At 73.0% G+C, this 43,062-nt stretch carries 54 protein-coding genes and 2 pseudogenes; 32 read left to right on the top strand and 24 right to left on the bottom strand.

Features of this window, described 5'->3' with window-relative positions:
- A pseudogene (locus tag FJ657_RS01985) lies at positions 1-284 on the bottom strand (hypothetical protein); the annotation flags it as partial.
- Between the two features lie 271 nt (positions 285-555).
- Between FJ657_RS01985 and FJ657_RS01980 the strand changes: the two are divergent.
- The 3 genes from FJ657_RS01980 (at position 556) to FJ657_RS01970 (ending at position 1,382) form a co-directional block, all read left to right on the top strand.
- Positions 556-729, top strand: coding sequence for a CsbD family protein (locus FJ657_RS01980; RefSeq protein ID WP_141162002.1), 174 nt, complete (start codon positions 556-558; stop codon positions 727-729).
- A gap of 60 nt (positions 730-789) precedes the next feature.
- Positions 790-972 carry a hypothetical protein gene (locus tag FJ657_RS01975; protein WP_141162001.1) on the top strand — a complete coding sequence of 61 codons (183 nt, stop codon included), beginning with the start codon at positions 790-792 and terminating at the stop codon, positions 970-972.
- Between the two features lie 83 nt (positions 973-1,055).
- Positions 1,056-1,382: a DUF3253 domain-containing protein gene (locus FJ657_RS01970; protein ID WP_141162000.1), complete on the top strand. Its 327-nt coding sequence runs from the start codon at positions 1,056-1,058 to the stop codon at positions 1,380-1,382.
- Positions 1,383-1,412: 30 nt separating this feature from the next.
- On the opposite strand, the gene FJ657_RS01965 is transcribed toward FJ657_RS01970, so the two are convergent.
- The 3 genes from FJ657_RS01965 to FJ657_RS01955 form a co-directional block, all read right to left on the bottom strand.
- Positions 1,413-2,747 carry an MFS transporter gene (locus FJ657_RS01965; protein ID WP_141161999.1) on the bottom strand — a complete coding sequence of 445 codons (1,335 nt, stop codon included), beginning with the start codon at positions 2,745-2,747 and terminating at the stop codon, positions 1,413-1,415.
- A 112-nt stretch (positions 2,748-2,859) separates the two neighbouring features.
- Positions 2,860-3,816: an alpha/beta hydrolase fold domain-containing protein gene (locus FJ657_RS01960; RefSeq protein ID WP_141161998.1), complete on the bottom strand. Its 957-nt coding sequence runs from the start codon at positions 3,814-3,816 to the stop codon at positions 2,860-2,862.
- Positions 3,813-4,835, bottom strand: a complete 1,023-nt coding sequence (locus tag FJ657_RS01955) for an alpha/beta hydrolase (RefSeq protein WP_255447081.1) — start codon at positions 4,833-4,835, stop codon at positions 3,813-3,815. The genes FJ657_RS01960 and FJ657_RS01955 overlap by 4 nt, the downstream gene beginning before the upstream one ends.
- Before the next feature lie 110 nt (positions 4,836-4,945).
- Between FJ657_RS01955 and FJ657_RS01950 the strand changes: the two genes are divergently transcribed.
- The 3 genes from FJ657_RS01950 (at position 4,946) to FJ657_RS01940 (ending at position 7,611) form a co-directional block, all read left to right on the top strand.
- The gene (locus FJ657_RS01950; protein WP_255447080.1) at positions 4,946-5,944 is read left to right on the top strand and encodes a LacI family DNA-binding transcriptional regulator; all 999 of its coding nucleotides are present in this window, start codon (positions 4,946-4,948) and stop codon (positions 5,942-5,944) included.
- An 84-nt stretch (positions 5,945-6,028) separates the two neighbouring features.
- Entirely contained in the window at positions 6,029-6,994 is a 966-nt protein-coding gene (locus FJ657_RS01945; protein WP_141161997.1) for an SDR family NAD(P)-dependent oxidoreductase, read from the top strand.
- A gap of 41 nt (positions 6,995-7,035) precedes the next feature.
- Complete coding sequence (locus tag FJ657_RS01940; RefSeq protein WP_181408829.1) at positions 7,036-7,611, top strand: TetR/AcrR family transcriptional regulator; 576 nt, start codon at positions 7,036-7,038, stop codon at positions 7,609-7,611.
- A 21-nt stretch (positions 7,612-7,632) separates the two neighbouring features.
- Here FJ657_RS01940 and FJ657_RS01935 read toward each other — a convergent pair whose 3' ends face one another.
- Positions 7,633-8,382 (bottom strand): SDR family NAD(P)-dependent oxidoreductase, encoded by a 750-nt coding sequence (locus tag FJ657_RS01935; RefSeq protein ID WP_255447078.1) that lies wholly within the window; start codon positions 8,380-8,382, stop codon positions 7,633-7,635.
- Between the two features lie 96 nt (positions 8,383-8,478).
- On the opposite strand from FJ657_RS01935, the gene FJ657_RS01930 reads away from it, so the two are divergent.
- The gene (locus FJ657_RS01930; protein ID WP_141161994.1) at positions 8,479-9,099 is read left to right on the top strand and encodes a TetR/AcrR family transcriptional regulator; all 621 of its coding nucleotides are present in this window, start codon (positions 8,479-8,481) and stop codon (positions 9,097-9,099) included.
- Positions 9,100-9,102: 3 nt separating this feature from the next.
- Here FJ657_RS01930 and FJ657_RS01925 read toward each other — a convergent pair whose 3' ends face one another.
- Positions 9,103-10,107, bottom strand: a complete 1,005-nt coding sequence (locus FJ657_RS01925; protein WP_141161993.1) for a LacI family DNA-binding transcriptional regulator — start codon at positions 10,105-10,107, stop codon at positions 9,103-9,105.
- Positions 10,108-10,257: 150 nt separating this feature from the next.
- Between FJ657_RS01925 and FJ657_RS01920 the strand changes: the two genes are divergently transcribed.
- The 6 genes from FJ657_RS01920 to FJ657_RS01895 are packed head-to-tail and all read left to right on the top strand — an operon-like array spanning position 10,258 to position 16,476.
- Positions 10,258-11,475, top strand: a complete 1,218-nt coding sequence (locus tag FJ657_RS01920) for a M24 family metallopeptidase (RefSeq protein ID WP_141161992.1) — start codon at positions 10,258-10,260, stop codon at positions 11,473-11,475.
- Positions 11,476-11,512: 37 nt separating this feature from the next.
- A complete protein-coding gene (locus FJ657_RS01915; RefSeq protein WP_141161991.1) occupies positions 11,513-12,616 on the top strand; it encodes an adenosine deaminase family protein in 1,104 nt (367 codons plus the stop codon).
- A complete protein-coding gene (locus tag FJ657_RS01910) occupies positions 12,613-13,638 on the top strand; it encodes an ABC transporter substrate-binding protein (RefSeq protein ID WP_141161990.1) in 1,026 nt (341 codons plus the stop codon). Before FJ657_RS01915 ends, FJ657_RS01910 begins: the two co-directional genes overlap by 4 nt.
- A 55-nt stretch (positions 13,639-13,693) precedes the next feature.
- The gene (locus tag FJ657_RS01905; RefSeq protein ID WP_141161989.1) at positions 13,694-14,497 is read left to right on the top strand and encodes an ABC transporter ATP-binding protein; all 804 of its coding nucleotides are present in this window, start codon (positions 13,694-13,696) and stop codon (positions 14,495-14,497) included.
- Entirely contained in the window at positions 14,494-16,158 is a 1,665-nt protein-coding gene (locus FJ657_RS01900) for an ABC transporter permease (protein ID WP_141161988.1), read from the top strand. The genes FJ657_RS01905 and FJ657_RS01900 overlap by 4 nt, the downstream gene beginning before the upstream one ends.
- A gap of 42 nt (positions 16,159-16,200) precedes the next feature.
- Positions 16,201-16,476 carry a YgjV family protein gene (locus FJ657_RS01895; protein ID WP_141161987.1) on the top strand — a complete coding sequence of 92 codons (276 nt, stop codon included), beginning with the start codon at positions 16,201-16,203 and terminating at the stop codon, positions 16,474-16,476.
- Between the two features lie 210 nt (positions 16,477-16,686).
- On the opposite strand, the gene FJ657_RS01890 is transcribed toward FJ657_RS01895, so the two are convergent.
- Positions 16,687-17,319 carry a TetR/AcrR family transcriptional regulator C-terminal domain-containing protein gene (locus tag FJ657_RS01890; protein ID WP_219995842.1) on the bottom strand — a complete coding sequence of 211 codons (633 nt, stop codon included), beginning with the start codon at positions 17,317-17,319 and terminating at the stop codon, positions 16,687-16,689.
- Between the two features lie 66 nt (positions 17,320-17,385).
- On the opposite strand from FJ657_RS01890, the gene FJ657_RS01885 reads away from it, so the two are divergent.
- Both FJ657_RS01885 and FJ657_RS01880 read left to right on the top strand, forming a co-directional pair.
- Positions 17,386-18,354 carry a zinc-binding alcohol dehydrogenase family protein gene (locus FJ657_RS01885; RefSeq protein ID WP_181408828.1) on the top strand — a complete coding sequence of 323 codons (969 nt, stop codon included), beginning with the start codon at positions 17,386-17,388 and terminating at the stop codon, positions 18,352-18,354.
- Positions 18,351-18,914: a hypothetical protein gene (locus tag FJ657_RS01880; RefSeq protein ID WP_141161985.1), complete on the top strand. Its 564-nt coding sequence runs from the start codon at positions 18,351-18,353 to the stop codon at positions 18,912-18,914. The genes FJ657_RS01885 and FJ657_RS01880 overlap by 4 nt, the downstream gene beginning before the upstream one ends.
- Before the next feature lie 31 nt (positions 18,915-18,945).
- On the opposite strand, the gene FJ657_RS01875 is transcribed toward FJ657_RS01880, so the two are convergent.
- Both FJ657_RS01875 and FJ657_RS01870 read right to left on the bottom strand, forming a co-directional pair.
- On the bottom strand, positions 18,946-19,401 hold the full coding sequence (locus FJ657_RS01875) for a BLUF domain-containing protein (protein WP_141161984.1): 456 nt from the start codon (positions 19,399-19,401) through the stop codon (positions 18,946-18,948).
- On the bottom strand, positions 19,398-19,637 hold the full coding sequence (locus FJ657_RS01870) for a hypothetical protein (protein WP_141161983.1): 240 nt from the start codon (positions 19,635-19,637) through the stop codon (positions 19,398-19,400). Before FJ657_RS01870 ends, FJ657_RS01875 begins: the two co-directional genes overlap by 4 nt.
- Positions 19,638-19,794: 157 nt before the next feature.
- Here FJ657_RS01870 and FJ657_RS01865 point away from each other — a divergent pair, with 157 nt between their 5' ends.
- Together FJ657_RS01865 and FJ657_RS01860 are read left to right on the top strand one after the other, a co-directional pair.
- A complete protein-coding gene (locus FJ657_RS01865) occupies positions 19,795-20,346 on the top strand; it encodes a GNAT family N-acetyltransferase (RefSeq protein ID WP_141161982.1) in 552 nt (183 codons plus the stop codon).
- A gap of 13 nt (positions 20,347-20,359) precedes the next feature.
- Positions 20,360-21,823, top strand: a complete 1,464-nt coding sequence (locus FJ657_RS01860; protein WP_255447077.1) for a carboxylesterase/lipase family protein — start codon at positions 20,360-20,362, stop codon at positions 21,821-21,823.
- A gap of 156 nt (positions 21,824-21,979) precedes the next feature.
- Here the strand turns inward: FJ657_RS01860 and FJ657_RS01855 are convergent, their stop codons facing one another.
- The 4 genes from FJ657_RS01855 to FJ657_RS01840 all read right to left on the bottom strand — a co-directional run bounded on the left by FJ657_RS01855 (position 21,980) and on the right by FJ657_RS01840 (position 24,919).
- Positions 21,980-22,345, bottom strand: a complete 366-nt coding sequence (locus FJ657_RS01855; RefSeq protein ID WP_141161980.1) for a hypothetical protein — start codon at positions 22,343-22,345, stop codon at positions 21,980-21,982.
- Between the two features lie 185 nt (positions 22,346-22,530).
- A complete protein-coding gene (locus tag FJ657_RS01850) occupies positions 22,531-22,896 on the bottom strand; it encodes a hypothetical protein (protein WP_141161979.1) in 366 nt (121 codons plus the stop codon).
- 93 nt (positions 22,897-22,989) lie between these two features.
- Entirely contained in the window at positions 22,990-23,967 is a 978-nt protein-coding gene (locus FJ657_RS01845; protein ID WP_141161978.1) for a DMT family transporter, read from the bottom strand.
- A 4-nt stretch (positions 23,968-23,971) separates the two neighbouring features.
- Complete coding sequence (locus tag FJ657_RS01840) at positions 23,972-24,919, bottom strand: helix-turn-helix transcriptional regulator (protein ID WP_141161977.1); 948 nt, start codon at positions 24,917-24,919, stop codon at positions 23,972-23,974.
- Positions 24,920-25,116: 197 nt separating this feature from the next.
- Between FJ657_RS01840 and FJ657_RS01835 the strand changes: the two genes are divergently transcribed.
- The gene (locus FJ657_RS01835; protein ID WP_141161976.1) at positions 25,117-26,157 is read left to right on the top strand and encodes an NAD(P)-dependent alcohol dehydrogenase; all 1,041 of its coding nucleotides are present in this window, start codon (positions 25,117-25,119) and stop codon (positions 26,155-26,157) included.
- 97 nt (positions 26,158-26,254) lie between these two features.
- Here the strand turns inward: FJ657_RS01835 and FJ657_RS01830 are convergent, their stop codons facing one another.
- Positions 26,255-26,809 carry a TetR/AcrR family transcriptional regulator gene (locus FJ657_RS01830; RefSeq protein WP_141161975.1) on the bottom strand — a complete coding sequence of 185 codons (555 nt, stop codon included), beginning with the start codon at positions 26,807-26,809 and terminating at the stop codon, positions 26,255-26,257.
- A gap of 123 nt (positions 26,810-26,932) precedes the next feature.
- On the opposite strand from FJ657_RS01830, the gene FJ657_RS01825 reads away from it, so the two are divergent.
- On the top strand, positions 26,933-27,523 hold the full coding sequence (locus FJ657_RS01825) for a hypothetical protein (protein WP_141161974.1): 591 nt from the start codon (positions 26,933-26,935) through the stop codon (positions 27,521-27,523).
- Positions 27,524-27,549: 26 nt separating this feature from the next.
- On the opposite strand, the gene FJ657_RS01820 is transcribed toward FJ657_RS01825, so the two are convergent.
- From FJ657_RS01820 to FJ657_RS01810, 3 genes are read right to left on the bottom strand one after another with little or no spacing between them, the layout of a single operon-like run.
- The gene (locus FJ657_RS01820) at positions 27,550-27,894 is read right to left on the bottom strand and encodes a hypothetical protein (RefSeq protein WP_141161973.1); all 345 of its coding nucleotides are present in this window, start codon (positions 27,892-27,894) and stop codon (positions 27,550-27,552) included.
- Positions 27,891-28,526 carry an Asp23/Gls24 family envelope stress response protein gene (locus tag FJ657_RS01815; protein ID WP_141161972.1) on the bottom strand — a complete coding sequence of 212 codons (636 nt, stop codon included), beginning with the start codon at positions 28,524-28,526 and terminating at the stop codon, positions 27,891-27,893. Before FJ657_RS01815 ends, FJ657_RS01820 begins: the two co-directional genes overlap by 4 nt.
- Complete coding sequence (locus tag FJ657_RS01810; protein WP_141161971.1) at positions 28,523-29,074, bottom strand: RNA polymerase sigma factor; 552 nt, start codon at positions 29,072-29,074, stop codon at positions 28,523-28,525. Before FJ657_RS01810 ends, FJ657_RS01815 begins: the two co-directional genes overlap by 4 nt.
- 165 nt (positions 29,075-29,239) lie before the next feature.
- On the opposite strand from FJ657_RS01810, the gene FJ657_RS01800 reads away from it, so the two are divergent.
- The 6 genes from FJ657_RS01800 (at position 29,240) to FJ657_RS01775 (ending at position 31,741) form a co-directional block, all read left to right on the top strand.
- Complete coding sequence (locus FJ657_RS01800; RefSeq protein WP_141161970.1) at positions 29,240-29,659, top strand: Asp23/Gls24 family envelope stress response protein; 420 nt, start codon at positions 29,240-29,242, stop codon at positions 29,657-29,659.
- Positions 29,656-29,856, top strand: coding sequence for a hypothetical protein (locus FJ657_RS01795; protein WP_369407390.1), 201 nt, complete (start codon positions 29,656-29,658; stop codon positions 29,854-29,856). The genes FJ657_RS01800 and FJ657_RS01795 overlap by 4 nt, the downstream gene beginning before the upstream one ends.
- Before the next feature lie 5 nt (positions 29,857-29,861).
- Complete coding sequence (locus tag FJ657_RS01790) at positions 29,862-30,269, top strand: hypothetical protein (protein WP_141161969.1); 408 nt, start codon at positions 29,862-29,864, stop codon at positions 30,267-30,269.
- Positions 30,266-30,841 carry a hypothetical protein gene (locus FJ657_RS01785; RefSeq protein WP_141161968.1) on the top strand — a complete coding sequence of 192 codons (576 nt, stop codon included), beginning with the start codon at positions 30,266-30,268 and terminating at the stop codon, positions 30,839-30,841. Before FJ657_RS01790 ends, FJ657_RS01785 begins: the two co-directional genes overlap by 4 nt.
- Positions 30,838-31,416 (top strand): hypothetical protein, encoded by a 579-nt coding sequence (locus FJ657_RS01780; protein WP_141161967.1) that lies wholly within the window; start codon positions 30,838-30,840, stop codon positions 31,414-31,416. The genes FJ657_RS01785 and FJ657_RS01780 overlap by 4 nt, the downstream gene beginning before the upstream one ends.
- Before the next feature lie 115 nt (positions 31,417-31,531).
- Positions 31,532-31,741 carry a CsbD family protein gene (locus FJ657_RS01775; protein WP_141161966.1) on the top strand — a complete coding sequence of 70 codons (210 nt, stop codon included), beginning with the start codon at positions 31,532-31,534 and terminating at the stop codon, positions 31,739-31,741.
- Between the two features lie 145 nt (positions 31,742-31,886).
- On the opposite strand, the gene FJ657_RS01770 is transcribed toward FJ657_RS01775, so the two are convergent.
- The 5 genes from FJ657_RS01770 to FJ657_RS17265 form a co-directional block, all read right to left on the bottom strand.
- Positions 31,887-32,492: a PepSY domain-containing protein gene (locus FJ657_RS01770; RefSeq protein ID WP_141161965.1), complete on the bottom strand. Its 606-nt coding sequence runs from the start codon at positions 32,490-32,492 to the stop codon at positions 31,887-31,889.
- Between the two features lie 80 nt (positions 32,493-32,572).
- Positions 32,573-32,905, bottom strand: coding sequence for a hypothetical protein (locus tag FJ657_RS01765; RefSeq protein WP_141161964.1), 333 nt, complete (start codon positions 32,903-32,905; stop codon positions 32,573-32,575).
- 115 nt (positions 32,906-33,020) lie between these two features.
- The gene (locus FJ657_RS01760) at positions 33,021-34,385 is read right to left on the bottom strand and encodes a sensor histidine kinase (RefSeq protein ID WP_141161963.1); all 1,365 of its coding nucleotides are present in this window, start codon (positions 34,383-34,385) and stop codon (positions 33,021-33,023) included.
- The gene (locus tag FJ657_RS01755) at positions 34,378-35,052 is read right to left on the bottom strand and encodes a response regulator transcription factor (RefSeq protein WP_141161962.1); all 675 of its coding nucleotides are present in this window, start codon (positions 35,050-35,052) and stop codon (positions 34,378-34,380) included. Before FJ657_RS01755 ends, FJ657_RS01760 begins: the two co-directional genes overlap by 8 nt.
- A 51-nt stretch (positions 35,053-35,103) precedes the next feature.
- Positions 35,104-35,346, bottom strand: coding sequence for an ATP-binding cassette domain-containing protein (locus FJ657_RS17265; protein ID WP_369407389.1), 243 nt, complete (start codon positions 35,344-35,346; stop codon positions 35,104-35,106).
- Between FJ657_RS17265 and FJ657_RS17535 the strand changes: the two are divergent.
- Positions 35,303-35,623: pseudogene (locus FJ657_RS17535) on the top strand (hypothetical protein); the annotation flags it as partial. The gene FJ657_RS17265 and the pseudogene FJ657_RS17535 sit on opposite strands and share 44 nt — an antisense overlap.
- 312 nt (positions 35,624-35,935) lie before the next feature.
- Here FJ657_RS17535 and FJ657_RS01745 read toward each other — a convergent pair.
- The gene (locus FJ657_RS01745) at positions 35,936-36,499 is read right to left on the bottom strand and encodes a TetR/AcrR family transcriptional regulator (protein ID WP_141161961.1); all 564 of its coding nucleotides are present in this window, start codon (positions 36,497-36,499) and stop codon (positions 35,936-35,938) included.
- A 75-nt stretch (positions 36,500-36,574) separates the two neighbouring features.
- Between FJ657_RS01745 and FJ657_RS01740 the strand changes: the two genes are divergently transcribed.
- From FJ657_RS01740 to FJ657_RS01720, 6 genes are all read left to right on the top strand, one after another.
- Positions 36,575-37,297, top strand: coding sequence for an MBL fold metallo-hydrolase (locus FJ657_RS01740; protein WP_141161960.1), 723 nt, complete (start codon positions 36,575-36,577; stop codon positions 37,295-37,297).
- Positions 37,298-37,434: 137 nt separating this feature from the next.
- A complete protein-coding gene (locus tag FJ657_RS01735; protein WP_219995841.1) occupies positions 37,435-38,085 on the top strand; it encodes a LysE family translocator in 651 nt (216 codons plus the stop codon).
- A 199-nt stretch (positions 38,086-38,284) separates the two neighbouring features.
- Positions 38,285-39,073: a tryptophan 2,3-dioxygenase gene (locus FJ657_RS01730; RefSeq protein WP_141162672.1), complete on the top strand. Its 789-nt coding sequence runs from the start codon at positions 38,285-38,287 to the stop codon at positions 39,071-39,073.
- Positions 39,066-40,247, top strand: a complete 1,182-nt coding sequence (locus FJ657_RS16980; RefSeq protein WP_181408827.1) for an amidohydrolase family protein — start codon at positions 39,066-39,068, stop codon at positions 40,245-40,247. The genes FJ657_RS01730 and FJ657_RS16980 overlap by 8 nt, the downstream gene beginning before the upstream one ends.
- Entirely contained in the window at positions 40,244-41,560 is a 1,317-nt protein-coding gene (locus FJ657_RS01725) for a kynureninase (RefSeq protein ID WP_141161959.1), read from the top strand. The genes FJ657_RS16980 and FJ657_RS01725 overlap by 4 nt, the downstream gene beginning before the upstream one ends.
- Positions 41,557-42,531: a PaaX family transcriptional regulator gene (locus FJ657_RS01720; RefSeq protein ID WP_141161958.1), complete on the top strand. Its 975-nt coding sequence runs from the start codon at positions 41,557-41,559 to the stop codon at positions 42,529-42,531. The genes FJ657_RS01725 and FJ657_RS01720 overlap by 4 nt, the downstream gene beginning before the upstream one ends.
- 200 nt (positions 42,532-42,731) lie before the next feature.
- Here the strand turns inward: FJ657_RS01720 and FJ657_RS01715 are convergent.
- Positions 42,732-43,062 (bottom strand): hypothetical protein (locus FJ657_RS01715; RefSeq protein ID WP_219995840.1); only part of this gene is annotated, 331 nt, incomplete at its 5' end.

Genomic DNA, 43,062 nt, shown 5'->3' with positions numbered 1-43,062 from the left:
CCGTTGCCGTTGCCGTTGCCGTTGCCGTTGCCGTTGCCGTTCGACGAGTCGGCGGCGTCATCCAGCTTGTCGGCTGCGCGCTCGACGACCTCGGCGATCCGGCTGCCGCCGGGGACGCGGTCGCGCAGCGCATCCGTGCCCTTGGCGATCCCGTCGTGCACCATCGGACTGCCCCACAGCTCGCGGGCTCGGGCGACCAGCCGGTCGTAAGCCTGACGGCCGCGCTTTGATCCGATGACGTAGCCGACGCCGATGCCGGCGATGAAGATCAGCTTGCTGCGCATGATGCCCGTCCTTCCGCGACCGAGTGTCGGCCGGTGATCCCACGCTACGAAGGGGGTGGCCCCGGGGGAGGGGGGTTGTCGCAGGCGCGCCTCGGGGGTAGACGCGCGAGGACGCGGAGCCCCGGCCGAGGCAGATAGCGCGCCGCCGCTGATCTTGCCCCGCGCGGCTGCCGACCGCGCGCTGAGAGCCCATCAGCCTCACCCGCCGACGGACGTACCGTGCACACGACCCGTCGGAACCGGCGGGCAGATCCACTGGGAAGGAATCGCCATGAGCCTCGGAGACAAGGCGAAGCACGCCGCCGAAGACGCCAAGGGACACGTCAAGGAGGGCGTCGGCGACGTCACCGATGACAAGAAGCTGCAGGCGGAGGGCAAGGCCGAGCAGGCCTCGGCGAGCGTGAAGCAGGCCGGCGACGACGTCAAGGACGCCGCGGGCCACTGATGACAGCCGTGGGAGGGCCGACTCGGCCCTCCCACGCCCCGCCGACGAGAGGTGCTGATGATGAGCGAGAGAGACGAACAGCGGGTATCCGGCGACGACGAACTCGCGTCGGTCGCCGACGAGGAGCAGACCGCTGCGGCCGAGCGCGACGACGACTCGGCGGATGCGGCTGCTGCCGATGATGCCGGTGAGGGCGCCGACGTGACCGCGGCCGCACCCACCCTCGACGACTCGGTCTCGTGAAGCGAGGCCGCGCCGGCGGTCGGGCCGACACGACCACCGGCGCGTCGCCGACCGAGCGAACCTGCGCGCGATGCGGTCGGCGGATGCCCTCCGGCGCCGCACCCGAAGCGCGCTGGTGCTCGGGCGCCTGCCGCCGCGCGAAGCTGACCTCGCTCGACCGGGAGCTCGAGTCTCGGCTGCGCGAGCGGCTCGCCACGCTGTCGGCGTCCGTGACCCTGTGTCCTTCGGAGATCGCCCGCCAGGTCGGCTCCGACGGAGACGGCCATGGCGACTGGCGAGAGCTGATGGAGCCGACCCGCCGCGCGGCTCGGCGTCTGGTGGCTGAGGGCGTCGCCGAGATCACCCAGCGCGGTGCGGTGGTCGATCCCTCGACCGCGCGAGGTCCGATCCGCATCCGCCCCGCGCGCTGAGAGCGCGCAGCCGACGACCGGACGCCCCGCCTACTTCACCCCGCGGATCGGCAGCACGGCGAGCCCGCCCAGCACTCCGCAGACGATCGCCGCGATGAACAGCGCCGTGTAGTTCTCGCCTCCGCCGCCGATGGCGAGCAGCGGGATGGCGAGCACCGGCACGAGCACCTGCGGCACCTGATACGAGAGCGAGACGATGCCGAGATCCTTGCCCGCCTCGGCGAAGGTGGGCAGCACCTCGGTCATCATCGCGATGTCGACCGACACGAACGCGCCCTGAGCTGCGCCGACGAGCGTGAGGGCGATCAGCAGCGTCGTCAGGTCGGGCGCGAACACCGCGACCGTGAGACCCGCGGCCGAGAGCAGCGCCGACACCCACACGATCGCCTTGCGGCGTCCGGTGCGGTCGGAGATCCAGCCGAACAGGATGGTCGTGAGGATGCTCGCCGCGGTGAAGCAGACGATGCCGGTCGCGAAGGTGCCCGACGCCTGCTCCTTGGGCACGCCCATCCGGTCGATGATGTAGAAGAGCAGGTAGGTCGTGACCGTGAAGATCGACATGGTGACGAGCAGCCGGCACGCCCACGCCCAGAAGAAGTCGCGGTAGCGCACCGGGTTCAGCCAGTAGGTCGAGAGCATGTCGCGCCAGCTCCACGGAGCGGGGCGATCGGTGCGCACGATGTCGTGCAGGCCGAAGAACAGCAGGCCGCTGAGCACGGCGCCGATCGCGCCCGGCACGACGAACCAGCTCCACTGCGCGTCGTTCGGCAGCACGGCGATCATCAGGGCGCCGATGATGAGGGCGAGCGCGTTCGCGGCGCTCGCCGCGGCCGAGACGCGGGCCCGGATGCGCATCGGGATCTGGTCGGCCAGCAGCGCGTGCACGGCGGCGTTGGTCGCTCCGAAGCCGGCCTGCACGATGGCCCATCCGACGATCACCTGCCAGAGAGTCGACGAGAACGCGAGCACGCCGACGCCGACGAGACCGGCGACCGCGCCGCCGAGGATCCACGGCCGGCGCATGCCGAGGCGCGACATCGTGCGGTCGCTCAGCCGCCCGAACAACGGGGTGATGACGATCACCACGCCCCCGCCGACGGCCGCGACGATCGACAGGTTGACGCCCTTGGTCGCGTCGTCGAGGAACGCGAACACCTTCGGGATCGAGCCGCCGCCGATGATGCTCAGCGCCAGGCTCAACCCGAACCAGGCGAGCACGAAGAAGGGCAGGAACACCTTCGGCTGGGGTGAGCCGGGGATCGCGTCGAGGCCGATGTCGCCGGGGGCGGCGGCGGGCGCCGCGGCGTCGCCGGCGGTTCCGTGGGCGCTGGCGGGGTCGAGCGGGTCGAGCATCGTGGGGGACATCGTCGTCTCCTGGTCGGTGTGATGGAACGCGGGGTGATGCGGCGCGGTTCGATGGGCGCAACGGGGAGAGATGCGACCGGCCGCGGGCCGCATCCCTGGGTGCTGAGTGCGCTCAGCGCACGCGGTACGCCGCGGCGAGCCGCTGCGAGTGCTCCCGCTGGAACTCGACGGCCGCGGGCGAGACGGCCGTCTGGCCGGGGCTGCCGTGCAGGTGCCCCGGGCCGAAGTAGAGGTCGACATCGACGCCCGCGGCGCCGAGGCGCTCGGCGTACTGCGTGCCCGAGTCGCGCAGCGGGTCGTACTCGGCGACGAGGATGAGGTGCGGCGGCAGTTCGGTCAGGTCGGCGACGTCGAGGGGCGCGATGTACCCGTCGGCCGGCCCGTCGGGTCCGGCATAGAGGTGGATGATCTGCTCCACCCCGTCGAGGCCGAATCCGGTCGCGAACTCGACGGCCGAGTCGCCGACCGGCGGCATCGCGGTCGGCGGCACTTCCAGCGTGACGTGCAGCAGCTCGACCCCGGCGTCGCGGGCGTGCAGCGCGGTGCTGGCCGCGATCGCGGCGCCGGCCGAGTTGCCGCCGATGCCGAGGCGTGAGGTGTCGACGCCGAGTCGGTCGGCGTCGGCGTCCAGCGCCTCGAGCGCGCCCAGCGCATCCTCGATCTGCGCTGGGTAGTGCGCCTCGGGCGCCAGCCGGTATTCGAGCGACACGATCTGCACGCCGCTGTCGAGGGCGCGGCGGGCGCTGAGCCGGTCGTTGAGCACTTCGTCGATCGTGCCCGCGAAGAAGCCGCCGCCGTGCAGCCAGAGCTGAGTCGGCATCGGTCCCTCGACTCCGGCGGGACGGTAGCGGCGCGCGGGCCGTCCCCCGAGCACGAGGTCGTCGAGCTCGACGCCGTCGGGGATCGGCAGCGTGCAGTCGACCGCGAGCAGGTCGGAGAGCTCGCGGGCCGCGACGCGCTGCACGGCCGGGTCGGCGCTGGCGAGGTCGGGCAGCGTCGGGGCGAGCTGCTCGATTCGGTCGATCCAGACGCGGATGCCGGGCTCGAAGTCGATGTCGGCGATGTTCACGGGCGGGCTCCGATCTGCGCGTACGCGACGGGGTCGTCGTGCAGGGTGCGCAAGGTGGCGACGATGTCGCGGTGCTGGTGGTCGGACATCGGCACCGCATGGCGGTAGCCGGCCGAGCCGTGGTTCTGGCCGATCATGCGGACGCACGACACCGGCACTCCCGCCTCGCTGAGCGCGCGGGCGTAGGCCTCGCCGTCGCCGCGCAGGGCGTCGAGCTCGGCCGTGTAGATGACCGCGGGCGGCAGCCCGGCGAACGATTCCGCGCGCAGCGGCGAGGCGTAGGGGTTGCGGCGCAGGGCGCGATCGCGGCCGAGGTACTGGGCGACGAGGGTGCGCGCGAGCTGCCAGAACACGAGCCTCGGGATGCCGGGCTGGCTCTTGAGGTGCGCGCCGGTCAGGTCGAGCAGCGGCACCTCGAGCAGCTGCAGTCGTACGGGCCGGTTCGCCCGGTCGCGGTTCATCAGCAGCGTCGCCGCGGCGAGGTTGCCGCCGGCCGATCCGCCGCCGATCGCGAGCCGCTCGGGGTCGCCGCCGAGCTCGCGGGCGTGCTCGGCGGCCCACTCGAAGACGGTCCAGCACTGCTCGGCCTGGGTCGGGAACTTCCGCTCCGGCGCGTGCGAGTACTCGCCGGCGACGACGATCACTCCGGCGTCGCGGGCCCGCTCGCGGAAGGACGCATCCCACCACACCCAGTCGATTCCGGCGATCTCGAAGCCGCCGCCGAAGAAGTAGACGAGGATCGGCAGCCCGGCCGCGCCCCGGGCGGTCGGGGCGGGGCGTTCGGTCGTCGGCCAGTAGACGCGGAGCCGCGCATCCGGATGCCCGGGCACGGCGAGCGTGTGCTCCTCGGTCGCGACGTCGACGGGGCCGATGCCGAGCTCGGCGCACATGATCGGATCGAAGGCCTCGGCGTTCGCGCGGCGCTCCTGCGCGGTCTTCCCCGGGGCGGGGGCTCGCGGCTTCAGCCGCTCGTCGACCGCGCGGGCGAAGGCGTCGAGCCGGGGCTTGGTGAACGACATCGGTGTCGCCTCCTCACTGATGGAGACAGCGTCGCCGCGGCGGTCGAGAACACGACTGTCGGCTCGTCGGCGCGCTGTCCCGAACATCCTGGGCGCATCGAAGAACTTCGATGAAGTACTTTTTCCGCATGTCGAAGGTGACGATCTACACGGTCGCCGAGCGCGCGGGCGTGAGCATCTCGACGGTGTCGCTCGCCATCAACGCGCCGCACCGGGTGAGCGAGCGCACGCGGGCACGCGTCGTGGCCGCGGCGGGCGCGCTCGGGTACCGCGCATCCGGGGCCGCTTCGCACGCGAACGCCGGCACGCGCATCGCCGTCGCGGCGCCGTTCAGCACCTACTCGAGCTACTTCCGCCGCTTCTCGGGCATGCTCGTGCGCGCCCGTCAGGCCTCCATCGAACTGATCGCCCACGACCTCGAGTCGGCGAACGAGGTCGACGCTCCGCTGCTCGATGCGCTCCCGGCCCGCCGGGGGATCGACGGGCTGATCGTGATGGGCGTGCCGCTTGGCAGCGCCGCCCTGCGCGCGAGTCGCGAGGCCGCCCTGCCGCTCGTGTTCATCGACATGCGCCGCGCCCGTCCGGTCGGTGACGACGTGCCGGTCGTGCTCGTCGACGACGAGCACGGCGGCCGCCTGATCGGCGCGCACCTGCGCGAGCGCGGTCACGAGCGCGTCGTGTTCCTCGGTGAGATCCAGCGCTCGGAGGACTACATCTCGGCCGGGATGCTGCGCCGACGCGGCCTGCTCGAGTCGGTGCAGGTGGTGGATGTGCGCTGTCCGCTCGGCATCGACCCGACCCCGGCGCTCGTCGAGGTGCTGTCGCGGCCGGATGCGCCGACCGCCGTCGTCGCGAACCACGACGAGATCGCGGCGCAGGCGTGGCGCGGGCTGGCGGCGACCGGCCGCTCGGTGCCCGATGACGTCGCGATCGTCGGCTACGACGACGGCCCGCTCGGCGCCGCACTCGGGCTCACGACCGTGCGGCAGCCGCTCGAGGAGTCGGGGGCCGCCGCGCTCGACCTGGTGCTCGGCGCGATCTCAGGCTCCGGCGCGGCCGTGCGCAAGGTCGAGCTGACGCCGACGCTGGTGGTGCGGACGAGCACGTGAGGCGGCACGCCGCGCGCCTGCGGGCATCAGGTTGACGTTGTCAACCCCAGCGCGTAGGTTGACAACGTCAACCTGGAGGTATCGATGACCACTGTCCTGATCACCGGCGGCCACTCGGGCATCGGGCTCGCCGCCGCCCGCGAGCTCGCTGGCGCCGGCGTCGACCTGGTGCTCGCCGGGCGGAGCCCCGAGCGCATGCAGCAGATCGCCGATGAGCTGACCGCTGACCACGGCGTCACGGTCGCGCTGCTGCGCCTCGACACGTCGTCACTCGCCTCGGTGCGTGAGGCCGCCGCCGAGGTGGGGCGCTGGCGCGAGGCCGGCGCGATCGCCGAGCTCGACGCCGTGCTGTGCAATGCGGGCGGGCGTCACGACGGTCCGATCGGCTACAGCACCGAGGGCTATGAGCTGACCTTCGCCACGAACCACCTCGGCAACGTGCTGCTCGTCGACCTGCTCCGGCCGCACCTCAGCGCGGCGGCCCGCGTCATCGTCACGGCGAGCGGTACGCACGACCCCGACTCGGTGGACGGTCGGCTGGTCGGCGCTGCCGTCGAACCGGATGCGACGGTGCTCGCGATGGTCGGCAAGAACAGCGCCGAGACGCTCAGCGCCGGCAAGCGCTACTCGACCTCGAAGATGTGCTCCGTGATGTTCATCTACGAGCTCGACCGGCGGCTGCGCGCCCAGGGGAGCGCGGTGCACGCGATCGCCTTCGATCCCGGCCAGGTGCCGGAGACGGGGTTCCTGCGCGACATGCCGCGGATCGTGCAGCGGATCGCGACGACCTCGCTGTTCGGCTGGATCTCCAAGCGCATCGGCGGCGTCGTCTCCGATGTTGCCTTCTCGGGCGGATCGCTCGCCCGGCTCGCGATCGATCCCGAGTTCGCCGACCGCACGGGCGAGTACTTCCAGGCGAACGACGGGGTGCTGTCGGCGGTGCGCTCGGCGACGCTGACCTACGACCGCCGCCGTGCGGCGAAGCTCTGGGACGACTCGATCGCGCTGATCGACCGGGCCGTTCCCGGCGCGATCGCCGCGGCGCGATGAGCACGGGCGCGGTGAGTGCGGGCGCGATGAGCACGGCCGCCGTGAGCACCGCCGACCGGCTCGTCGAGGCTGCGGCGCGACTGCTCGACGACGGGGGCCAGGCCGCCGTCACCCTGCGCGCTGTGGCGACGGCGACCGACCTGTCGCACAACGCGCCCTACAAGCACTTCGACGGGCGCGACGCCCTGCTCGCCGAGGTCGCGACCCGCGACCTCATCCACCTCGCCGAGCAGTGGCGCGGGGTACGCGCCGCTCCGGTAGCCGGTCGAGCACGGCTTCTCGACGCAGTGGACGTGATCGTCGCCTTCGCGCGCGACCACCCGGCGCGCTATCGGCTGGTCTTCGACTCTCCGGATCCCGCGCCGCGGCACGACGACCTCGACGCGGCGGCCGAGACCGCGCTCCAGGCGTTCATCGACATCGTCGTGGACTGCCAGGGCGACGGCTCGCTGCCGGCGTCGCCGAGCGACAACCTCGGCATCACCCTCTTCGCCACCGTGCACGGCCTGATCAGCGCGGATGCGAGCGGTCGCCTGCGCGCCCGGTCCGGCTGGGGTGACGTCCGCGCCGGGATGGAGTTCCTGCTCGGGCTGCTCGGCGACGGAGCGCGGAGCTAGGCGATGCGACGCCGTGGCAGGTCAGATCCCCGTGCCGCCCGCGGCGTTCACGACGCTGCCTGTGATCCAGCGCGCGTCCGGCGAGGCAAGGTACGCGATCACGTCCGCGATGTCGTCGGGCTCCCCGATTCGGCCCAGCGCGGCGCGGGCGGCCACCGCCGCCTCGGCCTCCGCGCGGCCGCCGCTGAGCGCGTTCCACGAGTCGGTGCGCACGGTGCCCGGGCGGATCGCGTTGACCGTGATGCCCCGAGGTCCCAGCTCCTTCGCGAGCGCGATGGTCACGTTCTCGATCGCGGCCTTGCTGGCGGCGTAGGCGATCATGGGCGGGGTCGCGAGCTGGGCGGCGAGGCTCGACACGGTGATGATGCGCGCACCGTCGCGCAGGCGGGACAGGCCCTCGCGGATCAGGAACAGCGGGGCGCGGACGTTGGCGGCGAAGGTGCGGTCGAACTCGTCCTCGTTCAGCGCCGCGAGCGGGGCGACGCCGCCGACCGCGGCGTTGGCGACCAGTACATCCACGTGGCCGCCGAGATCGTGGTCGCGGGCGGTCTCGGCGAACGCTGCCCAGGCGCGTTCGGCATCGCCGTGAGCGCCGAACTCCGCCCGGAACCCGAACGCCTGGCCCCCGACCTCGGCGGCCAGGCGCGTGGTCTCCTCAGCCGCGACGTGGTCGCTCGCGTAGGTGAACGCGACGCGGTAGCCGTCGGCGGCGAGGCGGCGCACCGCGGCGCGGCCGATCCCGCGGCTGCCGCCGGTCACCAGGGCGGTCATCTCTGTCGTGCTGGGGGACATCATCCATCTCACATTCTTGGTCGGTCGTCCAACAAACTCTAACCTGAACTTGAACGACCGATCTACAATCGGCGCATGGAGTCGACGACACGCAAGCGCGGCCGCCCGCCCCTGTTCGATCGCGACCACGCGCTCGCCGCGGCGACGCGGCTCTTCCGAGCGCAGGGCTACGAGGCCACGTCGATCGCTCAGCTGACAGCCGCGATGGGGCTGCGGGCCGGCAGTCTCTACGCTGCGTTCGGCGACAAGAAGACCCTCTTCGGCGAGGTCGTGGCCGTCTTCGAGTGCTCGCCCGTCGGCGGATTCGTGCACGCCGCGCTCGAGGACGAGCCGACGGCCCTCGGCGCCGCGACCCGGACCCTGCGCGATGCCGCCGCGCTGTTCACCTCTCCCGATACGGGCGAGCGCAGTCTGACGTACGAGTCCGGATCGGGCGCCGCGATCCGCGACGCCGAGGTCGCTCAGATGGTCCAGCAGCTTCGGCAGGCCGACGTCGACGCCATGAGCCGGCGCTTCGTCCGGGCGCGCGACGAGGGCGAGCTGCCCGCGGATGCCGATCCCGAGATGCTGGCCGGCTTCGTCGCGACGCTCCTCCACGGCCTCGCCGCCCGCGCCGCCGAGGGCGCGTCGACCGCCGAGCTGCTCGCGGTCGCCGACCTGGCCCTGGCGAGCTGGCCGGCGGGTTCCGCGCGCTGATCCTCAGGTGGTCAGGGAGCCGGCCGACTCCCGGATCGCCATGCCGACCGGCACCACAATGTGGCGCAGTGCCGCGTCCGGGGTGCCGATCGCCTCGGCGATCAGGTCGACCGCGGCGCGGGCGGTGTCGGCGAGCGGTGAGCGCACGGTCGTGAGAGGCGGGCTCAGGTAGCGCGCTCCGGGGATGTCGTCGTAGCCCACCACGGACAGGTCGTGCGGGATGCGCACCCCCATCGACTTCGCTGCGACGACGAGGCCGACGGCGATGATGTCGCTGGCCACGAACACCGCGGTGGGTCGACGCTCCGAGGCGAGGATCTGCGCGAGCGCCGTCGCGCCGTGCTCCTCGGTGAACGACCCGGCGCCGCGGAACTGCGCGGCCGGGTCGAGTCCGTGGCTGCGCAGCACGTCGCAGTAGGCCCGGTAGCGCTCCTGCGAGGTGCGCATCTCCATCGACCCGGTGACGAATCCGATGTCGCGGTGTCCCAGGCCGACGAGATGGCTGACGGCCTGGAATGCGCCCGAGTAGTCGTCTTGGAACACCGTGTGCGATTCGAGCGACAGCTCCTGCGGCTCGTCGACGACGACGAGCGGGAATCCTGTGCGGTGCGCGCGCTCGAGGGCGGGGTTGCGCACGGTCGTGCCCACGTAGAGCAGGCCGGCGAGCCCGAGCTGCTGGGCGAGGTCGACGTAGCGGCTCTCGTTCTGCGCGAGATACGCGGCCGAGAAGACGAGCGTCGACATCGACTGCTGGTCGGCGGCGGCGATCATCTCCTCGGCGAGCACCGCGAAGTAGGGGTTGGTCAGCTCCGGGACGATGATCGCCACGACGGGACGCTGCGGCTTGGCGGCCCGACGCGCGCGCGGCTTGTGCACGTACCCGGTCTGCTGCACGGCCGCGTCGATGCGCTCGCGGGTCGTTCCGCTGAGGGTGAGGGTGCCGTTGAGGTAGCGCGACACGGTCGAGGGCGAGACCGAGGCGATCTCGGCGACCTGCTGGATGCTCACATCGTCCCTCTCGCGCCGGGACGCCGGCGTCGCTGCTCTCTGACTCCGTCACTGTACTCAGCGCAGCGGGCTGACGCAATAACATTGTGTTGCGTAAATCTACGAACAAATGTGTTGACGTTGCGCAAGCCCGATGTCAGCATCATCGCCATGACCGATGTCTCCGCCGAACGGCAGCCCGTTGCGATCGCGCAGCGACCGACCATCCCCGAGTCCGAGTTCGCCGCCCGCCTCCAGCGCGTGCAGCGTCTCGCCGAGTCGCTCGAGCTCGACGCGATCGTCGTCTACGGCGACGACCGCGCCACGATGGGCGCCGGCCACGTGCGCTGGCTGATCGACTACTTCCCGCACTTTGAGCCCATCGCGGTGCTGGTCGCGCCCGGTGTCGATCCGATCGCCGTCACCGGTCCCGAGTCGGACTCGTACATCGAGTCGACGTCGCGCCTGCGCGGCGCGATCGCGGTGACCGAGGAGTTCGTGCACCCCGACGAGGAGTACCCCTTCACCACGGTCGAGCCGCTGGCTTCGGTGCTCGACCGGCTCCTTCCGAGCACGGTCGGCGCTGCGCGCCGGGTCGGCCTCGCCGGCTCGGAGATGATCTCGCCGCGCCTGCTCGACGGGCTGCGTCAGCAGGCGACGATCGTCCCGGTCGATCAGCAGTACGGCGCGCTGCGCGCCCGCAAGTCGCCCGCCGAGCTCGCGGTGATCCGCTACGCCTACGAGATCGCGCAGGAGGGCGTGCTCGCCGCCGTGCGGGCGATCTCCTCCGGCGAGGTCAGCGAGCGCGACGTCGGCGCCGAGATCGACTACGCGCTGCGCCGCTGGGGCGCCGAGGGCAGTGGGATCGACACGATCGTCGCCGCCGGCCCCGAGCACACCTACCCGATCCTGCACCGCACGAGCACACGGATGATCCGCCCCGGCGACGCCGTCATCCTCACCGTCGCCCCTCGTTACGAGGGCTACCACGGCGCGATCGGCCGCACCGTGCATGTCGGCGACGTCGACACCCGCCTGCGGGACGCCCGCGAGGTCGCGATCGCCGCCCAGCGGCACACCGCCGAGCTGCTCGTCGCGGGAGCCCACGCACCGGATGTCGACCGCGCCGCCCGCGGGGTCGTGCGCGACGCCGGATACGGCGACTACTTCCTCTACACGGGCATCCACAGCATCGGCGTCATGGAGTTCGAGCCGCCGATCCTCGCCAGTTTCGACACCACGACCGTCGAGGAGGACATGGTCTTCTCCGTCGACATCCCGATGTTCCACACGCCCTGGGGCGGGCTGCGTGCCGAGAACGGCTACCACGTCGCCCCGGGCGGGGCCGTGCCGCTGCAGACGGTCGCCGACGCGATCGACATCGCCTGACCGCGGCGCCCCCGCCCGACGACACCGGAGACACGACATGACCGACACCGCCGCCCACTTCGCCGCCGACCCTGCTCAGGGCACCCCGCGCTGGCCGCGCGTTCGCCGCGACGACGCCGCGCTCGAGGCCACCGACCGGCTGCTCGCCGCGCTGCCTAAGGTCGAGCTGCACACCCACCTGGCCGGCAACGTGCCCGAGTGGCTGTTCGCCGAGACCGCACGGCGCTACGGCATCCCGCTCGACCACCCCGAACAGCCCTACAGCTTCGTCGCCGGCATGGTCGGGTTCCTCAAGCTCTTCGACCAGGTGGCCGACACCTTCCGCACGCCCGACGATCTCTACCGCGCCAGCTACGAGTCGCTCGTGGCGGAACGGCAGAGCAGCCGGCTGCGCTACCGCGAGGTGCACTACAGCCCGACGATCAACCCGCACGTCGGCTACGCGGATGCGGTCACGGCGATCGGCGAGGGCATCGAGGCGGCGCGCCGCGATCACGGCGTCGACGGCCGGATCGTCGTCGCGATCTACCGCAACCAGGGGCCCGAGGTCGCCGAGCGGCTCGTCGAGGAGATGATCGCGCATCCGACCGCGCACGTCGTCGGGCTCGGCATGGAGGCCGACGAGACGGTCGGCCCCACGCCGCTGTTCCATCGCGCCTACCTGCGCGCCCGCGACGCCGGCATCCGCGTCACCGCGCACGTCGGCGAGCGGGGCGACGTGGGTGAGGTGCTCTATGCGGTCGACGAGCTGAAGGTCGACCGGCTCGATCACGCCTATGCGCTCGCCTTCGACCCGGGCGCGGCCGCGCACGTCGCCGATCGCGGGCTGCACCTCGCTTCCGCCTGGGCCTCGGCCAAGGTGCACTTCCCCCGCGGGATCGACAACCCGCTCCGCACGCTCATCGACTCGCCGCTCGACATCTCCATCTCGAGTGACGACCCCGGCATCAACCGCGTCACGCTCGACTCGGAGCTGCGCGAAGCCGCGGTCGAGCTCGAGCTGCCGGACGACTACCTCACCCACCAGAACTCCGCGCAACTCGACGCGGCCTGGATCGACGACGCGACCCGCGCCGAGATCCGCGCCGAGATCGACGCCGCGCTGTCCGCCCTCGAACCCGAGAACCAGGAGCAGCAATGACCAACACAGCACGCGCGATGACGCGAGTGGCCGGCGTCATCGGCCTCGCCCTCGCCGCCTCCCTCGCCCTCACCGCCTGCTCGACCGACGATGCGGGGGAGGGACCCGACAAGCTCACCCTGCAGACCTCGTGGCTGCCGTCGGTGCAGTTCAGCGGCAGCTACATCGCCGACGACGCCGGGTACTACGAGGATGAGGACCTCGACGTCTCCATCCTGCCCGGCGGCCCCGACGTCGCCAACGATGCCGTCGTCGCCGCCGGAAACGCCGACATCGGACTCACCAACGCCGACAACGTCGCCCGGGCGAACGCGGAGGGCGCCGATCTCGTGATCGTGGCGGCCGGCTTCCAGAAGCAGCCCTTCGCGATCCTGTCGGCGCCCGACGACCCGCTGAACAAGCCGAAGGACCTGATCGGCAAGCGGATCGGGGTTCCGTCGGCCGACACGGCTCTGCTCGACACCTTCCTCGAGCTCAACGACATCGACAAGAGCGACGTCACGGTCGTTCCGGTCGGCTTCGACGTCGCCCCGCTGGTCTCGGGCGAGGTCGACGGTCTCGTCGCCTTCTACACCGAACAGCCGACGGCGTACACGGCGGCGACCGGCGAGAAGGGCGTCACCATGCTCGTCGGCGACTACGGCCTCGACGTCTACGCCCAGGTCTATGTCGTGCGGCGCGAGACGCTCGACGACCCCGACGCCCGCGACCGGATCACGCGCTTCCTCAAGGCCGAGAAGAAGGGCTGGGGCGATGTCGTGGACGACGTGCAGCACGCGGTCGACCTCACGGTGGAGACGTACGCGAAGGACGGCGGCCTCTCGGCCGAGCAGCAGCTCGCCCAGGCCACGCTGCAGCTCGACCTGCTCACCTCGCCCGACACCGAGAAGCACGGCCTGTTCTGGATCTCGGACGACGGGATCAAGCGCAACATCGCCACGATCACGGCCCTCGGCATCTCCGGCGCCGACGCGTCGATGTTCGACACCTCGATCCTCGAGAGCCTCGCCGACACGAAGTGACGCGGCGCGCGGTCGACCCGGCCGCCGCCTCGTCCACCACCAGGAAGGGACCACGATGGTCACCTCGGGCATCACCCTCAGCAATCTGACGAAGGTCTTCACCTCCGGCTCCCGCGACGTGCTCGCCCTCGACGACGTGTCGCTCGACCTGCCGCGCGGATCGTTCACCGCGCTGCTCGGGCCGTCGGGATGCGGCAAGTCGACGATCCTGCGCATCCTCGCCGACCTCGAGGAGCAGACCTCGGGCACCGCCACGATCCATGACGAACGCCCGCGCCGGATCCGGCAGGAACACCGTCTCGGCCTCGCCATGCAGGACCCCTCGCTGCTGCCGTGGCGCAGCGTGCGCGACAACATCCGCCTGCCCGGCCAGGTCATGAAGGTGCCGATCTCGTCGGAGCGGGTCGACCATCTCATCCGGCTCGTGGGGCTCGAGGGATTCGAGAAAGCCCGGCCGTCGCAGCTCTCGGGAGGGATGCGGCAGCGCGTCGCCATCGCCCGCGCGATCGTCGCCGACCCGGAGGTGCTGCTGCTCGACGAGCCCTTCGGCGCCCTCGACGAGATCACCCGTCAGCGCATGAACGAGGAGCTGCAGCTGGCCTGGACCGAGTCGGGATCGACGGCCGTGCTCGTCACCCACTCGGTGTCGGAGGCGGCGTTCCTCGCCGATCGCGTCGTCGTCATGTCGCCGCGACCGGGGCGGATCGTGGGGGAGGTGCAGATCGATTTCGCGCGACCGCGGGGGCCCGAGCTGCTCAGCTCGCCCGAGTTCCACGCCGTCTGCGATCAGCTGAGCGGCATGCTGCATGGCGGCATCCAGTCGGCGGATGCCGCGCGGACCGCGAAGGCCGTCCGATGAGGTCGGCCACGCTGACCGAGTCGCTGGCGCTCAGCGAGACGAGCCGGATCATCGACGACGAGCGCCGCCGGGTGCGGTTGCGAGCCCGGCGCACATCGCTGCGGCGGGCGGCCGTGTTGGTCGTGATCGTCGTCGCGCTGCTCGTCGTCTGGCAGCTCGCCGCCGACCTGGCACTCACCCGCCTGGGCGTCGCGGCGTCGCCGCTCTCGATCGTGCGCAGCATCGTCGACGATGCCGGGCTGTACCTCAACGCGACGGCCGTCACCGGATGGGTCGCCGTGCGCGGCTGGGTCATCGGCAACGCGGTCGCGATCCTGGTCGCGGTGCTGTTCGTGCAGATCCCGGCGCTCGAGTCGCTGTTCCTGCGGCTGGCTCTCGTGCTGTTCTGCCTGCCGCTGGTCGCCGTGAACCCGATCCTGCAGCTCACCTTCCCGGCCGACACCGCCCGGGTGGTGCTCACGGCGCTGTCGGTGTTCTTCACGACGCTCGTCGGAGCGATTCTCGGTCTCCGGTCGGCGGACGGCGGCCCGCTCACGATGGTGCGCGCCTGGGGTGGATCCGGCGTCGCCGGGCTGCGTTTCGTGCGACTGCCTTCGTCGATCCCCGCCGTGATGACAGGCCTGCAGGTCGGTGCGGCGGCCGCCGTGCTCGGGGCGATCTTCGGCGAGTTCATCGGAGCCACGCGCGGCATCGGCGTGCTGCTGATCAACGGGCTCATGGGTCTGCAGCTGGATCGCATCTGGTCGATCGCCGTCATCGCCACGATCATGGCCGCCGTGCCCTACGCGCTGTTCGGCTACCTGCGTGATCGGCTCGCGCCGTGGGGTGCATCCATCTCCACCGCGGCGCCGGCCGCGGGTCGACGCGCGTCGCGAGGTGCGACCCGTGTGCTGCGTCCCCTCGCCTGGGCCGCGGGCTCGGTCGTCATCGTGCTCGCGGCGTGGTGGGCGTACCTGGCTGCATTCGACGTCTCGTCGTTCGTCGGCAAGTCGCCGACGGATGTGCTCGCCTACCTGACCAGCGTCGACGACGCCGGCGAGAACCGCGCGGCTATTGCCGGGGCGCTCGGCACGACCCTGCTGCACGGCGGCATCGGCTACATCGCCGGCCTCACGGTCGGGGTCACCGCGGCCGTGCTCTTTGTCCAGTTCCCGGTCGTGGAGCGGATCGTCACGCCGGTCGCGGTCGCCTTCCGCACCGTGCCGATCATCGTCATCATCCCGGTGCTGATCCTCGCGCTCGGTCGCGGCCTCGGCGCGGTCGTCGCGATCACGGCGATCGTGACCTTCTTCCCGACGCTCGCCAACACGCAGAGCGGGCTCGCGCGGGTGCCGATCGACGGCATCAACCTGATGCGCAGCTACGACGCGTCGCGGTGGACGACCCTGTGGCGGCTGCAGCTGCCGTACACGCTGCCCGCGATCTTCGCCTCGGCGCGCATCGCCGTGCCGTCGGCGCTGCTCGCCGCGACGCTGGCCGAATGGCTGGCAACCGGCGACGGCCTCGGACACTACATCGTCGGCTCGCGGGCGGAGTCCGACTACGCGGGCCTCTGGGCCGGCGCGGCCGTGCTGACCGTCGTCTCGCTCATCGCCTACAGCGTCGTCTCGCTCGTCGAGCGGCGCGTGCTGTCGACCTACAGTCCCACCCATGTCTCCTGATCCCATGGGTGCGGCGGCTGCGTCACGGCCCCGGCACGGGTCGTGACGCAGGTCGCTGTCGAGGCGGTCGGATGGGCGGGGTCGCTGCTGCTGATCGTCTCGCTCGTGCAGACCCGCATCGTGCGGCTGCGCTGGATCAATCTGTTCGCGTGCGGTCTGCTTCTCGCCTACAACCTGTGGCTGCCGTCGTGGCCGATGGTGGCGATGAACGCCGCGCTGGTGGTGATCAATGTCGTGAACCTCGTGCGGCTGCGTCGAGCAGGGCGTTCGGTGGCAGCGGAGTCGGCGTCGACCGCCGCTCCGACGAGCCCGGTCTGATCAGCCTCTGATCCGGCGTGCGGGCTGGTGGCCGCACGCCCTCTCCCGCTGCGCGTCGGTGGTCGCGGAGCGGGACGGTCCTGCCCCGGTGTCTCTCGCCGGGGCAGGGCGCACCTCTAGGCCGGATCCCGGACCAGGGCCTTGTGCTTCCAGCGGCAGCTGTCGTCGCGCACCCGATGGTCGGCTCGTCGACCGCACGCCCCTGCCCGTTCAACCCTCGATCCGCGCCGCCAGTCCGTCGAGCACGATCTCGAGCTGGAGCGCGAAGCGCGGGCCGGCGTCGCCGACGCGCGCGTGTCCCGCGGCGGCCGTCGCCGGGGCGTCGTCGCCGAGGGCGGCATCCCGTGCCTCGATCGAATAGCGGTCGGGCCCCGACTGCGCGCGCTCCTGCTCTTCGATGACGAAGCCGACGACGAAGGCGGTCACGAGCTCGCCGGCGGTCGCGACCATCTCGATGGGGATGCCCGACGCCTCCGTCCAGCTGCGGATCCAGGGCTCCTGCGCCTTGAGGATCTCGGGGTCGGTGATGCGCGTGCCGCTGAAGGCGCGGGCGCCGTCGCGATGGGCGAGGTACTCGGCGCGCAGCACGTTCGCGTAGGTCGTCAGCCCCTCGCGCCAACCGAGGTCGCCGCGCCCGCGCAGCCTGGTGACGACGCGGCGTTCGATCTCGGTGCCCATCTCGTCGAGCAGGGTCTGCTTGTCGCGGATGTGCCAGTAGAGCGCCGGTGCGCGCACCCCGAGCCGCTCGGCGACGGCGCGCACCGTCACGCCCTCGATGCCGGCCTCGTCGAGCCGGTCGAGGGCCGCCTGCACGATCGCCGCCTTGGTGATGCCCTTCGCCACGCTTGACAGCTTAACTATGTTAAGCGACGATCGGCCCATCAATTGAACTTAGTTAAGGAGCTGATCATGCGTGCTGTCACCATCCCCGAAGCGGGCGCGGCGCCCGTCGCCGCCGACTTCGCCGAGCCGCCGACGGATGCCACCCTGACGCCCTACGAGCTCGTCGCGGCGGGCGTGCACCCGGTCGTGAAGTCGCGGGCGTCCGGTGCGCACTACAGCGCCGGCGACGTGTACCCGATGGTGCCGGGGGTGGATGCGGTCGCTTGCGACGCCGACGGGCGCCTCGTCTACACGGGCTGGGTGCCCGAGCCGTGGGGCACCATGGCCGAACGGCTCAGCGCTCCCTTCGGCGCTCCGCTTCCGGAGGGAGCCGACCCGCTGGCCGTCGCCGCCGGGATGAACCCCGCGATGTCGGGGTGGCTGCCGCTCGCCGCCCGCGCGGAGGAGGTCGGCGCGCTCGGCACGGTGCTCGTGCTCGGCGCGACCGGCATGGCGGGCGGGCTCGCGGTGCAGGCCGCACGGGCACTCGGCGCGGAGCGGGTCGTCGCGGCCGGGCGTTCGGTCGCCGCGCTCGATCGGCTGGCCGCGGAGGGCGCGGTGGTGGCGTCGCTCGCGGGCGTCGACGACGACCGCGCCGCCGTCGCGGACGTCCTGGCCGCCGCCCTCGACGGTCACGCGCCGTCGATCGTGCTCGACTTCCTCTGGGGCCCCGTCGCCGAGGCCGCATTCGCGGCGCTCGGCCGGTCGCGCGGGTCCGACGAGAGAGCCGACATCGCCTACGTGCAGATCGGCTCGATGGCCGGACCCGACGCATCCGTGCCGGCGGCCCTGCTGCGCTCGCGGCGTCTGCGCCTCGCGGGCAGCGGGCTCGGCTCCATCCGTCGCGAGCGGCTGATCGCGACGCTGCCGCACGTGATGCAGGCGATCGCCGACGGCGCACTGACGCCGCAGGCGGTGCCGTTCGGCTTCGAGGATGCCGCGGCCGCGTGGGCGTACACGGGCCCGGGTCGTGCGGTTCTGGTGCCCGCCGCGTGATCCTCGAACTGCTCGAGGCGACGGGCCGGCTGCAGGAGCTCGGCGCGCTCGTCTATGTCGTGTACACGATCGTTCAGGAGCTGCGCTGGCGGCCCGTCGAGACGACGATCGAGTGGCGGCTGCCCGGCATCATCGGGCTGATCGGGATCGTCAGCCTGCTCAACACGGGCCTGCTGCCGCCCAGCGGCGTCGACCTCGCACTGCTCGCGGTCGCGGTCGTCGCCGCGGTCGGCTCGGGCGGGGCGGCGGGGATGCTCACCCGGCTGCGCCCGTTGACGGAGACGACCCGCGCGAAGCTGGAAGAGCGGCGGGCGCGCCGCGGACGCGGGGCGCGGGCGGGCATCCCCGAGCAGGAAGGCCGCACCGGATGGGTCGGCGCGGCCCTCTGGATCGTCACCCTGAGCGCCCGCTACGGCATCGAGCTGCTGGGCGAGCACCTGGATGCGCGGATCGCCGAGACCACCGGCCTCGCCCTGCTGGTGGTCGCGCTGTACGAGCTCGGGCGGTCGGGCGCGATCGCCTGGCGGGCCGGGCGCCGGGAGTCGCAGCCAGCGTCGTGACACCCGCCGCCGCCGCCGCGCTGAGCCCGCGTCAGGCGTCCTCGGCGATCGGCGGCTGACCGGAGCGCACGCGGAACCACATGCTCAGCTCGCGTGCCGCCCGGGCGACGACCCTGCCACCGGCGGCGTCGTCGAGGTCGGTGAAGGTGTCGCGGAATCCCGCGGGCGGCGCCTCGTCCGCTCCGGCGCTGCGCTGGTAGCCCATCGACCAGTCCGCGAACTGCCGTGTCGGGATGCGCTCGTCGAGCAGCACGCGCACATCACCGTGCCGCTCATCGGCGCGGATGCGCTCGAGCAGTGCGCGCACCTCGTGCTCGGCGCCCTCGAGCACCTGGACGAAGCGGCCGCGGCGGTAGAGCAGCATCCCGGTGATGCCCGATCGCTCGTTGGCCGCGCGGCTCGCTGCGAGCAGCTCGGCGAGCGCATCGTCGTCGAAGGGCGCCGCGGCCGTGCTCGTGTAGAGCGCCGTGAAGACGTCGCCGCTCACGAGGCGCCCTCGGTGGGCCGGGCGCACTCGAGCGCCTCGACAGCACGGGTGGCCGAGTGGAGGTCGGCGAAGTCGCCCACTGTCTGCGAGCGTAGGTCGTGCGCGCGGTAGGAGCCGTCGGACTGGCGCTCGACGTAGCCGAGGAAATCGCCGCCGCGGCTGCCGACGTGGAAGCCGGGCTCCACGCGCGACCAGATGACTCCGCTCGAGCGGAGCGGGAGAGGGAGCTGTGACACGCGCTCCTCCTTCGAGTTCGGGGCGCGCTCAGTATGCGGCGGACGAGAGGGGGCGGCCGTCCGCGCGGAGTCCCCTCCCAGCGAAGACGCGGCGCCGATCCACCCGGCCCGTCATCGTGAGCGCGCCGCTACCGGGTATCGGGGCTAGCCTGCGCACGTGTCCGAGTCTCCGAACGTCACCCTGAGGGCCGCCACGGAGGCGGACCTCGACATGCTCTTCGCCATCTCGAGCGACCTGCCCACCTGGGAGGAGCGCAACCCGCACTCGCCGGCCCCGGTCACGCGTGCCGCGTGGGATGCGCGGGGCACGCTCGCCATGAACGCGGATGCCGAGGAGTCGCTGCACTTCGTGATCGACGTCGACGGCGAGGGCGTCGGCAGCATCTCGCTGTTCGACGTCGACCGCCTGGCACGGCACGCCGAGGTCGGCATCTCGCTGGCGCCCGGATTCCGGGGACGCGGCATCGGCACGACGGCGATCGGGTTGTTCATCGAGTTCGCCTTCGAGCGGCGCAACCTGCGCCGCCTCCACCTGCAGGCGATCGCCTCGAACGCGGGCGCGATCCGCGCCTACGAGAAGGCCGGATTCGTGCTCGAAGGGCGACGCCGCGAGCACGCTTGGGTACGCGGGCACTACGAGGACATCGTCGTGATGGGGCTGCTGCGCGAGGAGTGGCGCGCGGCGCGCCGGCACGAGAGCGGGGAGTGAGCGGATGACGGGCGTGACGTCAGCGACGCCGAGCGAGCCGGTCAGCACGCGCATCTCGACCGGGGCGCTCGCGGGCACACGGCAGGGCGGCGTCGACCGCTACCTCGGCATCCCCTACGCGGCGGCGCCGGTCGGCGAGCTGCGCTGGCGGGAGCCGGCGCCCGCGCCGGCATGGGACGGCGTGCGGCGCGCGACCGAGTACGGGCCCACCGCGCCGCAGACCGACTACTCGCCGGCGATCGCCGAGATCCTCGCGAACGAGATCATCCCCGGCGACGAGTACCTCAACGTGAACGTGTGGGCGCCGTCCGGCGCGACGGATGCGCCCGTCATGGTGTGGGTGCACGGCGGCTCGTACGTGCACGGCTCGAACGCCCTCGACGGCTACGACGGCACCGCGTTCGCCCGCGACGGCGTCGTGCTGGTGAGCGTGAACTACCGGCTCGGGCCGGAGGGCTTCTCGGTGCTCGAGGATGCCCCGCTGAATCTCGGCCTCGCCGACCTCGCGGCGGCGCTGCGCTGGGTGCGGGCCGAGATCGGGGCCTTCGGCGGCGACCCCGCTCGGGTGACCGTGTTCGGGGAGTCGGCGGGCGGTGTCGCGATCAGCGCCCTGATCGCGGCGCCGAATGCGCGCGACCTCTTCGACCGGGCGATCGTGCAGAGCGGGATGCTGAGCGGCCAGACGCCCGAGTCGGCGGGCCGGATCACGCGGGCGGTCGCGAAGAAGCTCGACGTGCCCGCGACGCGCGCCGGCTTCGCCTCGGTCCCGCTCGAGAAGCTCCTCGCGGCCGATGAGCAGGTGCGCGCCGGGTCGAGCCCGATCAACGGCGGACCCGGCTACGCGAACGCGATCGGGGGAGACCTCGTGCCCGCCGCGCCGGGGCCGGCCGCGCTCGCCGGAGCAGGCGACGACATCCCCGTGCTCATCGGCTGGAACGACGAGGAGCACCGGCTGTGGGCGCACCCAGCGACCTCGCCGATCTCGGCGCTGCTGTTCGCGGCCGTGCGGCTGCGGTTCCGCATCGGGCGCGCCGTCGTCGCCGCCTACCGTCGCGCGCGCCCCGGCATCGGCCGCACCGACCTGTTCGGCCAGCTCGCGATCGACCTCACGGCCCGCCTCCCCTGGTATCGGGTGGCGGATGCGCGCGCGGCCCGCGAGGCCGCGCCCACCTGGGTCTACGAGTTCGGATGGCGCACCAGCGTGCGCGACCTCGGAGCGACGCATGTGCTCGAGATCGGCTTCGTCTTCGACCGGCTGCGCTCGCCCGACTGGACGCGCTTCGCCGGACCCGACGCGCCGCAGGCGCTCGCCGACGAGATGCACGCCGCCTGGGTGCGCTTCGCGACGACCGGCGACCCGGGCTGGCCCGCGTGGGATGCGCGGCATCCGACCCGGGTGTTCGGCACGCCGTCGCGCCTGGTCGAGGGTCCGCGCGATGCGCAGCTCGCGAGCTGGGGCGACCGCGAGCTCGGCTGACATGCGGCTGCACGAGCGTGATCGCGTTGCCGTGGAGGTCCCCGGCGGTGCCGGCGGCGACGGTGCTGAGGGTCTCGTCGAGCGGGTATGTCCTGGGTGGCGAACGGGGAGCGTCGCGAAGACCGTGAGCGCTGCGGGTCGACCAGGCCCGACGGGCTAGCCCTCGTCGCGCAGGCCGGCGGCGCGATTCGCGGCGGTCAGCTCGAGCGACCTCGCCTGCAGGAACGCGGTGAGCGCCGAGACCATGATCAGCTCCGCCGACAGGGCAGCCAGCTGGGATGCGCTGAACTCCCGCATCTTCTCGGACTCATCCAGCGTGGTCGTCCACTCGTGGCTGTCGACCTCGCGCGGCTGGATGAAGATCGACGTGTCGATCGACTGCAGACGCACCGAGACCAGCCCGGAGTTCTCACCCCCGGCGATGTCGTGCGGCAGCACGCTGATCGTTCCGCGGGCGTCGTAGCCGAGACCGAGGAACTCGGTCACCCAGCGCTGGATCGTCGACTCGGCGCGATACGGCATCGCGGGCCCCCTTCGAGGAGTCCGCGGCCGACCTCCCGGAACGGAGGCGACGGGGAGCATCCGCTCTCACGGGTGAGTCTGGTGCATCGCGTGCCGGGCCGTCGTGACGCACCGCCGCCGCACAGGATGGCGCCGACACGTGGCTCGGCGTCGCTGCAGCGGCAGGTGCGGCATCTCGCGCCGCGTCAGCCGCTGTCGCGAACCCCCGCGCCACGATTCTCGGCGGTCAGCTCGAGAGACTTGGCCTGCAGGAACGCGGTCAGCGCCGAGACCATGACGAGTTCAGCCGAGAGGGCCGCCAGCTGCGCGGCGGTGAACTCGCGCATCTTCTCCTCCTCGTCGAGCGTCGTCACCCAGTCGTAGCTGCCCACTTCGCGCGGCTGGATGAAGATCGACGTGTCGATCGACTCGAGTCGCACGGCGACGAGTCCGGCGTTGTCGCCGTCGACCGGGTCCTGCGGGAGCACGCGCACCAGTCCGCGCGAGTCGTAGCCGAGATCGAGGAACTCGGCGACCCAGCGCTGGATCGTCTCTTCGGCGCGGTACGGCATTCGGTGCCCTCCTGTGCGAGGTCGGCAGTCAGCCATTCAGCATACGAAGATCCTGCGAGCGTCGGCGACCGTTGACCTCGATCCCCGCGCCTGCTAAAGGTTGCGGGCCTGCCCGCGTGCGGCGACCACCGCATCCACGACCACCCCGGCGAGCACCAGCGCGAGCCCGAGCCAGCCGAGCGGCGCGAGGCGCTCGCCGACCGCGACGACGCCGAGCAGGGTCGCCACGAAGGGCTCGAGCAGGGTGATCGTGGTGGCGCGCGAGCTCGCGACGGTGCGGAGCCCGCGGCCGAAGAGCAGGTAGGCGGCGAACATGGGCCCGAGTGCGAGGTAGGCGACGACGAGCAGGGCCGGCGGCTGGCCGAGCAGCGCGTGCAGCGGCGAGTCGGCGACCGCCGACGGGGTATCGCTGAACAGGAGGGGTGCGCCGGTCGCGAGCAGCACCGGCACGAGCAGCAGACCGCCGACGCCGAACTGCACGCCGACGACCATCGACGAGCGGCGGCCGGTGCGGATGAGGCGGGCGGCCGTGCAGGTGTACGTCGCGTAGGCGAGGCCCGCGACGAGCCCGAGCAGCACGCCGAGACCCGTCGAGGAGCCGGCGGCGGATCCTCCGGTGACGGCGCCCGCGCGTCCGGCCCCCGAGGTGTCGTGACCGAACAGGGCGAGCAGCACGATGCCGACGACCGCGACGCCGGCGGCGATCATCCACGTCCTCGTCAGCGGCGACCGGTGCCCGCGTGGCGCGATCCACCTCTCGAGCACGGCTGCGAACACGGGAGCGCTGCCGAGCGCCACGACGTTGCCGACCGCGACGCCGGCGAGCGACATCGCGCTGTAGAAGGCGAGCGGATAGGCGACGACCGCGAGCGCGCCGAGTGCGATCCACGGCCGCGCGGCGCGCTCGCGCAACAAGCGGATGCCGCCGCGCCCGGTGAGCGCCCCGAGCAGCAGCCCGCCGATCGCCATGGTCGCGGCCCCGGTTGCGAGCGGATTCACGTCACGCGGCAGGAGCGTCGCGGCGGTGCCGGTCGTGCCCCACAGCAGAGCCGCGAGCACGATGCCGATCACGGGCTCAACCTAGCGAAGCGGCCCGCGTCTTCTCGCCGGCGATCGACGACTCGTCGTCGGCGATCGGCGCCACCATGCCGGCCGCGTACGGCGTCATCCCCTCGGTGCGCGCCCACGACGCCAGCAGCCGCAGCCGTTCGGCCGACGGCGAGCCCGGCTCGGCCGAGTAGATCATCATGATCGTCCCCGGCTCGGCGGTGATCGCGAGCTCCTCGTAGGCCAGGGTCAGCTCGCCGACGACCGGATGCGTGAAGCGCTTCATCCCCGCCCCGTGCTGCCGCACATCGTGGCGGCCCCAGAGCGTGCGGAAGACCTCGCTGCGCGTCGACAGCTCGCCCACCAGATCCTGGAAGCCGCGATCGTGCGGGTCGCGGGCCGCCTCGGCGCGCATGACCGCGACGCACATGTCGGCGAAGCGATCCCACTCGGGGTAGAAGTCGCGGGATGCCGGGTCGAGGAACTGGAAGCGCGCCAGGTTCGGCGTGCGCCCGCCGTCCCCGATGACCGGCGCGTAGAAGGCGCGGCCGAGCAGGTTCGTCGCGACGACGTCGTGCCGGGAGTTGCGCACGAAGGCGATGCCGTCGGTCACCGCGTCGAGCGCCCAGGCGAGCGCGGGGCGCGGTGCGGTCGGGGCCGTGGGGCGACGCCGGGTGCGACCGGAGGTGGGGATGCCGTCCTGCGCCCGCGCGAGATCGAGCAGGTGGGCGCGCTCGGTGTCGTCGAGGCGCAGGGCCGTGCCGATCGCATCCAGCACCGACGCCGAGGCGCCGCCGATGTCGCCGCGCTCGAGCTTGGCGTAGTACTCGGCGCTGAGTCCGGCGAGGGCGGCCACCTCGCTGCGGCGCAGGCCCGCGACCCGGCGGGTGCCGCCGCCGACGAGCCCGACCTGCTCGGGCGCGAGGCGCGCGCGGCGCGTCATGAGGAACTCGCGCACGTCGGCTCTCGTGTCCATGGGGGCACTCTAGGCACTCGCGGGGTGCTCTCGTCGGCGCGAGGGGTGCCCTGTCGGTACACCTCACAGCAGGGCGTCGCACGCACAGCCGGCGTCTGGTCTGATGGTCGACGACCCCGCTCACCCCCACCCCGTTCCGTCATCCCGGAACCGACCGGCGTCACACCACCACGACCTCACCACCCCGAGGAGAACCGTTGCTCACCGTCAACGCCTACGCCGCCCCGTCGGCGACCGAACCCCTGGTCCCCATCACGATCGAGCGCCGCGACGTCGGTGCGAAGGATGTGCTGATCGCCATCCGCTACGCCGGCATCTGCCACTCCGACATCCACACCGTGCGCGGCGAGTGGGGCGAGATCGCCTACCCGCAGGTCGTCGGCCACGAGATCGTCGGCGAGGTGACCGAGGTCGGATCCGAGGTCACGAAGTTCGCCGTCGGGCAGCGCGTCGGCGTCGGCTGCATGGTGAACTCCTGCCGCGAGTGCGAGAACTGCCTCGCCGGCATGGAGAACTACTGCCTGAAGGGCAACACCGGCACCTACACGGCCGTCGACCGCGACGGCACGATCACGCAGGGCGGCTACTCGACCCACATCGTGGTCGACGAGGACTTCGTGCTGCGGGTGCCCGAGTCGATCCCCTACGCGGATGCGGCGCCGCTGCTCTGCGCCGGCGTCACCACCTACTCCCCGCTCGCGCACTGGAACGCCGGCCCGGGCAGGCGGGTCGCGGTCGTCGGCATGGGCGGCCTCGGCCACATGGCGGTCAAGATCGCGGCCGCGATGGGCGCCGAGGTGACCGTGCTGTCGCAGACGCTGTCGAAGCAGGAGGACGGCCTCGCCTTCGGCGCGGAGCACTACTTCGCGACGAGCGACCCGGCGACCTTCTCCGAGCTGCGCAACCACTTCGACCTGATCATCAACACGGTCAGCGCCCCGCTCGACATCGACGCCTACCTGCGCCTGCTGCGCCTCGACGGCGCGATGGTCAACGTGGGCGCCCCGCCGCAGGCGCTGCCGGTGCACGTGTTCACGCTGTTCGGCAACCGCCGCACCTTCGCCGGCTCGAGCATCGGCTCGATCGCCGAGACGCAGGAGATGCTCGACTTCTGCGCCGAGCACGGCATCGCGCCCGAGACGGAGCTCATCTCCGCCGACCAGATCAACGACGCCTACGAGCGCGTGCTCTCGAGCGACGTGCGCTACCGCTTCGTGATCGACACGGCGACGCTCTGAACGGTGCGCTGGATGCGCTGATCTGCTGATGTGCTGATCGCCTGATGCGCTGATCGGATGACGGGTCGCCGGCTTCGTGCAGGCGGCCCGTTGTCGTTCAGCCGGCGTCGAGCACGGCGGCGAAGGCCGCGTCGAGCGCATCGGCGATCGTCGCCGGGTCGGCGAGGTAGCCGTTCACCATGGCGCCGTCGCGCAGCAGCATGAGCCGCGTCGCGGCGGCCGCGGAGTCGGGGATGCCGGCCTCGGCGGCGATCTCGGCGAACTGCCCGCGCATCCACTCTCGATGCGCGGTGACGACCGCGCGCACCGGGTCGTCGGCGTCGGGGAACTCGGCGGCGGCGTTGATGAACGGGCAGCCGCGGAATCCGGGGGAGCAGCTCGCGGCGCCGATGCCGGTCGCGAGGGCGTGGAGGGTCGCGCGCGGGTCGCCCGCGCGGCGCTCGGAGCGCATCCAGCCGCTCTCGCCCTCGGCCTGGCGTTGGAGGTAGGCGACGACGAGATCGCTCTTCGAGCGGAAGTGCCGGTAGAAGGTGACCTTGGTCACGCCGACGTCGTCGATCACGCGGTCGGCGCTCGTGGCGCGGATGCCCTGGGTCGCGAAGCGCGCGGTGGCGGCGTCGAGGATGCGCTCGCGGGTCGCTGCGGCGGTCATGCGGGGCTCCGGTTCTCGAGGCGGCTTGCGGATCCGCCGGGATGCAGTCTAGGTTCCTGCATGTAGACGTACTAGTAACTCTACTACGCGATCGATCCGATCGGACCCCACGGAAGGAACCCCATGACCGACATCGGCACCGCCCCCGAGACCTCCGCATCCACGCCGCTCCCTCCGCTCGCCTCGGCGTTGCGGCGGCTGTACTTCCTCCGCTTCGGCGTCGCCGTGGTCTGGGCGATCGCGCTCGTCGCCGTCGCGTCGGCGGCCGCCCCCGGGCCGCTGTTCACGACCCTGCTGATCGTCTACCCCCTCGTCGACGCGGCCGCCGTGATCTGGCAGCTCCGCGCCGAGCGCGGCGGCTCGAGCTCGCGCGTCGCCGAGTGGATCAACGTCGCGATGAGCGTCGTCGCCGCGGTCGCGCTGGGCTGGGCATCCACCGCCTCGATCGGCGCCGCGCTCGCCGTCTGGGGCGTCTGGGCTGTCGTGGCCGGCATCGCCCAGCTCGCCGCCGCGCTGCTGCGCCGTCGCGCTGGAGGGCAGATTCCGCAGGTGCTGAGCGGCGGCATCTCGGTGTTCGCGGGCCTCGGGTTCCTGTTCCAGGGCCTCGGCGGAGCAGCGAGCGCGACCGGGATCGCCGGCTACGCCACGCTCGGCGGCGTCTTCTTCCTCGTGTCGGCGATCCGCCTCAGCGCGCTGCTGTGGCGCGCTCGCTGAAGCGCCGACGGTCGGCTGTCCGGGGGTCAGAGGCGATCGACGTGGATGCGCGACACCCGGATCTCCACCGGCACCGGCCCGGCGACCTCGCGCACTCGGGCGGTCAGCTCGTCGCACACCTCGCGCGTCGGCAGCGCGTCGTCGATCGCGACGCTGATCGTCGCCGAGCCGGAGCGCACGGCGCTCGCCGGGCGGGCGGCGCCGTCGCCGGCGACCTGCTGCAGCGCGCGCAGGGCGGCCGGGTCGGCGGGGAACAGGCGCTGCACCCCGGGTACGGCCAGAACGGCCGCGTCGATCGCGAAGCCGAGCTCGTCGGCTGCGGGGGCGTCGCCATCCTCGGCGGGCGCGGAGGAGGAGATGCGGTCGCTCATCGCGGCTCCGATCCGGGTTCGGCTGTCGTCGGCGCTGCGGTGTCGGTCGCCGCGGGCGCGGCGACGTGCACGTCGTCGATCGTGATGTCGATGCGGTCCGGCTCGAGCGGCGTCGAGCGCCGCAGCGCCGCGGCCACCCGGTCGCGCACCGCGGCGGCGATCGGGTCGAGACGCCGACCCGCCGCGACGCTGATGCTCAGCTCCACCTCGGCGCGGGTCTCGTCGACGATCCGCAGGCCGACCCGGCCGACCAGAGCGCCGTCGACGGCGTCGCCGGTCTCGCGCAGCAGCTGACGGATCGCGCCCTCGGTGACGACGTAGCGCGCATCCTCGCCGGTGTCGGGGAAGGGGATGTCGCGCCCGGCGCGCACCTCGCGGCTGATCGTGTCGAGCAGCGCGCGGATCCAGTTCTCGTCGGGCGCCGGCTGCGCCGCGGCGTCGTCGGCGACGAGATCGCGGGTGAGCGCGCCGAGGCGGTCGATCGAGTCGAGCAGGGCGACGCACTCCGGGTTGCCGTCGATCGCGGCGATCGCCGGGGTGCGGCCGCGGTCGGCGTAGGCCGACAGCGCCTCCAGGTCGTACCCGGAGCCGCCGACGCCGCCGGGGCTTGTCGTGTCGTTCGCGGAAGTCATGTCTGCCTCCACTCCATCATCTGCTCCAGCAGGTGCGCACGCGCCCGGGCGAGACGCCCACGAACCGTGGAGACGGGAACCTCGAGCCGCTCGGCGATCTCGTCGTAGCTCGCGCCCGAGATCTCGCGCAGCGTCCAGGTCACCCGCACCTCGTCGGGGAGGGTGTCGACGGCGGCCGCGAGCGCCTGCAGCTGCGACGACAGCACAGCCCGCTCCTCGGGGCCGTCGGTCACGGCGGCCGGGTCGATCTCGTCGATCGGGTCGGTCTCGCGGCGCGAGCGGATGCGGTCGGTCGCCTTGCGCGCGACGATCGTCGCCAGCCAGCCGCGCACCTTCGCCGGCTCGCGCAGCTCGGGCAGGCGCCGCCATGCCGTGATGAGCGCTTCCTGCACGACGTCGTCGGCATCCGCGCCCGATCGGGTCAGTCGGATCGCGAAGGCCCGCAGGTAGCCGGCGTGCCGGCGCACGAGCACGGCGAAGGCGATCTCGTCGCCGTCGGCGGCGCGCTGGGCGAGCAGCGCATCGGCGGCGTCGTCGAGTGCGCTCATCCCGTCACCGCCTCTCCCAGCTGACTGCCAGCAAAACCAGCGTGACGAAACCCGTGCCGGATGCGTCACATCCCCGAACAACCTAAGCCACCGCGCCCCGAGCGGTCGGCGGCTGACAGTTCGCGCGGATGATCGCGCGGCAAGAACTCGCAGAAGGAGAACCCCATGGCTCAGCCCGGCACCCCCACCACCGCCCCCGCGACCCTGCAGGGCAAGACCACGATCGTCGATCCGGTCGTCGCGAAGATCGCCGGCATCGCCGCCCGCGAGGTGCCCGGCGTCTTCGCCCTCGGCGGCGGCGCCGCGCGCATCATCGGCTCGGTGCGCGACGCGATCGGCAACACCGACCTGTCGCAGGGCGTCAAGGTCGAGGTCGGCGAGACCGAGGTCGCCGCCGACGTGACGATCGTCGTCGAGTACCCGCAGCCGCTGCAGGTCGTCGCCGAGGGCGTGCGCACCGCGGTCGCCGAGGCGATCACGGGTCTGATCGGCATGCAGATCGCCGAGATCAACGTGATCGTCACCGACGTGCACGTGCCCGGTGAGGACACCGCCGCCGAGCCGGTCGAGGCGCGAGTCCAGTGACGACCGCGCTGAACGGCGTCGTCATCGGAGCCGCCGCCGGGGTGGCCCTCGCGTTCGCCGGGCTCGCCTTCGGATTCTGGGGCCTCGTGCTCGTCGCCGTGCTCGGCGCGGTCGGCGCCGTGATCGGCGCAGCGGTGACCGGTCGGCTCGACCTGCGGGCGGCGTTCGACGCCGCGCGCGGGCGTCGGGTCGGATGAGCGCGATGACGGCGGTGGACGCCGCACCCGGTCGCGACGTGCCCGGTGACGACGTGCGCGAACTCGCCGGTGCCGCCGGCATCCCCGGTCGCGTGTCGATCGCCGAACGCGCGCTGCGTGCCGTATTCGCGGCGGTTGCGGCCGAGCACCTCGGTGTGCGGCCGCGCGACGTGAAGGCGACCGTCGCCGATGAGCGCGGGCGTCTCGCTGTCGCCGTGACGGCGCCGGCGCGGCGCTCCGAGTCGGGTTCGCTCGCCGAGAGCGGAGCCGCCGCCCGGGATGCGGTGCGCGTCGACGGCGGACGGATCGCCGGCGTCGAGGTCTCCTCCGTGTCGGTGCGGATCATCGGCGTCGCGGCGGCGGACCGATCGACGGCGCGGCGGTCGACAGGACAAGGACGGAGAGCACGATGAGCACGAATGCCGATGGACGCTTCGCGCGCACGCTCGCGCGGCGCGAGATGCATCGCTCGCGTTCGGTCGCCTCGAGCGTCGCCGCTGTGCTGGCTGCGCTCGCCGTCACCTATGCCGCGATCGAGCTCGTGCTCGCAGGCTTCCGCCTGCTGCCGCTGCTCGTGCGTCCCGCCGACGCCGAGAGCGCCTGGCTGACCGGCGCCCCACTGGTGCTCGCAGCGGCTGGCGCGCTCGTCGTGCTCGGCGTGATCGCCCTGCTGCTCGCGGTGCTGTCGCAGCGGCGCCCGCGCCACCGTCTCGACGACGCGCGCAGCGTCATCCTCGTCGACGACGACGTGCTCGCCTCGGCGGTCTCGCGTCGCCTCGCACGCTTCGCGGGCGTCGCCGCCGAGCAGGTGCGCACCGCGGTCGGGCGCGGTTCGCTCGCGGTGCTCGTGCGCCCGACCTCCGGTAGGCCGCTCGTGCAGGCCGAGCTCGACGACACCGCGGCCGCCTTCGCGACGGCCCTCGCCGCACGCCCCCGCCTGCGGTCGCGCGTGACCGTCGCCCGCGACGGGGTGGTCGCCCGATGACCCGCAGCAACCGCACCCTGAACCGGCTCGTGCTCGCCCTCGTCGGCGTGCTCGCGCTCGCGCTCGCCGCGGCGCTCGCGTGGCCGGCAGCCGCTCGGGCCCACCTCGAGGTCGCGGGTCTGGTCGTCCCCCCAGCCCCGCGCCTCGGGCTCGACGCACTGCTCGACGGATCCGACCGCCTCGTCGTGGCCGGCATCGCCGCCGGCGGCGCGCTCGTCGCCTTGGTGCTGGCCGTGCTGTGGGCGGCGAGCCGCGGACGCGGCGGCACGGCCACGGTGGTCGACGTCGACGGCGTGCGCGTCGACATCCACGCCGTGCGCGACGTGCTCGAGAGCTCGCTCGGCCCGACCCCCGCCGTGGTCGGCGTCGGCGCCACCGCGCACCGCCTGCGTGGACGCACGGCCCTGAAAGTGACGGTGCTGACCCGCCGGCACGCCGACCTGCCCGCGCTGCTGGACGGCGTGCGCACCGCGATCGACGACCTGGATGCCGCCCTCGGCGCGTGCGTGCCCGTCGTCGTGCGGGTGCGCACCGGCCTGCGCTCGAGCCTCGCCCGTGAGCAGCGGGCGGAGTGAGCCGGTGATCCGCTCGCGGCCGAGCTCACGAACCGGATACCCGAATCCCACATGACCTGACCGGGCGCATCCGTGCCCGTCCCCACCCCGGAAAGAGAAAAGAGAGGACGCCGACATGGCACTCGACGACGACATCAAGAACACGGCGCAGAAGCTGACCGGCAAGGGCAAGGAGGTGATCGGCGCCGCGACCGGCAACGAGAAGCTCGAGGCCGAGGGCAAGGCCGATCAGGTCTCCGCCGCGGCGAAGGAGAAGGTCGCCGACGTCAAGGACGCGGCGGGCGACATCAAGGACAAGCTGACCGGCGGCGGAAGCGGCCGCTGAGCGATTGTCCCGGCGGCTGGTTACCGCACGGGAGGCGCGGGTCGATCCTCCTGATCGGATCGGCCGGCCAGAGGGCGACTCGGGATTCCCGGGTCGCCCTCTCTTCGTCGTGCGCGTCGACGAACGACGCGGGGGCGCCGGAAGGTCAGTCGTCGTCGCTGTCTCCGGTCGAGGCGCTGACGACGGCGCCCGACGCGGCGTCGATGCGCACGCTGTGCTTCGCGCCCGTGTCGTCGATGACGTCGGCCTCCCAGACGACCGCTCCCGCGTGATCGTCGAGGTTCAGCTCGCGGATCGATCCCGCCTGCGCGGAGACGATCTTCGTCGCCGCCTCCGTGAAGTCGAGCTTCGCGGCGCCGAGGTAGCGCGCGTTCTCGGCCTGGTCTTCGGCGTCGGCCGGCTTCGCGGAGGGGGTGCCGACGACCGCGCCGTCGGCGAGCCGCAGCTCGGTCTCGGCGCCGTCGGCGCCCACCACGAGCGCTTCCCAGGTGCCGTCGTCCTCCTGCTCGATCGAGACGAGCGTGCCCGCCCCGACGGAGGCGAGGGCGGTCTTCCCGAGGTCGCGCAGCTCGCCGGCGGAGGCGCCCGCGGAGCCGGTCGTGCCGGTCGCGCTCGAGCTGCCGGCCGGCGCCGAGGAGCCGCTGCCGGATCCGCCCGTCGAAGCGGGGGTGCTGCAGCCGGCGAGCAGGAGTCCGGCGGCCAGCAGGGTCGGGATGCCGATCAGGGCGGGGGAGGTGCGTCGGGTGAACATGGTGTTCCTTTCGTCGGAGATGTCAGGACCGCGGGGTCGGAGGGCAGCGGGGCCGCGGGACGGAGGGCTCGAGGCCCCGATCAGTCGATGAGGGCGCCGAGCGGGCCGTCGTCGATCGCCTCGCCCACGGCCGAGACGCCGGTCGCGGCGACCCCGAGGCCGAGCACGGCGGCGGCGCCGAGTGCGGCACCCAGCAGCAAGGTGCGGCCGCGACGCGGCGTGACCGTCGTGGGCGCGGCAGTCTCCGGCGCGGCTTCCGCGGCAGCCTCTGTGGCACCCGCGGGCGCGGCTTCCGGGTCGGCCGCCGGAGTCGGCTGCGGGCCGGCCGCGACGACGGTCGCGACGTGGTCGTCGCCGCGACCCTCCTCGGTCGGGGCGGTCGTGGCGGTGGGGCTGGTGCTGGTCTCGCTCATGCCCCGAGACTGCCGACCGGGCGCTGTCGCCAGCCTGAACAGATCTGAACGCGCTGTCAGGCGGCAGGGACCGATGCTGGCGCTGGGCGGGTCCGGTGCTGGGCGGGCGGTAGCCCTACTGGACGATCGGGATGCGCAGCTCGAGCCGGGCGCCGCCCGACGGCGCCTCGGCGACGAGCGCGACGCCGTCGTGTCGGCGCGCGGCCTCCGCGACGATCGCCAGCCCGAGCCCCGCCCCGCCCGCATCGCGGGACCGGGCTTCGTCGAGTCGGACGAAGCGGTCGAAGACGCGTTCGCGCTCGGCGGGCGGGATGCCGGCCCCGTCGTCGTCGACGCGGATCACGGCGGTGCCGCGCTCCGCCGTGAGGCTCAGCGCGATGCGTCCGCGCGCGTGCCGGCGCGCATTGTCGCCGAGGTTGCGCAGCGCGCGGGCCAGCAGCGCAGGGTCACCCAGGGTCCGAGCCGCTGCGACCTCGGCCGACACCTCGGGGCCGGCGAGGGCTCGCAGTCGCGACGCCTCGGCCAGCACGAGGTCGTCCAGGTCGACGGGCTCGCGCCGCGTCGCCGACTGCTCGCCCGAGCGCGCGAGCACGAGCAGCGCATCCACCAGCTCGTTCAACCGCGAGGATTCGACGTCGACGACCTCGGCGAGCTGCGCCAGATCGGTGGTCTGCGGGTAGTCGGCGGCGAGCTCGGCGTGCTGGCGCAGGCTCGCGATGGGGGAGCGCAGCTCGTGCGAGGCGTCGGCGACGAAGCGGCGCTGCGCCGTCTGCGCGGTGTCGATGCGCTCGAGCAGCGCGTTCATGGTCGCGGTCAGCCGATCGAGCTCGGCGGCGCCGCCCGGCGTCGCGACGCGGGCGCGCAGGTCGGACGGGTCGATCGCATCCACCTGGGCGCGCAGACGGTCGACGGGGTGCAGCGCCCGACCCGTGACGAACCACACGATCGCCGCGAGCACCGCCGTCGCGAGCGGCACCGCGACGAGCAGCAGCGCGATCGCGGCCGAGGTCGCCTCGCCGGCGCTCTCGATCGAGCGGGCGACGAGCACGGTGCTGCCGTCCTCCTCCTCGGCGGCGATCACGTGCGGTTCGTCGTCGATCGTCACCCGGGCGCCGTCGCCGCCGGGCAGCGGCGCACCGGTCTGCTCGGCCGCCTCCTCGGTCTGGGCCAGGATGCGGCCGTCGCGCACGATCTGCACGATCGCGTCGTCGTCGAGGCCGGCGAGCGCGTCGCCGGGCGGAGCGCCGGCCGCGTCGTCGCCGAGCCGGTCGGCGACGGTCTCGGCCTGGTCGGCCGCGAGGGCGTGCTCGGCGTCGACGATCCGCGCATCCAGCAGCAGGGCGAAGCCGACAGCCCCGCCGCCGAGCAGCACGAGCGCCACCGCGGCGGCGGCGGCCGTCACCCGGGCGCGCAGCGAGAGCCCGCGTCGTCGCCGGGCGCCGGCCGGAGGCGGCGCCGGATCGGCCGTCGCCTCAGCCATCCGCGCTCATCCGGTAGCCGGCGCCGCGCACGGTCGCGATCGACGCGCGCCCGAACGGCCGGTCGATCTTGTCGCGCAGCCGACCGACGTACACCTCGACGATGTTCGGATCGCCCTCGAAGGCCGAATCCCAGACGCCGTCGAGCACCTCGAGCTTCGACACGACGGCGTCGCGATGGCGCAGCAGGAAGTCGAGCACGGCGAACTCGCGCGCGGTCAGCTCGATCGGCGCGCCGGCCCGCTCGACGCGACGGGCGGCCGGGTCGAGTCGCAGGTCGCCGAGCTCGAGCACGGTCGGCCGCTCACGACCGCCGCGGCGCACGAGGGCGCGCAGCCGGGCGAGCAGGACCGCGAAGCGCGCCGGCTTCACCAGATAGTCGTCGGCGCCCGTGTCGAGGCCCTCGACCTCATCCCATTCGCCGTCCTTGGCGGTGAGCATGAGGATCGGCGTCCAGTCGCCCTCGGCGCGCAGCGTGCGGCACACGACGTAGCCGCTCATGCCCGGCATCATCAGGTCGAGCACGATCGCGTCGTAGTCGTGCTCGCGGGCGTACCAGAGGCCGTCGACGCCGTTGCCGGCGACATCCACGGCGAAGCCCTCGGCCTCGAGCCCGCGGCGCAGCCCGTCGGCGAGGCGCACCTCGTCGTCGACCACCAGAACCCGCATGGCGTCAGTGTGCCGTGCGCGCGCTGAATCGGCACTGAACAGGGCCGGACGCTACCGCGGCACCACCATCGGCGTGCCCGTGTGCGGGTCAGGGATGACCGTGCACGCCGGCCCGAAGACCCGCTCGACGCTCTCGGCCGTCACGACCTCGGCGGGCGGGCCCGAGGCGACGACCTCGCCGTCGCGCATCATCACGATCCGGTCGGCGAAGCGGGCCGCCTGGTTGAGGTCGTGCAGCACCGCGACGATCGTGCGGCCCTGCTCGTTGACCTCGCGGAAGAGCTTCAAGAGCACGCTGGCCTCGATTGTGACCGGGGAGCTCGAGCCGCACGAGGGCGCGCGTCGGCTCGGGTCGGGCGTGGTGCGGATCGGGCTGGTCAGCCAGGAGAACCACGTCTTCACCGGCGCCCTGCGCGACGATCTGGGGCTGGCGCGGCCCGGTGCTGACGATGCCGCGCTCGCCGATGCCCTCGAGGTCGTGCTCGCCGATCGCGGGGTCGACCGTCTCGGCGACGGTCTCGACACGCGGCTCGGCGACGGGGAGGTCGAGCTGAGCGAGTCGCGTCGGCAGCAGCTGGCGCTCGCCCGGGCCCATCTGCACGCGCCGCACCTGCTGATCCTCGACGAGGCCGGTTCGGAGGCGGGCGCGAGTGCCGGCGGAGACCTCGAGGAGGCGGTGCGACGGGTCGCCCGCCGGCAGACCACGATCACGATCGCGCACCGGCTCGACCAGGCGGCGGTCGCCGACACGATCGTGGTGCTCGACCACGGCCGCATCGCGGAGCAGGGGCGCCCGAGCAGCTGCTCGCCGCGGGCGGCGCCTACAGCCGGCTGTGGGAGGCGTGGCACTCCGAGCGGTGACGGCGTCGTCGGCCGGCGCTGCTCAGGCGTTCGCCGACACCGCCGCGACGGCGCGCTCGACGCCCCAGTCCCACGCCGCATCCAGGTCGCCGCCCATCTGCAGCGAGTCGCTGAGGCGCATCGTGAGGTAGCCGTTCGCCCAGGCGGTCAGGAAGCGCGCCGCGTCGAGCGCGTGCGCCGTGCCGACGAGTGCGGTCGTCGCGGCGAGCAGCGGAGCGAGGCTGCGCTCGAGGTCACCCGGCGTCGGACGCGGGACGCCCTCGGTGACGCCGAACACGAGCCCGTAGCCCTGCGGCTGCGCGAGCGCGAAGGCGCGCAGCGCGTCCAGCTGGCGGCGGATGGAGCGGGCCGCGTCGTCGGGATCGGCCGCCGACTCGACCCGGTCGTTGAGCTCGTCGACGGTCGCGGCGACGACGGCCGCGAGCAGGGCGCGGCGGTCGCGCACGTGCTTGTAGAGGCTGGGGGAGCGCACGCCGACGCGCTCCGCGACGGCGCTCATGGTGACGGCATCCGGTCCGCCCGATTCGAGCAGGGCGCGGGCGGCGGCGACGACCTGGTCGATTCCGGTCTTCGGCGGGGTGGGCATGGCGGGCGCTCCTGTTCGTCGCTGTCACGGTATCCGGGCTTGACGGATCGCCGATAGCTAACTACCTTAGCCATCATGCAGCTCGCACCGGGACTCCACCGCATCGGCAACGACATCGTCGCCGCCCACCTCCTCGTCACCGCCGAGGGCATCACGCTCGTCGACGCCGCGCTTCCGGGCCACTACGCCGACCTCCGTCGCGAGCTCGACGCCCTCGGCCGACCCGTCACCGACATCCGCGGCATCGTGCTCACGCACGGCGACAGTGACCACATCGGCTTCGCCGAGCGCCTGCGCGGCGAGGTCGGCATCCCCGTCTACGTCGGGGCGGAGGATGCCGACCGTGCCCGCGGCGCGAAGCCGCCGGCCACCCCGCGAGACCCGATGAAGCTCGGCCCGACGATCGGCTTCGCCGCCTACGGGCTGCGCAAGGGCATGGTGCGCATCCCGCCGCTGAAGGAGGTCGTGCCGGTCGCCGACGGCGACGTGCTCGACCTGCCCGGCGCGCCCGTCGTGATCGGCATGCCCGGGCACTCGCCGGGCAGCATCGCCGTGCTCGCCCCCGCGCTGCGGGCGGTGTTCGTCGGCGACGAGCTCACGACCCGGCACGTGCTGACCGGGGTCGAGGGGCCGCAGCCGGCGCCCTTCACCGACGATCAGCACGACTCCTCGGTCTCGCTCGGAAAGCTGCGCGGCCTCGACGTCGACTGGGTGATCCCGGGTCACGGCGCGCCCTGGCGCGGCGGGCCGGATGCGCTCATCGACGCCTACCGCGCGGCGGAGGCGGCGCGGGTCTGAGCAGGGATGCGCGATGGCGCGGACCTGCGACGGGGTCGACCCTGCGACGGGGTCGAGCCTGCGACGGCGCCGGGCCGAAGGCCACGCAATCGAACTGGCCCGCGCGCACGGCGCCCTCGACCGCGCAGGCTGAGCGCGTGATCCTGACGACCCTCGCACCCGTGCTCGTCACGTACGCCGTCGGCACGGCGAGCCCCGGTCCGGCGAACCTGACGGTCATGACGATCGCCGCCCGCGACGGGCGGCGGCCGGCGCTGATCTTCGCCGGCGGCGTGCTGCTCGGCGGGCTCACCTGGGCCGTGCTCGCGGCGACCGGGCTGTCGGCGGTGCTGACGAGCTTCGCCGGGGCGCTCACCGCACTCAAGGTGATCGGCGGCGGATACCTGATCTACCTGGCGGTGCGCAGCGCGCGGTCGGCGCTGCGCGGGCGCGGGCGCGGAACCGCCGGGGCGACCGGGGTCGCGGACCCCGCGCCGGCGCCGGTCTCGTCGGCGGGCTGGCTGCGTCGCGGATTCCTGCTGCACCTCACCAACCCGAAGGCCCTGCTCGTGTGGGCGGCGACGATGACGGTCGGGCTGCACGCCGGATCCGAGCCGTGGATGCCGTTGCTGATCATCGCCTGCTGCGAGCTGTGCGGCATCGTGATCTTCGGCGCCTACGCGTTCGTGTTCTCGGCCGAGACGATCGCCCGCGCGTACCGTCGCGCCCAGCGCGTCATCGAGGGCGCCGTGGCCGTCGTGTTCGCGGCTTTCGGTGTGCGTCTGCTGCTCACGCCGCTGGAGGCGTGACGGCATCCGCTCGAGCATCGAGGCCGTCACATATTGCATAGTTCTGACGGTCGCACGTATCGTGCACTACGGATGAACCGGCGCAGGGTGCGGGCCGCGCATCCGTGGAGGCTCCGTGAGCACGCACGATGAGAACGCGCAGGCCAACGGCAACACCCGCCCGCTCGAGGCCGGCATCGTCACCGACCTGAGCGACCGGATGAGCTACGGCGGCTACCTGCAGCTCGACACGCTCCTCGCCGCGCAGCTGCCGGTGAGCGAGCCCGAGCACCACGACGAGCTGCTGTTCATCGTGCAGCACCAGACCACCGAGCTGTGGCTGAAGCTCGTCATCCACGAGCTGGATGACGCCCGCCGCCTGCTCGCCGCCGACGATCTGCGCGGCGCGCTCAAGCGCATCGCCCGCATCAAGCACATCCAAGAGGTGCTGACGCAGCAGTGGAGCGTGCTCGCGACGCTCACCCCGACCGAGTACGCCGAGTTCCGCGGCTCGCTCGGCAGCTCGTCGGGCTTCCAGTCGGCGCAGTACCGGGCCGTGGAGTTCGGGCTGGGCAACAAGAACGCGAAGATGCTGCGGGTCTTCGACGCCGAGCCGGCGAACCGCGAGCTGCTCGAGCGCGAACTGAACCGACCGAGTCTCTACGACGAGTTCCTGCGACTGCTGGCGCGGCGCGGCTACGCCATCCCCGCCGACATCACCGAGCGGGATGTCACGGTCGCGCACGTGCTCGACGAGCGGATCGTGGATGTGATCGAGACGGTCTACCGCGACGCGGAGACGCACTGGGATGTCTACGAGAGCTGCGAGGAGCTCGTCGATCTGGAGGACAACTTCCAGTTCTGGCGGTTCCGGCACCTGCGCACCGTCGGCCGCACGATCGGCGGCAAGATCGGCACCGGCGGATCGAGCGGGGCCGACTTCCTGGCGCGGGCGCTGAACCTCACGTTCTTCCCCGAGCTCTACGCGGTGCGGACGCGCCTTGGCTGAGGACGCCGAGAACAGCTCCCCACGTCTCGTACGCGCCGATCTCGCGCGCGTCGACGGCCGCTGGCAGCGCGACATGCTGTTCGCGGTCGGCGCCGACCGCATCCACCCGGCCTCGGAGGCGGACCTCGCCCGCGCGGAGGCGGATGGCACCGACCCCGCCGCGGCGCCGCGACTGCGGGCGACGGTGCTGCCGCCGATCACCGACGCGCACGTCCACGTGGGCCTGACGGAGCTCGCCGACCGCGCGTCGGGCTCGCTCGCGCGGGTGCTCGATCTGGGCTGGGATCCGGCGCGGATCGTCGAGCGGGCCGCGCGGGCCGACGACGCAGCGCATGCCGCCGACCCCGCAGCAGAGTTCGCCGGCACCGAGATCCGCTTCGCGGGCGCGTTCCTCACGGCGCCCGGCGGCTACCCGTCGACGCGCGGCTGGGCCCCGCCGGGCTCGGTCGTCGGCGTCGCCGCGCCGGTCGAGGCGGATGCGGCGGTCGCCGCCCAGGTCGCGCTCGGCGCCGACGTGGTCAAGGTCACGCTCAACGCGGATGCCGGTCCGGTGCCCGACGATGCGACGCTCGAGGCGATCGTCGCGGCCGCGCGGCGTCGGCGGCGTCCCGTGGTCGCCCACGTCGAGGGCGTCGGCCAGGCCGAGCGCGCCGGTCGGGCCGGGGTCAGCGCGCTCGCCCACGCGCCCTGGACCGAGCGGCTCGACGACGCCCTGCTGGCGTGGATGGCGGGGGCGGGCCTGCGCTGGGTGGCGACCCTCGACATCCACGAGCGCGGGCGCGGTCACGGTGCCGGCCTCAGTACCGCGGCGTCGACCGCTCTCGACAACACCCGCCGCTTCGTCGCGGTCGGCGGCACGGTCGTCTACGGAACCGACGCCGGCAACGACCTCGACCACGGCGAGCTCGAGCCGCGTGAGCTCGGGTTGCTGGCGTCGGCCGGCCTCGACGCCTCCGCGCTGCTCGACGCGCTCGACGGGCGCGGCCTGCTCGCGCCCTGGGGTGCGACGGTCTCGCTGCTGCCCGACGATGCGACGACGCGAGCCGCGTTGGGTGCGGGCGGGGACGTGGGCGCGGGTGCGGGCCCGTCCTCTGCACCTGCCGCCGACCTCATTCCGACCCTGCTCGGCGCGCAGCCCGTGCACGCCGCCCACCTCGAGGAGCACCTCTCGTGACCGATCCGAGCACCGCATCCACTCTCGTCCCCGGTTCCCCGTCGGGCGAGGACTTCGACCCGACGGCCGCGCTCGCCGCGGTCGCGACGGCGCTCGACGCCGCCGATCCGCTGGCGCGCTTCACGAGCCGTTTCGCGGCGAGCCCGGGCGTGGTCGCGTACCTCGACGGCAACTCGCTCGGGCGTCCGGTCGCCGATCTCGCGGCGCGCATGACGCGGTTCATCGAGCACGACTGGGGCACCCGCCTCATCCGCGGCTGGGATGAGGGGTGGATGCGGCGCCCCTTCGACCTCGGCGACCGTCTCGGCCGGGTCGCGCTCGGCGCCGCCCCGGGGCAGACGTTCATCGGCGACTCGACGACCGTGCTGATCTACAAGCTCGTGCGGGCGGCGCTCGCGGGGCGTCCGGGGCGCACCGAGCTGGTGGTCGGCGACGACGACTTCCCGACCGACCGCTACATCGTCGAGGGCATCGCCGCCGAGGCCGGCGCGACGGTGCGCTGGGTGCCGACCGACCCGGCCGGCGGGGTGACGCCCGAGCTCGTCGCCGAGGTGCTGAGCGAGCGCACCGCGGTCGTGCTGCTCAGCCACGTCGCCTACCGCTCCGGGTTCGCGGCCGATGTCCCGGAGATCACCCGGCTGGCGCACGCGGCGGGCGCCCTCGTCGTCTGGGATCTCTGCCACAGCGCCGGCGTGCTGCCGATCGGGCTGGACGAGTGGGGCGTGGATCTCGCCGTCGGCTGCACCTACAAGTACCTCAACGGCGGCCCCGGCGCGCCCGCTTTCGGCTACGTGCGGGCCGCACTGCAGGACGAGCTGCGGCAGCCGATCCAGGGCTGGATGGGGCACGCCGACGTGTTCGCGATGGGGCCCGGCTATGAGCCGGCGCCGGATGTGCGGCGTTTCGTCAGCGGAACCCCGGCCATCCTCGCGATGGAGGCGATGGATGCGACGCTCGACCTCGTCGAGGAGGCGGGGGTCGCGGCGATCCACGCGAAGTCGCGGGCGCTGACCGATTTCGCCGAGCGGGCGCTCGGGGTGCACGTGCTGCCGCACGGCGCGCGCCTCGTCTCGCCGCCGGCCGGAGCGCGGCGGGGGAGTCATCTGACGGTCGCGCATCCGTCGTTCCGCGAGGTCACCGCGCGGCTGTGGGAGCGCGGGGTGATCCCCGACTTCCGGGCGCCCGACGGCATCCGCATCGGACTGTCGCCGCTCAGCACGACGTTCGCGGAGGTCGAGGCGGGCGTGCGCGCGATCGGCGAGGAGCTGCGGGCCGCCGCGACGGGAGCGACCTCGCCCGGATCGACGGCGTGAACCGGTCGGCCCGTGATGTGCCCGGCTCCGGGTCGGCGGTGATCGCGCCCGCGCTCGGTGCGTCCGGCGCTGCGCTGGCCGGAGCTGCTGCGGCGCGGTCGGTCGAGGTGCCGTCGCTCGCCGTGCCCGTCGACGAGCTGGGCATGCGCACGGGCAGCGTCCCGTCGCTGGTGCTGACGATCGTCGGGCTCTATCTGCGGCGCTCGGGCGGGTGGTTGTCGACGGCCGCCCTCGTGCGGCTCGCGTCCGATGCCGGGGCGGCGCCCGGGCTGACCCGTTCGGCGTTCACCCGGTTGAAGCAGCGGGGTGTGCTGGTCGCGGCGCGCCCCTCCGGTGTCGCCGGGTACGCCTTCGCGGAGGGCGCGTCGCGGATGTTCGAGCGCGGTGATCGGCGCATCTTCGCGCCGCGGCGCATGGCGCTCGGCGATGCCTGGAGCCTGCTGTCGTTCTCGCTGCCTGAGCAGCAGCGCGGACTGCGGGCGCAGCTGCGGCGACGGCTGCAGGGAATCGGATGCGGCATCGTCGCGCCGGGGCTCTGGATCGCACCCGGGTATCTGGCCGAGGAGATCGAGGAGATCCTGGTCGAGCTCGCGGTGCGCGGGTCGGCGGTGCTCTTCGACACGGATGACCCGCGCCCGGCCGAGCCGCTCGCGGACGCCGTGGCGTCCTGGTGGGATCTGCCGGCGATCGCCGCCCGCCACGAGGAGTTCCTGCGGGTGCTCGCGGGCCTGCCCGCCGTGTCGGGGCCGACGGCGGGGCCGGGGTCGGAGCTCGCGGAGGCTGCCGCTTTCCGCCGATATGTGCTCGCGGTGGATGCGTGGCGCGACATCCCGTACGTCGACCCGGGTCTGCCGCTCGAACTGCTGCCGGATGACTGGCCTGGCCGACGCAGCATCCCGGCGTTCCTCGAGCTCTCGGAGCGTGATGCGGATTCCGCGCTCCGTCACGTCGTGCGCGTGCGCGAGCGCTGACGGGCTCTCGCTCGCGGCTCCGCGCGTGTGGTCGCGTGGCTTGACGTGCTCGCGCGGCTTGCTCGCGCGGCTCGCTCCTTCGCGGGTGCTCGTGAGGTCGTGCTGGTTCGGGCGTGGTCGCCGGCGTGTTCGTGTTCGCAGCTCGGGTGGCTGCGGTCCGCACCGCACGCCGCTCGCTGGGGTCCGCCTCGGACGGGCGCTCAGAAGGGCGCGGGGTCGAGTTCGCGACCGAGTTCGATTTCGAGCAGCTCGAAGAAGCGGTCGATGGCGTCCGGGTCGGGGTCGATCGGGATGCGCAGGCCGGCGGGGTCCGCCGCGATCCCGGGCGAGTCGAATGGGATCGGCGGATCGGGCGGAATCACGAGGTCGGGTGGCCCGGATGGATGGCGATCTGCGGGTCGGATCGGTGGATCGAAAGTGTCCATGAGGTCGGGCGCCCTCACTCGATCCGGCGGAATCGACGTCGTCAGGAGAGCGAATGCGACAGCGGGGGTCGGTGCGTTCTCGCGGTAGATCCGTCCGGACTCGGAC

The organism is Schumannella soli (assembly GCF_006517435.1).
GTDB lineage: Bacteria > Actinomycetota > Actinomycetes > Actinomycetales > Microbacteriaceae > Schumannella > Schumannella soli.
The sequence above is the reverse complement of the archived record's forward strand: the minus strand, read 5'-3'. Positions and strand labels throughout refer to the sequence as shown.

Bases quoted from the DNA above. Each gene is read 5' to 3' on its own strand.
- FJ657_RS01980 (WP_141162002.1), top strand. From the start codon at position 556: ATGAGCCTCGGAGACAAGGCGAAGCACGCCGCCGAAGACGCCAAGGGA.
- FJ657_RS01975 (WP_141162001.1), top strand. From the start codon at position 790: ATGAGCGAGAGAGACGAACAGCGGGTATCCGGCGACGACGAACTCGCG.
- FJ657_RS01970 (WP_141162000.1), top strand. From the start codon at position 1,056: ATGCCCTCCGGCGCCGCACCCGAAGCGCGCTGGTGCTCGGGCGCCTGC.
- FJ657_RS01965 (WP_141161999.1), bottom strand. From the start codon at position 2,747: ATGTCCCCCACGATGCTCGACCCGCTCGACCCCGCCAGCGCCCACGGA.
- FJ657_RS01955 (WP_255447081.1), bottom strand. From the start codon at position 4,835: ATGTCGTTCACCAAGCCCCGGCTCGACGCCTTCGCCCGCGCGGTCGAC.
- FJ657_RS01950 (WP_255447080.1), top strand. From the start codon at position 4,946: ATGAAGTACTTTTTCCGCATGTCGAAGGTGACGATCTACACGGTCGCC.
- FJ657_RS01945 (WP_141161997.1), top strand. From the start codon at position 6,029: ATGACCACTGTCCTGATCACCGGCGGCCACTCGGGCATCGGGCTCGCC.
- FJ657_RS01935 (WP_255447078.1), bottom strand. From the start codon at position 8,382: ATGACCGCCCTGGTGACCGGCGGCAGCCGCGGGATCGGCCGCGCCGCG.
- FJ657_RS01930 (WP_141161994.1), top strand. From the start codon at position 8,479: ATGGAGTCGACGACACGCAAGCGCGGCCGCCCGCCCCTGTTCGATCGC.
- FJ657_RS01920 (WP_141161992.1), top strand. From the start codon at position 10,258: ATGACCGATGTCTCCGCCGAACGGCAGCCCGTTGCGATCGCGCAGCGA.
- FJ657_RS01915 (WP_141161991.1), top strand. From the start codon at position 11,513: ATGACCGACACCGCCGCCCACTTCGCCGCCGACCCTGCTCAGGGCACC.
- FJ657_RS01910 (WP_141161990.1), top strand. From the start codon at position 12,613: ATGACCAACACAGCACGCGCGATGACGCGAGTGGCCGGCGTCATCGGC.
- FJ657_RS01905 (WP_141161989.1), top strand. From the start codon at position 13,694: ATGGTCACCTCGGGCATCACCCTCAGCAATCTGACGAAGGTCTTCACC.
- FJ657_RS01900 (WP_141161988.1), top strand. From the start codon at position 14,494: ATGAGGTCGGCCACGCTGACCGAGTCGCTGGCGCTCAGCGAGACGAGC.
- FJ657_RS01885 (WP_181408828.1), top strand. From the start codon at position 17,386: ATGCGTGCTGTCACCATCCCCGAAGCGGGCGCGGCGCCCGTCGCCGCC.
- FJ657_RS01855 (WP_141161980.1), bottom strand. From the start codon at position 22,345: ATGCCGTATCGCGCCGAGTCGACGATCCAGCGCTGGGTGACCGAGTTC.
- FJ657_RS01850 (WP_141161979.1), bottom strand. From the start codon at position 22,896: ATGCCGTACCGCGCCGAAGAGACGATCCAGCGCTGGGTCGCCGAGTTC.
- FJ657_RS01840 (WP_141161977.1), bottom strand. From the start codon at position 24,919: ATGGACACGAGAGCCGACGTGCGCGAGTTCCTCATGACGCGCCGCGCG.
- FJ657_RS01830 (WP_141161975.1), bottom strand. From the start codon at position 26,809: ATGACCGCCGCAGCGACCCGCGAGCGCATCCTCGACGCCGCCACCGCG.
- FJ657_RS01825 (WP_141161974.1), top strand. From the start codon at position 26,933: ATGACCGACATCGGCACCGCCCCCGAGACCTCCGCATCCACGCCGCTC.
- FJ657_RS01820 (WP_141161973.1), bottom strand. From the start codon at position 27,894: ATGAGCGACCGCATCTCCTCCTCCGCGCCCGCCGAGGATGGCGACGCC.
- FJ657_RS01815 (WP_141161972.1), bottom strand. From the start codon at position 28,526: ATGACTTCCGCGAACGACACGACAAGCCCCGGCGGCGTCGGCGGCTCC.
- FJ657_RS01810 (WP_141161971.1), bottom strand. From the start codon at position 29,074: ATGAGCGCACTCGACGACGCCGCCGATGCGCTGCTCGCCCAGCGCGCC.
- FJ657_RS01800 (WP_141161970.1), top strand. From the start codon at position 29,240: ATGGCTCAGCCCGGCACCCCCACCACCGCCCCCGCGACCCTGCAGGGC.
- FJ657_RS01790 (WP_141161969.1), top strand. From the start codon at position 29,862: ATGACGGCGGTGGACGCCGCACCCGGTCGCGACGTGCCCGGTGACGAC.
- FJ657_RS01785 (WP_141161968.1), top strand. From the start codon at position 30,266: ATGAGCACGAATGCCGATGGACGCTTCGCGCGCACGCTCGCGCGGCGC.
- FJ657_RS01780 (WP_141161967.1), top strand. From the start codon at position 30,838: ATGACCCGCAGCAACCGCACCCTGAACCGGCTCGTGCTCGCCCTCGTC.
- FJ657_RS01775 (WP_141161966.1), top strand. From the start codon at position 31,532: ATGGCACTCGACGACGACATCAAGAACACGGCGCAGAAGCTGACCGGC.
- FJ657_RS01770 (WP_141161965.1), bottom strand. From the start codon at position 32,492: ATGTTCACCCGACGCACCTCCCCCGCCCTGATCGGCATCCCGACCCTG.
- FJ657_RS01765 (WP_141161964.1), bottom strand. From the start codon at position 32,905: ATGAGCGAGACCAGCACCAGCCCCACCGCCACGACCGCCCCGACCGAG.
- FJ657_RS01760 (WP_141161963.1), bottom strand. From the start codon at position 34,385: ATGGCTGAGGCGACGGCCGATCCGGCGCCGCCTCCGGCCGGCGCCCGG.
- FJ657_RS01755 (WP_141161962.1), bottom strand. From the start codon at position 35,052: ATGCGGGTTCTGGTGGTCGACGACGAGGTGCGCCTCGCCGACGGGCTG.
- FJ657_RS01745 (WP_141161961.1), bottom strand. From the start codon at position 36,499: ATGCCCACCCCGCCGAAGACCGGAATCGACCAGGTCGTCGCCGCCGCC.
- FJ657_RS01740 (WP_141161960.1), top strand. From the start codon at position 36,575: ATGCAGCTCGCACCGGGACTCCACCGCATCGGCAACGACATCGTCGCC.
- FJ657_RS01730 (WP_141162672.1), top strand. From the start codon at position 38,285: ATGAGCTACGGCGGCTACCTGCAGCTCGACACGCTCCTCGCCGCGCAG.